The organism is Dyadobacter ginsengisoli DSM 21015 (genome assembly GCF_059568735.1).
On sequence record NZ_JCANTY010000016.1, the window covers coordinates 1 to 57,671 of the forward strand.

Below are 57,671 nucleotides of genomic sequence, written 5' to 3' on the forward strand. Positions count from 1 at the left end.
GTTCACGGTAACCGACAACGGTGGTTTGGAAAGCAACGAAAGTTCAGTGACCAAGCCGTTCACCACTCCGGTTGTAGGCCTTTCAGGTAATGTATTCCATGATGCCAACGCATTGACGGATAGCACAGTTAATACAACCTCCGGCATTGCCATTCCAACAGGATTGTACGTGACGCTCGTGGATACCGCCGGAAATGCAGTAGCGACCGTGGCTGTACAGGCCGATGGTTCTTATGACTTCGGCAATGTAGTGCCTGGCACTTACAGCGTGGTGCTGCATCAGACAGCGGCCGGCTCGACGACACCAAGTTTGCCAACCGGCTGGAATAACACCGGTGAACACCTGGGTGCCAATACGGGAAGCGATGGCACGGTCAATGGTATCTTGCCCAATATTGTGGTAACTACTACCGATGTGACCAATGCCAACTTCGGGGTGCAGCAGCCACCGGTGGCGGATCCGAAGAACTACCTGATCGATCAACCGATTGTGGACCAGATCATACCCCTCAATGGTACGCATACCAGCACAGGCGCCGGCACAACCACGCCTGATCAGCTGACCGGGGCCGACCCTGAGGACGGCACATTGAACGGCAGCGGCAGAGACCGCACCGTGGTGATCACTACCTTACCTGACAACGGTGAGCTGTATTACAACGGCGTGCTGGTGACAGAAGGCCAGGTGATTCCTAACTACAATCCTGACTCACTGGCCATCAAGTTGACAGGTACGGGATATACCAGCACTACTTTCGAGTACGCTTACGTGGACGAGGCCGGCGAACAATCACCGCCTGCACCATACACGATCCGCTGGGAGAAACCGCTTCCGGTGACCCTGGTGTCGTTCACTGCTACTGCCCGTGAAAACACTGCTGAATTGAACTGGGTGACTTCGGAAGAGACCAACTCCGACCGTTTCGAAATCCAGCGCAGCACCGATGGCAAGGCATGGAAAATGGTCGGTGGCGTGGCGGCGCAAGGTGAAAGCAAGGTGAAAAGGACCTATACATTCACTGACCGCAAGCCCGAAACCGGTGAGAACCTGTACCGACTGAAAATGGTGGATGTTGACGGCACATTTGCATTCAGCGCCATCAGAGACGTCCGCTTCGAAAGCAAGCTCGAAAGCAGTATCTATCCGAACCCTGTAAACAATGAGCTGACGCTCAAAGTTACCAGCTGGAAACAGGTGAAGGCCATTCGGATCGATAACCTGGCAGGCTTGCAGGTTTACAGCTCAGGACCGGTTGACTCTGGTAAAGTAGATGTGAGCAAGCTCGGTGCGGGCGTATACGTCCTGCGCATCACACACACTGACGGATCTGTTCACACACACAAATTCGTCCATATTAAATAGTGCATCGTGGCCCGGTTCCCCGGGCCACTTTTTTTACCTTTTATCCCTCTCCACTATGAACATCCTCATTGTAGACGATCAAACTATGCTCCGTTCCGGCATGAAGCTCTTTCTGGAAAACATCTCCAGTGAATACAAGCTCTTCCAGGCGGCAACCCTGGACGAGGCAGGAAGCATCCTCCAAAAAGAGCATATACAGTTGGTTATCAGCGAAATTAGCATAAATGGGGAGGTCGGACCGGCACTTGTCGGCCGCTTTCGAAGCATCCGGCCAGAACTATCGGTCCTGTTTTACTCTGCATTCTCCGAAAAGCTATACGCCTTGTCGCTCATGCGTGCCGGCGCCAACGGATTTATCTCCAAGCGATCCAAAATCAAGGAGTTCGCCAGGGCAATCTGCACAGTCAGTTCCGGCGGAAAATACATGAGCGTAGAATTGCAGGCTTCGCTACTGCCGCACATCAATACGGGTCAGCAGATCAGCGACCTGGAATCCCCCACGCAACTCTCCCAACGCGAAAGTACTATCATGAGCCAGGTGATTCAGGGAAAAAGCACCAAGGAAATCGCCTTTACATTAAAATTGAAAAGCAACACCATCAGCACCTATAAAAAACGGATTTACAGAAAAATGAATGTAGCGGACAACTTCGAATTGTTTCAGAAGGCTATCGTCGTTTGGCCAACACCCAGGCTCGAAACACGCTAATGCTCATTTAATACCCACAAACTAAATTTAAAAACAGATCAAATCTGTCGAATTCACCCAACCCATATCAAAGTGCAGGATCAAATGACAAAAAACACCAAATTCGTAGATATATATCGTCATAAAACAATAATTGCTTCGACAACTTGATCAAAGTTTGTTGTCTATCTTTGATGAGAATTATTCAAGGCAGCACACGGGAAAAACCCGGGTCAGGAACAAGAGCTGCCTGACTGCCCGGTAAGCAGTAGTTTCACATAACGTTTGGGGTGTAAATGTATTTTAACGAACTGTGGTCCAATGGATCGAGATCAGTGGGCCACAACGACACATTTGCACCTGGCCCTGTTGACGGCACTATCAGCACACACAAAATTGCCGGCATCAGATACACTTGACAAGTCCGGGCTGTCAGATTCAGCCCGGACGTTAAGATTATCCAGGAGTTGCACACCTTACAATGATGTTTAAAGATCCTTCCCGTTTTGGCAAACAAGACTGGGCCCATACACTGATATTTATCCTCTTGTTGATGCTTGTGTATCTGTCAAGAAACTGACTATCAGGTGTTCAATCACAACAATAAATCGTTTTTCAGTGGACCTAATCCGTATTACAATCAAATGAAAAACTACATTTCTGAATTTATCGGAACATTTTGGCTTGTTTTGGGCGGCTGTGGAAGTGCCGTATTATCGGCAGCCTTTCCCCAGGTTGGAATCGGCCTGCTGGGCGTCTCGTTAGCCTTTGGGTTGACAGTGTTGACGATCGCATACTCCCTGGGGCATATTTCGGGCGCCCACCTCAATCCGGCCGTCTCGCTGGGCCTGTGGGCCGGGGGGCGCTTTGAGGGCAAACAACTATTGCCGTATATGTTGGCGCAGGTTGCCGGAGCCATCGCGGGCGCCGGGGTACTTTACGTGATAGTTACCGGCAACGGGTCTTCCATCGGCGATTTCGCCGCCAACGGCTACGGTGACCATTCGCCGGGCAAGTATAGTATGACCGCGGCATTGGTCACCGAGTTCGTAATGACTTTTATGTTCCTGATCATCATCCTGGGTTCAACCTACCCGTCGGCTCCCTTCGGCTTTGCCGGTATCGCCATCGGACTTGGATTAACATTGATCCACCTGATCAGTATTCCTGTTACCAATACATCCGTTAATCCGGCACGCAGCATCAGCCAGGCCCTGTTTGTGGGGGGATGGGCTACACAGCAGCTATGGCTCTTTATCGTAGCACCATTGGCAGGCGCGTTTTTGGCCGGTACCGTTTACAAATATCTGCTCGATAAGAACTGATAAGCCCCCTCCTCCACCATCAAAGTCTAATCCTATTTCTTGTTTTTGGTTTGTGAATGCCCGATTACAAATATCGACCTGAGAAAGTTACTTGTTACAGGATGCCTAAAGCTAATTGCCGTTGCCTTGATTCAAAGCCTGGTACCTCGACAAAAACGCAAGGCATTCGCTTTCTCCATTGATCTTCACTCTTCATGAAATTTCTCAAAAAAACCGACGACCGGCCGGCTCAGACGGCTTTATTATTTCCCGGCTTTCCATACTCCGGGCGCAGACTCGTACGCTATCTGCAATCTGTATACGTTTTCACAATTCTAACTGCAGACGGAGAAATTATCCATCATCAACCCGAGGACCTGAGAGCCTTTGCCAACTGGCTGGATATCCATCGCGTACCCAGCGTGAACATTTCCTAAGACACACGTTGAGGGTGTTTTACGGCATGCCCCTGGTGATGACGCACGCTCACACTTTCGGAGATTTAAGCAAGGCTATCTGAACAGTCTAGCTTTTCGTCCGTTTTCCCCGGGACATAGGATTTGCCCATTTCTTAGCGGTTTACAGCTAAACCGAAGTTTAATTACATTCGACCAAGCCCGCTCTCGCAGCCCATTCCTCATTTTGACTACACATCCCCTCAATTAGACTACACGTCGCCAATTGCAGATCCTGACCTTTGACGTATCATTAAATACCAGGAAATACATGATACATCAGAATGAAAATGCAGGCCAGCAAATGGCACAAACCACTATACCGTCTCATAAAGTATGGTTTATCACAGGCGCTTCCCGGGGTTTCGGGCGCGTCTGGGCCGAGGCCGCCCTCGTGCGTGGCGACAAGGTGGCGGCTACCGCAAGGAACCTGGAGAGCATTGCCGACCTGAGAGAAAAATACGGCGAAAACGTGCTCATACTCGAGCTGGATGTAACAAGGCCCGAGCAGGCGAAAGCAGCCGTCGAACAAGCTCACGCTCATTTCGGCAAGCTTGATATTGTCCTGAATAATGCCGGTTATTCACTGGTTGGCACCATCGAGGAATCCAGCGCGGACGACATTCGTGCATTGTATGAAACCAACATCCTTGGCCCGGTTTCCGTTATTCAGGCGGCCTTGCCCCTTCTGAGAAAACAGGGAGGCGGCCACATCCTCGGCACATCGAGCAACCTTGGACATGTAACCTTGCCGGTGATCGGCTACTACGCTTCTTCGAAATGGGCATTTGAAGCCATCCACGAAAGCCTGGCCGAGGAAGTTAAACCATTCGGGATCAACGTAACCATTATCGAACCGGGCGCCTATGCCACCGGGTTCGGAACGCCGGAATCCCTGAAGTTCGCCCGGGGCCTGGACATCTACGCAGCTTTTAAAGAGGAATTCTTTGGGCGTTTGAAGGACATGGAACGAGGTGATCCGAATGCCACGCCAAAGGCTCTCTTTCAGATTGTCGATGCACCGGAACCACCACTCCGGTTTTTCCTCGGCTGCCAATGTTTGCCCTGGGTACGCGAGGCCTATGCAGAGCGGCTGGCCACCTGGGAAGCGTGGGAAGCGGTTTCCAACTCGGCTCAGGGTTAATGTGAATATGGAACCCGCAGACCGTAAAAATGCTTTATAATGCATCCATGATAACCGATAGTCGACCTGCTTATCGGTTATCATTTTCTGTTCTTGCAGATGAATAAAAAAGAAAACAGTCCCCAAAAAATGGAATCGCTGGCCGACGCGCACCGGGCCTTTGGCCTACGAGCGCCCCAGCACCCGTTGGTCAGTTTGGTCAACGGTTCCTATACACAGGTTGACGAATCAAAGATTGCCCACCACCACGTTCTCGGCTTCTACAAAATAGCTTATAAACCCAAACTGAATGGCAAATTGAAGTACGGCCAGAGCTATTATGATTTTGATGAGGGCGGTTTGTTGTTCGCTTCTCCGGGCCAGGTCGTGGGTAGCAATGACAACGACCTCAGCGCTTGTTCCGAGTATACGCTTTTGATTCATCCCGACTTCTTTTTAGGATATTCCCTGGCCAAAAACATCAGACAGTATGGCTTCTTCTCCTATTCAACCAGGGAAACACTGCATCTTTCAGAAGAGGAAAAGGCAACGATCTTCGAGATCTTTAAAATGATCGAAAAAGAATTGGCCCACAGGATCGACGATTTCAGTCAGGACGTGGTTGTTTCCCAAATTGAATTGTTGCTTAACTATGCGAACCGTTTTTACAAACGCCAGTTCATTACCCGCAAAGCGATAAACCATGATCTTCTCCAAAAACTGGAAGAGGTTCTGGATCATTATTTTACCAATCAAACCTCCATAAACCAGGGATTGCCGACGGTCGGCTATCTGGCAGAACAGGTAAACTTATCGCCCAGTTACCTGAGTGATATGCTGCAGTCCCTGATCGGGCAGAATGCCCAGCAATACATTCATGATAAAGTAATTGAAAGGGCAAAAGAAAACCTGTCCGCTACCAATTTGACTGTCGGGGAAGTAGCTTATGCTCTGGGATTTGAGCACCCGCAATCTTTTAGTAAACTATTCAAAACAAAAACTAACCTTTCCCCACTGGAATTCAGACGATCTTTCAATTAAGCGGATCAGACGTATCAGTTGAATACAAAATCCATCAGGAAGTACCACCTATTCAGTTCGACAAACTACACGCTGAAAAGCCAGGAACACGTGCTGAAAATTTCGGTGCCAGTTATGGATAATTCGTCTCAATCAGTCAGCAGATCGAAAGCTTTTGAGTCATTGAAATGTGAGATGGCTATTTGAGACAAGGTCTTCGGGCGCAACTTCAATGATAGTCACCGTTCGCGTGGTCTGCCGAAATGGACGTTTTGCGGAACACTGTACAAGAAACTACCTCCAGTCGCTGTCCTCTAAAATAAATACATCTTCCACACGAGCATCAAATACCGCGGCAATTTTCAATGCCAGTATAGCTGAAGGCGTATATTTGCCGATTTCAATAGAGTTGATCGTTTGCCTGGACACACCTATCTTTTCTGCCAGATCCGCCTGTGTAAGGTCCTGCTTTGCTCTTTCCACCTTCAAACAATTTTTCATTAATAAAAATTATTTGGTTGACAGGTAAACCCTTGAATAATAGAGAATTGTTGCGATCGCAAAAACGAGAATGAGAAAATGATTTATTTCCGATAATTCAAAGCTAATAAGCCTGTGATCGTAAAGATTGCTAGTCAGCAACTTAAGGCCGTATCCCACAATAAGAGCGATATAGGCTGATGATGTTTTGAGATGTAACGCCCGTTCATCTTCCATCTTGTCTCGGCTCACAAAGCCTATGAAGAGCCCGATCAATAAGGGAAGTTCAGCACCGGTTCGAGGGTCGAAAAACAAGACAATGATACCAATTGTTACTAGCATTAAACTTGCGAGCTTAATTACTCTAGTCATGATTTAGTACGTTGATTTGAGTCTCTAAATGTAAAGCATACTTATTAAAAAGACAAGTTAATTTGTCATTTTTAACTTCCTTGACCATCGAGTATTTAGGTCACAGGCCACATCACCCTTTCATCGGATCGTGCAGCACCCGTCCCCTTTCGTAAGGCGAGTGTCCGGAACTACACCGACCTGTCCAATATCACAGGTGCATAGGGTATGTACCAATGCTGACAGGCTCAGGAAAAGTAATTTGAAACAACAACGCCCGCAAAACTGTATCCGGTATTGCGGGCTTCGTGGTTATGATACTCCCTGTTTATTAGAGACCAAATTTGTAAACGGAAACTGAGCGGCGCGGCGGGTGCCTATATGTTTTTCGAAGTATCGGACTGATATCCGCACTGAAAATAGACGTTCGGTTCAGCTATTGTTGCTTCGATGGAGCATAATACAGTAATACAGCACCGCTGGCAAAGGTGTGCGTCTTGGTCAATTCTAAAACCACTCCGTCTGCCAGTTTGTCAAATAAAGGCAAACCTTTTCGCGCCACCACCGGGTGGACCATCAGCTGAAATTCATCAACGAGGCCTAGGTTGATCAGGGCAATAATCAGGCTGCGGCTGCCAACCAGAATGTCACCGCCATCCTCCTCCCGGAGCGCCAGCGTTTCCGCTTCGAGGTCGCGGGTAGCAACCTTTGCACTTTTCCAATCCACACTTTGCAAGGTGCGGGAAAATACGATTTTGGGAATAGCGTCCATATTCATTGCAAAATCATCCATCGATTTTTCTCCGCTGGGTTGTTCCACCAGGCCTTTCCAGAACTCCATCAGCAGATAAGTTTTCCTGCCGTACAATGCAGTACCGGCATTTTTCAGAAGCTCACCGTAGTGATCGTGCACTGCTTCATCGGGCGAGACCGCAGTGTGATCGCAAAAACCGTCGAGCGTCATATTGATAGCGGCGATTATCTTTCTCATACGTGATCAAATTGGTTGATTAGGTTTTGGACTGCAGCAAAAATAACTAACTGCAAATCCGTTACCGCGGTCATTTCAAACATATTCAGGGGGCATTTGAGACAAGTTTGATCCCTCAATCTGATTAACCGTAGTTCAGCTATCTTCCAGCCAAGTGTTTCAGTTCGATATTTGTTCCGTTACGGGCGCGAAAGTCTTCCGGTGACAAACCAGGAGGCTTGATACTGGCTCTCCTGCTATTTCCTGACTACTTTCAGGGAAGTTCCATCACCGAATATAATGAAGTACACGCCCGCTTGCAGCGAACTAATATCCACGTATTGGCGATCTGATGAAAAAGTCCATGTTTTTAACGATATGCCATGCATATTGACAAGGCTGGCTTTGGTACCGGCTACTCCCTGCCCTTTGACCCAAAAACCTTGATCAGCCGGAACAGGATAGGCAACCGGAACAGATCGGTCCGGGAATTTCACGGTAATGATCTTGCTATAACTCCGGGCTCCATCGGCTTCCGATATCAGGAGACGATAATATACAACCGCCTTACTTCGCAGCGGAGTATGTCTGAAGGTGTAACTGGCTTCCGGTGTCTGGGTAGCCGCTACCATTCCCGCTTGCTGGAAAGCCGTACCATTTGCGCTATATTCAACCTGATAGGCCTCAATCCCCTGCTGTTCCACAACCTCCCAGTGAAGTGTGACCTCATTTTCGGGGTTGGCAGATCCCGAAAACGAAACGAGCTTTACAGGTAACGGATTAGCAACTGACCCGATAAAGAATCCACTGAAACCTTCCACGTCAAAACCTACCTCCCACCGCTTACTGACCTCATTCCACTTGATCTCCTGATCTTGCGGGTCAATTACAGTGAGTGGAGAACCGTGGTAATCCGCCGGTTTACTTCCACTGGTACCATGATATTGGAATATCCTCAGATTTCCTTTATTGACTTCGTCGGTAGGATCAGCCGGAAGGTGTCCACCCGGCAATTCGCTATTGAAGCTGGTAAACTCCGCTTGCGTAAAAAACAGGGTTACTTTGGCGGATTCGCCCGATTGCACATTGATCAGATAATGTCTTTGAACATAAGGCGCGCCGTTATCGAAAGCAACCTCGGGATCGATCTCCACTTTGGCGGTTGCACTTCCGCTGGCCGGGTTGGCACCGGTAGGTTCTACCCTGGCGATCAGCCGGCATGCCTGGCCATTACCCCAGAAATCCGTTGCGCCATTGATATTCTTTGTGCTCTCATCATTATGCAGGGCCAGCGTGGCGCTGCCTTCCGGAAGTACCCCCTGGTACTCAAAAGCCCCGATATCCACCATAGTGTGTACCGTACGCATATTCCCGTCTGCATCTTTTGTAAGTCCGGCGGGAAGCATTGTATTTTCCCCGCGGTTGATGGCCGGACTGCATGCTTGCAGACGATATTCACCGCTGGCATTTGGCGCAAGTTCGGCACCTACCGGATTCACAAAACCGGGGTTTACACCTCCATCGATATTACCGTCTGTTCCACCGGCCCTGCCTTGTACCTGGCTGTTAGTTATCGTAGCATTGCTGCCTCCGTAGCTGTTGATCCCGCTACTGTTTCCATAAACAATGGTATTTCGTATGGCAGGTGAGGCATTTGAGTTGTTAAAAATCCCTCCACCGTCGTTGGCTTTGTTACCCACGATCGTACAATTGATGAGGATCGGCGAAGAAGCATTTCTGTTTAGTATTCCCCCGCCATTGTTGATCGCGGCATTGCCGCTGACAATACTGTTGACAAGCAGGGGTGATGACTGTTCATCGTTGAACATTCCGCCGGCAAACGCCGCATAGTTATTTTGAATGGAGAGGTTCGCAAACCGGAGTTTTGAGCCAAGCGCATCCCGTTTGCAATAAATCCCCCCGCCATAGTTTTGCGCAATGGCTTCTCCGTTATAGGTGGTGTTCCCCGCTCCGTTGGCGTAACCATCCTTGATCGTAAACCCGTCAACGACAATGCTATCCGCTTCGGAAGGGATACCTGCAACCACCATCACGTGATAGCTATTGTCCGTGGCAAGGTCCGTATTTCCGATCGCTCCGCTTAGAATGGTGGTGTTGGCCACCAAATTTCTTTCACCGGTGCCAGCATGGTAACCTCCGTAGAGTTTGATCCCTCCGCGCCCGATATTAAAAGTACTCTCCCGGTTTGCACCGGTTGCCATACCGGTTGGATAGTAGGTACCCTTTGCAACCAATACGGACTCGATACCGGTATCTGTATTGGCAACACTCAATGCGTGGGATAATGTTTTAAACGCCGTGGCCCAGGTGATGCCGTCGTCATTATCGTCTCCGTTTTCTGCATCCACATAGCGGATGTGATGAACAACTTCTGATTTTTGGTTTTCATAGGCGCCCATATCGATTGACGTGCCGGAGGACCGTGGGTTGCCCGCCAGGTCGTGGTCATTGGCTAAATCACCGCCGCTGGCCGTATAGGCATCGTTATTGCCTGCATTGCGCGCGGGGCTTGAATCGGCCAGGTGCAGGTAGTTTGCATCGCCCGGCGTAAGGGACACAAATCCCGGATCGGTGTCAATGTTACCGCCGCCGTCTACACCCCTGCTGCCATCCCAATTGGAACTTCCACCCCAATTGGCAATCAAACTATTCGAAATCACAGGAAGATGATCGCCCGCCATGTTGAAATACGATACCTCGGGTGCGGTGCTAATACCGTTTGTCTCGTTTCCCCAGATAATCATGTTGGCCAAAGAAGTAGGCGCTTGCAGACTAACCAACCCGCCACCTATCTGACTGGCCGTATTCCCTGAAACCGTACAGTTGGTGAGCACAACGGATGCACACAGACCGCTAATCATTGCGCCAGCCACCGTCGCCGTGTTCCCCGAAAATGTGCAATTGGCGAGCGAAACAACCGGACACGATTCATTGATAATACCACCGCCTTGCCCGGCTGTATTATTCAAAATCCTGGTATGTTTTATTGTTACGGTAGATCGGTCGTTTCGCATGGCACCGCCCCGTGAGTCGGCCGAATTCTGCACAAAAGTGCACCCGGCCAGCGAAAGTCCGGACTGAATACTGTGTATCCCTCCTCCATCGGCTGTTGCTGAATTTCCTGAAAACTGGCACGCTGTCAGCGAAATCGTACCGCCAGTATTCATCATTCCACCGCCATTCTGGGCGGTGTTTTCTGAAAAGTCACACATGGAAAGTGAAAAAACAGACATGACATTCATCATGGCTCCGCCTGCATCCGCCGAGTTCCCCCTGAATGTACAATGGGTGAGCGAAGGAGTAGCTTCCCTATTGTACATCCCGCCGCCGCCTTGAGATGCCACATTCTCCAAAAACACGCATTCGGTTAAGACAGGAGCCGACATCCAATTGGTGACTCCTGCACCCTCGGAAGCCGAATTACCGTAAAAAGTACATTTGGCGAGCGAAGGCGCCGAGACCGCCCCGATGATATCCATTCCTGCTCCCAAAGTGGCTATGTTTCGTAAAAACAGGCAGTTGCCTAACGAAGGGGATGAATTGATTACAAACATCCCGCCACCGGCCATCTGCGTAGTTGGTTGCCCGTTTACGCTCAGGTTATTAGATCCTTCTTCACTGGTGGCACCACCACCTGTAACAGTAAAACCATCCACACCTCCAACCCCAACTTCACCAGCCGCCACGAGCACATGGTACGCATTCTCGATATGCCCGTCAAAATCCTCTTCATGGTCATTTCGTGCAAGGTCGCTGCTCAGTACCGTACCCTGGCCCGGATTGTTGACATCAGGCAGGATACGCACATCATCCAGATCCTCCACCCCTGCGGATGGGTCAAAGCCTCCGTAAAGCTGTACGTCACGTACCATAACGAACGCATTCTGGCGTCCCCCGTCCGAGGTATAAGCCCCGTCCCCGCTATGATAGGCAGGCAGATAGGTCCCTTTGGCCACATAAATGCGCAGCGGATTGCTGTCATTCCAGCCGGCGTTTCCTCCGTCGTGTTTGGTTCTCGCCCACTTGAGTGCTTCTGCCAACTGTGGTACAGCATTTGCCCATGAATCACCCGCGCCGGTATAACCGGTGGCAGCTGTATTCACGTTGATGTCTACATAAAGAATATTGTTTTCGCTGGGGGTGATGTCAGCTGCAAGTCGCAGGCTGAGGTTCAGTATATTTCCGTTCTGAATGGAATAGTCGGCCAGGGTCCGTCCGTCGTCCAGGTCATTCCCGTTAAAGGAAAGCTGCTGTTGATCAGGCTGGATCCCTGCTTTATCCTGTATCTTTTGTTTTACCTGCAGAACCGCGTCGCTTCCTTCGGCAAGAATAACGAGACTATTCCCATCCTCCTTTTGTACGAAGAGGAGCATCGATTCGCAAGCCGGGGCATCCCCCTGTATGGTCCACCCCTGCTGATCGATGAGTTGCTGCCGGGCCTCAGCCCCATTGCAGTAAGTCAGTCCCCGCGTACCTAATGTGACGCCGTGTTGCAATTCGTTCAGCGCGGCCCAGCCTGTTAATGTGAGGTCGTAGTTCTCCTTTGAAAGCGCGGCCTCCGTCAACATGTCACTCATATCGGAAACCTTGCTCACGTCCCAAGAGTCCAGGGACTGATTGAATGCCCAGCTGCCAAAGAACATCTGCTTCATATTCCCGACCTTCGAAACGTTCCAGCCACTGATATCCTGGTTGAAGATTCTGGACAAACCAAACATATAGCTCATATCCTTTACCTCAGATACCTGCCAGGCACTGATATCCCGATTGAGTTTCTCGGTTCGATAGAACATCCAGGACATATCGGTCACCTTGGAGACATCCCATCCGCTGAGGTCCTGGTCGAATCTACGGGCATCCCGTAATAATCCGCTCATGTCCGTTACGTTGGAAACATTCCAATGCCCGATGGGCGCATTGATTGATTCGGCGCCAAAGAACATTTCCCTGAGCGAAGTAACGCCACTCAAGTCCGGAGCGTCCGTTGCATTGATCTGAAGAAATCTGGCTTTATAAAATGCCCGTTCCATGGATTTCCAGGCTATATTGCCCCATTGCTCCACAGAAAGTAGTGTCAGTGGTATAGTTCCCCGTACCGGCGGATTAACTTCTCCCAACCTTTCTAAGCCGATGCGGGGAAACTGTCCGGCAATCTCTATCCGAATGGTTTGCCGGGTTGAGAGAGCCCTTGTTGAAAGGATAAAATCGCCTGTCACACCCGTTACGTTGCCTTTTGGTCCCGTGCTTCCCCCAATTTCCCAATAGACATCGTAAAGGTAATTTTCACCTGGGATCGTCGGAATGACCAGTTGGTAATTGGATGTCCCCGCCGGAGGGGCATATTCCCAGGTGGTGATAAAATTTCCTGGGTCACCTGGGACTACCTGGGCTCGTAAGGCAACAGGCGCCGATAGCTGGAGCAGCACAAACAACAGGATTGCGCACAAAAGTGTCTGGCGCATAGGCAGCAACGGTATAAGTTTTTCCATAGTGCTACAAAGTGAATACTTTTAAAGCGGCTATGGTATCCCTCTTTTGGGGGATAACTCATCTGTCGGTTACTTATATTTTCGGCTGATAAGCGCGTGGCGGCTGTTCACCTGCAGCTTCTCGTAGATGTGTTTGATGTGGTACTTCACGGTTTCCAGCGAGATATCCAGCCGAATAGCCACTTCCTTGTTAGTGAGGCCCTCTTCAATCGCCGCGGCAATCTGCCCTTCTCTGGGCGTCAGGTTCTCCGGTAACTGAGCCATGTTTTTAGGATTGAAGTATTCCACTACCTTCCGGGCAATCCCGGGCGACATAGGCGCGCCGCCCTCATGCATGGTGGTAACCGCCTCTTTAATTTTTGGCAAGGGTGTTTGCTTCAACAGGTAGCCGGAAGCTCCGTTACACAGGGCCTGGAATACCCGATTGGCGTCGTCGTACACGGTGAGCATCATCACCTGGCATTTCGGTGCCCGCCGTTTGATACGGGATATTCCCTTGATGCCCGACTCGCCGGGAAGGCCGATGTCGGACAGCACTATATCGAGGTAGATTGCGTCGCCCCATTGCTCAAAAAAAGCTTCCACCGACGATGCGGACAGCAAAACCGAGATACCGGGCTGGTTTCTGAAATATAGATCCAGCATGTTTCGGATTTCGTCATCGTCTTCAATAATGCCCAGTCGTATCATGATGCAAAAGTATACTGCCCTGTTGCCAATTTATATCCCTCTTTTGGGTAGTAGTTCGAACATCACCTGGAACATCCCGTCCGTATCGGTCACGGAAAGTTTTCCGCCGACTTTCGCTGCACGTAGTTCCATATTCTCTAGCCCGCGCCCGCCCTGGCGATCAGTCACCGAAACAGGGTTTTCCGGATAGCGGTTGGCGACTACCAGCCGTACGGTCGTTCCTACCTGCAGTGAAATGACGATTTCCGAGCCGTCGCTGTACTTGATTGCGTTGGTCAGGGCTTCCTTAAAAATCAGAAACAGGTTCTGCCGGGCAGCCTGGAAAACCTTGCCCGACACTTCTTCCCCCTGTTCCTCGAACCGATAGCTAAAATCCAGTTCTTCCCGAAGCCGGTATGCGTAATCCTTCATGCGGATCACCAGGTCTTTCATCGTATCGAACCGCGAATCGATGGACCAAACCATGTCACTCATCGTCAGGAGCGCCTGCTTACTTGTATTCGCAATCAGTTCCAACTGCCTTTCCTGTTTTTCTGCGGGGATTTGATTGGTCGCCAGATTACTGGCTTGAAAAAAGATCCGCGTCAATGAACTACCCACTTCATCGTGTAGATCTGCTGCGATGCGATTGCGGATATCCTGCTCGCGTCGGATCTTAGCGATCCGGGTGCGGTACCAGGCCACCACCAACAAAACAGCAGATAGTACAAGCAGGCCCCGGAACCACCAGGTCTGGAAATAATGGGGTTTTTTGACTAGGGTGATGTCGTTCATTTTGCTTTCCATGCCCGTACTACGGGTGCGCAGACGGATGTTGTAGCGACCAGGTGACGGCTCGATGAGCGAGATAAACTGCCCCCGGATTAACGGCTCCCAATCACCTGCGTTCAGCGAGTAAGTTACTTCGCTGTCTGCACGGTAATTACGGGGGGTACCAACATACAGCGCGGTAACGCTTTGATTTGGATTCAGCGATAATTGATGTTCCCTACGGTAAGGCCATGTATAATCTCCTGATTTTTCACCTGCTTTACCCGTGGAAGTATGTATCTCGGCCACATAACTCTCCAGTTGGTCATTCTTGTCAAACCACTCCTGCTTCATATCCAAAATGGTGTAGCCCATCAACCCACCTACAAACACCCGCTTTCTGGCCTTGTCCACGAACGACGCACCTGAATTAAATTCCGACTGGTTCAATCCTTCTGCCATTCCGATTCGCCGAATCCGTTTTTGATCGTCAATGAGGTTGAGTCCGTTGGCCGTACCCACCACTTTTACACCATCTACCCATTCCAGGCTGTAAATCAAATTATTACTCAACCCATCGGCTGTTGTCAGACTTTCCAGTATCCGGCCATTGTTATCAATCGCGACCAATCCGTTGCCTTGTGTAGCGACCCAAATGGTGTCACGGATAACAGTCGTCTTGTATACACCCATGTTGCCGGATTCCGGGTATTTTTTAATTAATTCCCCCCGGTCAAGTTCAAAAAGACCGATATTGGTACTTAACAGCAAACGCTGCTCCGGAAGCTGCTGAATATGACGGATTTGAAGGTCAAGCGCATGGGGCGAACCCACTTTTAATTCGTACCTGTCGAGCTGGTGACTTTTTTTATCGAGCAACCAGAGACCATTCATCCCCCCAATAAGATAGTCGGTTGGGGTCTCGGCCAGGCACATCACATAGATCGGCAAGTGGGCGGCGTACTTTTTACGCGCATTTTCGGAAAGCGTGTAAGCTAAGGTTTCGACCCGGCGTTGTCTTCGGTTAAAGACTTTTAAAAAACCTCCTTCCGTGCCGACCAGCATCTCATTCTCATTCATCGGCAGCATCACATATCCGTGCCTCAATTCCTGGAACGGAAATAACTTCCCGTCCGGTTCTATATAACCGGCGCCATTATACGTAGCGTAAAACAATGACCCGTCGGGATAAACATAAATACCCCGCGTACTTTTATTGAGTCCCGGATTAGCCGGAATAAGTTGCGAAAGTCCCTTCGTTTTGGGATACGCCACAAAAATCCCCTCCTCTGTCCCCAGCAAAATTTCATCGCCGGAGATATTCATCGCCGCAGGCCTGAACCGGTGTTTGGTAGGAATGGCCAGTTTCTGACGGAGCCCGAGTTTGGTATCCAGCAAATACAACGCATCGTCTTCGGCATAGGCATGCATTTCCCGGCCTTCCTTCAACACGAAATACTTATCTTCTGACAGCTCAAAACCCCGGGGCTTCAACTGGGTTGCTATCCCTTCTTCAAACCGGTAGCTAACCCGCTCAGAAACATCAAGAAACAGGGTATCCCGATGTGCGATGAGGTTCCTCACAACGGTGCCCAGGCCAGGTAGCTGACGGTATTGCGTTCGCCCTTCGAGACCGGGAGCTATCGATAGCAAGCCACCACCCGTCGTGCCTACCCAGATTTTATTTTTCCAGATAGTCATGCATCGTGGCGAAACCTTGTTGGCGGCCTTTTTACTGCGCTCGTACAAATCATCAACGCGGACATACCTGTTATTTTTGATCAACAGCAGGTGTCCATTTTCGTAAGCCACTACAATGGTCGAGTCGGCCAATTGTGTTATGGAAAACACGGTACGGTCCTGGATGGGCGGGAGCAGGTTAGAATCCACCGGATGCACCTTCCAGGTTTTCAGATCGAGGTAGCCCAAGTTGGCATTCCCTGCCATCCACAAACGGTTTTGACGATCAGCCAGGATGTGTTGCGGCATATCGTCGGTGAGCGGTTGGCCCGCGATAGTTTTGAGGATGTCCAATGACCTGTAACCATCATACCGGTAGATTTCGCCATTCGTCAGAAACCATATAAAACCCTGACTATCAATTGTTAAACCCTTGATCAACACCTCGTCTCGGTCGGGAAAAAGTTTCAGTTTCGTGATGGCGTAATCCTGACCGGCGGCTGATTTGCCCCCCAAAAAACACCAGAAGATTAACAACAACTCTGCTATTCGAAAATGTCCTGCATTGCGCGAAGAAATCATCCTTTTTCATTTATCCGTAAACTTCCGGCATAAAAGTAGAAGGATCTGGCAATAGTTTTAATATACTGCGTTCGTAAACTATTGAGAACTTCTACAAAGTTATATTACAAACACACAGGTTACATTCGTCACCAACGCTGTCCTGTCTCTAATAAATTCCGATTGAAAGAGTCACCATTGAAAATTCTTTGCAACCGGGCACTCCAATCCATCTGCGACGACCAAGTCATTGGGGTTCCTCCGACATTAGAAACTTTCTTCTATTAGCCACCTTGCAACGAATTCGGGAGCCCTTAATGTAAAGCGGGAGGCATTCCCTCCCACTTTACATTATATTATTACAGACCTTACCCGCCAGCAATTCAGAACTCCGTTACCAGCCCCAGGTTATTAATCACGACGGGCCCAGCGCCGTTTCCGTGCGTGGTGATGGCAACCCCGCCACCACTTAGCTGTGACCAACAGCCAAATATATATTTCTTTATCGAGTACCCGCCCGGAGCCTGTGACACGCCGATAACGAAAACACTGCCACTTGGCCCCGCCGCAATGTCTCTTCCGGTGCCACCTGCATCCACTAGGTTTTGTCCGCTGCGTTTCAGCACCTTATTGGTATTATCAATAGCCCAGGGCGCACCTTCCGTACTGACGGCAATCCGTACCGCACCCCTTCCCGGCATGGGCTTCCATTGATTGTCTTTCCAGAATTTAACGACAAACCCACCGGGTGCCGGGACAGTGCTCACAATGAAAACCGAGCCCTCGGCCCCGACGGCTATGTCAAGCGCGGTTCCTGGCAGCTGTTGCCACTGGGAATTGTTGACACGTTTAAATATTTGTCCAAGACTATTTACGATCCACGGCACACCACCAGCGCCAACGGCTATCCGGACAGCCCCACCGGGAACCAGCGTGAACGTTTTGGTCGCATAATTATACTTCTGAATTGCATATCCGCCATTAACTGCGGTTTTGCCAACGATCCACAGCGATTTATCGACTCCATATCCTGCACCGAGATCGGAAGCCATGCCAGGTAAATATTTCCAGGTATGTGCCGGATAAAGCACCTGTGCCGCGAGGATGTCGTAATAACTAAACCCTACCCAAGACCGTACAGTCGAGTTCATGACCGAGTATTCATCCATTTCGGGCGTGTCACAAACCTGATAGTCAACGTAACCTACTACCGGTTTATCGGTGTGGGAGAGCCCGATCGCGTGGCCCAGTTCGTGGGCAATGGCACACCGTTTTTCGGATATCGACAGCATGTTTTCGGCATTATAGTAGGTATTAAGTGTCATTCCACCGCCAGTTGTCCCGTCGGCATCCGGAAAATATTGTCGCGCGACCCAGTTTGGTGTGCCGTCCGGATTCGGGACCTCATATTTCGTCGCTATAACCACGTCGGTGTTAAAGTCGTATAGTATTTCCCTGAAATTCACTTTTGTGTCGGCCATTGCGTTCCAATCCGTGATAGCCTGACGGATGGCCGTTTTCCAGCCAGGGGTAACGGCCGGACTGATATAAACCTTGATATCTTTCACAACATCATCGTTTAGCAACCAGAGTGCGCGTCGCTGGTTGACCCTTCCTGTTTTCCCGGCATTCAGATATCCTTCCGCACTGCTTCTTGAAATTTCAATGTCCCCATCGATAATGAACATTTTTTTATCTTTAACATATTTCACTTTGTCAATCGACGTCCCGGTGAGGCCTGCTAAAAAACTGGTAAGCGTTTGTTGCTGTGCGTCCTTTTCATCCTGTTTCAAAACAGCCGGTTCAGTAATCAGATCGGGTTCTTTGCAACCCTGGAAAGATGTTAGCAATGCGATGAGCAGCATTGTGTGAAACAGGTATAACGATCGTCGGGGCATACCTGTCGAAAAGAGATTTTTCATGGAAATAGATAAATTGTTGCTAAAATGATTGATTTATTTGCGCCTCTTTTTGTGTGAATACCAAATGGTTTTGAAGGCGATGCAAACGTAGGGCAGGCCGGGATCGGCAGCAATTTTTATGCGTATACAAAGTGTTGACCATCCCCGATTGAAGGCATACAAAAAGTTGACCGATAGGATTGAGCCGGTTTAAACCCGTCAGCAGCAGCATATATCAAAGTGTTACCCACCCGTTAGCGGAAATGCGACGGTTGGCAAACAGGCGTCAATTCATTAAAATGCAGTGACAAATCACCGATCCTCTGATGAAATACTTCCTGGTCAACAGCCTCTTCCTTGTTATAGCAGATACGTTAGCCGCACTCATTCTCTATTTCCTGATTGAATTTGATGTATTGTTGTTGGGGCTCGTACTGATAAGGCTCTCCGCTACGGTCGTCGTTTTCCCGGTTGGATTCGGGATTGCCATGCTTGCCTTCGGCAGAACGCCACGGACCTTTCTGGTGAGTTTTGTGCTTAATTATTTCCTCTGCATCGTCGCAGCCTGGTACATGAAAGCAGGAAGCGATACGCTCCTCAAAATATTTACAGACGTACATCAGGATTTGCTGCTCTATACCGGATTCTATCTGCCATTAGTAGTGGCGCACGGGATAATTTTTGGGGTTTCGAGGTATTTGAGATTGGAGAAATTGAGCTGAATGCAGCATTTACGGGTAAATTCCTTTCAATGTGAAAGCCGCAATAAAAAGGTCGCCCCTGTGTATCCACTAAGAAAATCTGTTACTCACCTGATGATATAAGCCGCCGGACAATCGCGAAACTGTCTAAAGGTTGGCTTTGCACTCCAGAAAATCGGCGATCACTCCGGGGCACCATTCGTTTTGCCCTTCCCTGGATCAACCGCAAAGTGATAGGATGGCCCGTCAGGTGATCATTGCCCGTGTATTTAACTTCGAATTGTGCCTTATACAACCAACGGTTGTTAGAAAACAACTAATAATAGTGCTACTACAACTATGAGTAGCCACTTTTTTGCCAGTTCACCTAAACGCCCTCAATATCTTTGCATCGTTCTAAAATCAAAACAAAAATCAAATTTCAATGGAAGCTAATATGGTTGGCAACAAAATTACCAAAGCGCGCAAAGAGCTTAACATGTCACAGGCGCAACTTGCCCAACAGTTATTTATAAGTCCGCAAGCCGTTGGTAAATGGGAACGCGGAGAATCGATTCCCGATATCGTCACCGTTAACCGGCTGGCAGAAATACTGGGGGTTGACCTGAACTATTTTTCAGAAAACTTCCAGTCAAACGCCCCGGAAACGGCACCCGTCGAATCTTTTGTGAAGCAATCGATAGCGGAAGACGGTGGTTCTTCCCGCTCACAGGAGCGGCTGGTTCCGATAAATCTGACGGCGGTCGATCTGAAAGGGAGTGACTTTGCAGGCGTTGTTTTACACCATGGAAAATTCAAAGCAAGTACCTTACGCGGCGCCAATTTTGAAGGTGCCGACCTGACGGGTAGCTTGTTTGAGGCCATCGATGCACGAGAAGCCAATTTTGACGGCACAAATCTGACAGACTGCAACTTTTCCGCCGCTGATCTTACCGATGCCAGTTTCCGCAAATCCACCCTGGTACGTACCACCCTGGAGATGTCCGGACAAGGTGCAAAATTCATAGATGCATCCCTGATCGAAGTCAAACTGATCAAGACAGACATTAGAAAAACAGTATTTGAAAACTGCGTCTTCGACAGCGTCGATTTCAATCGCTGCGATCTTCGGGGGTTATCATTCGACGGGCAGACCTTCATCGGTGTCAAGTTCGACAAGTCTGCTTTAAACGACGTTTCGTTCAGGGGTGCAACGCTTCGGAACGTGTCGTTCACGCTGCCTTTTTCGGTGACCAACAAGTCATACCTGGCCATGAAAACCATCTGTTTTGACGGGGCGATGATGGATAAGCTCACCTATGCCGCACTTCAAGGTCTGCGGGTTATCGATTTATCAAAGGTCACCATTATCTAAATACGGATGAATATGCAAAACCAGGCAATCCAGGTCAAAGGGCTACAAAAGTCCTACAAGCAACTCCACGTCCTTAAGGGCGTAGATTTCGAGGTGGCAAAAGGGAGCATTTTCGCCCTGCTGGGAACCAACGGCTCGGGCAAGACAACAATTGTCAACATTCTGACCACATTGCTGAAACAGGACAGCGGAAATGCGATCGTAAACGGGTTTGACGTAACATTGAATCCGAACCAGGTGCGCCAGTCGATCAGCCTGACGGGGCAGTTTGCAGCAGTGGACGAAATTTTGACCGGCCGGGAAAACCTTGTCCTGATCGCCAAACTCCGCCACCTTCGTCATCCGCATCAAATCGCAGATGATCTGGTCAAACGCTTCGGATTGACAGATGCCGCCGGCCGCAGGGTCTCCACCTATTCGGGAGGCATGCGCCGCAGGCTGGACATTGCCATGAGCCTTGTAGGGAATTCGCCGCTTATCTTTCTGGACGAGCCTACCACCGGACTCGATCCGGAGGCCCGCATCGAAGTTTGGAAGATCGTCAAAGAACTGGCGACCTCCGGCACCACCGTCTTCCTGACTACTCAATACCTGGAAGAAGCCGAGCAGCTCGCCGACAGGATCGCCATTCTTGACAAGGGAAAAATCATCGTCAGTGGGACGCTAGCGGAGCTGAAAAAGCGCTTCCCGCCCGCAAAAGTGGAATACATTGAAAAACAGCCAACACTCGAAGAGATATTTCTCGCAATTGTCGGCACAAACCACGACAACTAATGGAAACGACCAAAGCCTATTTTTTCACGGACACGGGCGTGATGCTCGGGCGCTCGATGCGCCATATTTTCCGCAGTTTGGACACGATCATCACCGTCACTATAATGCCAATTGCGATGATGCTGCTGTTTGTTTATGTACTAGGCGGCGCTATCCAGACCGGCACGGACAGCTATGTCAATTATCTGCTGCCGGGGATATTGCTGATCGCCATTGCCAATAGCATTGGTTACACTTCTTACCGGCTGTTTCTGGATATGCAGCGGGGGATATTCGACCGGTTCAACTCTATGCCGATCGCCCGTTCGGCGGCACTGTGGGGCCACGTTCTGACGGCGCTGATATCCAACATGATTTCAATTACCGTGATCATTCTGGTTGCGCTCATCATAGGCTTCCGATCCCCTGCCGGTGTAACTTCGTGGCTTGCCGTAGCTGCGGTTCTGGCATTGTTCACACTGGCCCTGACCTGGATTGGCGCGATCGCAGGACTGTCCGCCAAATCAGTGGACGGTGCGAGTGTCATTGCCTATCCGGTACACTTTCTACCTTTGATCAGCTCGGCATTTGTGCCTACCTCTTCGATGCCGTCGGGCGTTCGCGCCTTCGCAGAAAACCAGCCATTAACCCCGATCCTGGAAACCGTCCGTGCACTGCTTTCGAACCAACCCGTAGGCCACGAGATATGGGTTGCACTAGGCTGGTGCGTGGGGATTATCCTTTTGGCCTATTTCTTTGCAATGAGGGTGTATAAACGGGTGTAAGATTGTTTATTTAACTCTAAGCAACTTCGCATTGATCGCAACAACGATCGTGGATGCACTCATCAGAACCGCGCCCATTGCCGGACTTAACATCCATGATGGATAGAGTACGCCAGCTGCGAGCGGAATAGCGATAACGTTGTAACCAATGGCCCAGGCGAGGTTTTGCACCATTTTCCGGTAAGTAGCCCTGCCAAAAGTGATCATCTGCACGACATCCATCGGGTCGCTGTTCACCAGGATGATGTCGGCAGTTTCGGCCGCCACGTCGGTTCCTGAACCAATGGCAATACCTACGTCAGCCTGCGCGAGTGCGGGCGCGTCGTTGACACCATCGCCGGTCATGGCGACAATCTCTCCCTTGCTTTGAAATTCCTTTACCTTATCCTGCTTTTCATGCGGGAGCACATTGGCCAGGTACCCATCCATCCCGAGCTTTTTGCTGACGGCGTCTGCGATCTTTTCGTTATCGCCGGTCAAAAGAAAAGTTTTAATGCTCATCTTCTTCAATTCGGTAACAGCTTGGGCTGCGCTTTCCCGGATACTGTCCGCGAAAGTGATCAAACCAGCCAGCTGGCCATCAACAAGAATAAAATTCACGGTTTCAAGAGCCTGATCGACCTGATCCGGGATGGCAGGTACCGGTTTATTTTCCTGTTTAAAATAGTTTGGTCCGGCAGCTACTACTTTTTGACCGTTTACCGTACCCGTCACGCCAATTCCCTGCATGTAGTTAAAATCCGTGGAACTCCACAACTCCAATCGTTTTTCTTTGAGTTTGCGGATAACCCCTTGCGCAATGTAATGCTCGGAATTTTGCTGGATTGCGGCGGCATACTGCAAGATCTGATCTGTCGTGAACCGATCATCTGCGGGGATGATCTGCTGAATTTCATGAGACCCTTTTGTTAATGTGCCGGTTTTATCGAAAATGATTGTCGTTAGGTTCCGGGCATTCTCAAAAGCGGTACGGTTGCGGATCAAAAGGCCATGCGTTGCCGAAAGCGTGGTGGAAATGGCGATCACCAGCGGAATGGCTACACCCAGTGCATGGGGGCAGGATGTTACCATCACAGTCACCATTCTCTCCAGGGCAAACGCCAGGTCCTGTCCGCCTGCATACCAAACAATGAAAGTGATTACACCAACAGTAATCGAGACCAGCGTCAACCACTTTGCAACCTTATCGGCCAGATTCTGCGTATTTGATTTAGCGCTCTGAGCGGTTTTGACCATATTGATGACCTTTTGCAGATAACTGTCACTGCCCGCTCCGGTAACATGGATTTTCAAAACTCCGTCTGCATTGATGGCCCCGCCAATCACCCGATCATCTTTCTGTTTCTGAACAGGAACGCTTTCGCCGGTCAGCATACTTTCGTTGACATAGGAACTGCCTTCCAGTACCAGCCCATCCGCCGCAACCTTTTCTCCGGGTTTGACAAGCAATACATCACCGCTGCGAAGGTCTTTCAATGGAATATCGGTCACCTGGTTATCCTTTTCAATATGGACTATGGAAGGGAGCAGAGCAACCAGGGATTCCAGTGCTTTTGAAGCCGCCATCTGGGATTTCATTTCCAGCCAGTGACCGATCAGCATAATATCAATCAGAGTAGCTAACTCCCAGAAGAAGTCCATCCCTTCCAGCCCGAGGACAACAGCTGTACTGTACACATAGGCCGTGGAAATGGCAACCGCTACCAGGGTCATCATACCTAGGTTCCTGTCTTTCACCTCCCTGACAAGCCCTGTCAGAAACGGCCAGCCCCCGTAGCAATAAATGATAGTGCTAAGTGCCCAAAGCACGTATTGATCACCAGCGAATGTCCAGTTAAAACCTGCCCACTGCTGGATCATGTGCGATAGCAAAAGAACCGGGATGGTGATGACCATACATATCCAGAAGCGCTTTAAAAAATCTCCGGTATGATGCCCCGCATGTTTATCGTGGTCGTCGGCATCCTGTGAGCCATGCTGATGATGCGCTGCTCCTGTCATCGAATGCACTTCTGATTCCTTTTTGGGATGATGCCCGTGGTGATGGTGGTCTTCCATTGCTAGTTGATTTATGATGTGTCGTGATCAGGCCATTGTTCGATCAATAATTCAAAGTCAAGCCTACTCCAAATCCCATATCGCTGTCATAATGCGCTGTGGCACCTATATATCTGGTGAAAATATACCGCAGCGCCGCCATGTATTCCTTATCGGTGTTGACCATGAGGTTCATCCGAAGACGCCTGGAGACCGGTATGTCCATCCGTTCCAATTGAAAACGGACATTGCCATCGGTGAATATTTCGGCTTGTGCCGTCACCAGCATCGGCAATACGTAGTTTACACCGGCACTGAATACCGATCTTTGATCTTTGGTATTCCGCTGGCCGAAAAGATTCGTTTCTACTTCATCCATTCCCATCTTCCGGTACCGCCAGTCGAATCCGATAAAGGGCATCAGCCACTGCATTTTCCCAATGTAACGTCCCAGGTGTGTCTCCACTTCATAGCCGTGATGGTCGTTATAACCCAGCCTCCACTCCGAGCCGATACTCCAGCGGGTATTTTGAAGCATCGCTTCACCATCGTTTCCGTTGGTGGCAATATCGTTTTCCGCCATAAAATGAAACTCCCGGTCATCGGCAAACAGTTTACGCTGCGCGAGCCTGGGGTTAGGAATTTCCGGGTTGACAGGCGAATTCTCATAAGAGAAAACCGCTCCCATCCCGCTCATCATGTGGTACAGAATATGGCAGTGAAAAAACCAATCCCCGCTTTCAGTGGCCGCGAATTCCAGCGTATCGGTTTCCATAGGCATGATATCGATGATGTTTTTCATCGGAGCATTCGGCCCCTGGCCATTGAGCACCCTGAAATCGTGGCCGTGCAGGTGCATCGGATGCCGCATCATGGAATTATTGTAAATGATCATCCGCACGTTCTCGCCTTTCTTGATCAGGATTTTGTCCCTCTCCGAAACCACTTTGTTATCCATGCTCCACACATAGCGGTTCATATTCCCGGTCAGCACGAAACGCAGCTCTTTAACCGGTGCATCCCGGGGGATAGATGTGTTTTCGGGCGATTTGAGCATGGCATAATTAAGCGTGGTAATCGATGACAATGCGTTGCTGTTGTACCTGTTTACATGGCCAGCGTGTTCATCTTTGCCGCCCTTTTCGGGCGCATCCGTTTGCATATCGCCCATATCCTTGCTCCGGTCCTTTTTCTTAGACTTCAAAGGGCCGGTGATTTCCGGATACATCACCACGTTCATATCCATCTGGTTCAGGCTCATGTTCATCCCCATATCATCCAGGTTGCCGTTCATTTTCATCATCCCGTTCATCATCTTCATCCCTTCGAAATATTTGAGCCTGGGCAACGGAGAGGCCAGTTGTTTTACCCCTTTACCCAAATAGAGGGAGGCAGATTTCGTCCGGTCTTCGGAGGTCGCCAAGAATTCGTAAGCAATGGGAGCTGATCCAGGTTTAACAGCCGGAATGGTGACGATCACATCGTAAGTTTCTGAAACGGCGATAATCAGCCTGTCCACTTCCACCGGCTCCACGTCGTTACCGTCGGTGGCAACAACCGTCATTTTACCCCCTGCATAGGTAAGCCAGAAGTAGGTCGACGCCCCTCCGTTTGAAATCCTTAGCCGTACCTTATCGCCAGGCTTAAATTGATCGAGCTGGCTTTCATTTTTTCCATTGATCAAAAACCGGTCGTAATACACATCACTGACATCCATCGCCGTCATCCGCTTCCATTCGTTCCCCGCTTTGGTCTTGAAATAGCCTTGTCCGATGGCTTCCGAATAGCTTTGCGTTGCCCCTTTTTGGATGGCGAACCAGTCATTGGCATTGTGCAACATCCTGTGTACGTTTTTCGGGTTCATATCTGTCCATTCACTGAGAATGATCGGTATGGTGGGTATGGCCGGTTCTATTTTCTTGTTCAGGATCATGGACCCGTACATGCCGATCTGTTCCTGTAATTCTGTGTGGCTATGATACCAGTGCGTCCCATGCTGGATAATGGCGAACCGGTACAAGTGCGTTGTATGCGGCTTGATAGGCATTTGCGTAAGATTAGGGACCCCGTCGTATCGATTGGGCAAGAACAAACCATGCCAATGCAGGGATGTTTCTTCATCAAGCTCGTTGTGTACATAAATTTCGGCGGTATCCCCTTCTGTAAAAGTCAATGTCGGCATGGGGATCTGCCCATTTACCGCAATGGCCCGTTTGGGTGTACCTGTAAAATTAACTGTCGTGTCTTTTACGTATAAATCATACCGCACGACCTTTTGAGCATGCAATACCTGTGAAAAAACAGAGAGGAAAACAGCCAGGGGAAATAGAATTGTTATACCCGGGATTCTTCGAAAATCCATGATGTTCGGTGCGTTAAAGTAATGAGAAGAGAATGCTGTCCCGAAAGCACCGATTCGCCAATCGAACAGAAAACTGGCCGGCACTTTCAGGACGTCCGTTCGCTATTTGAGTGTTTCGGTAGTTTTGCCACAGTTTAGCATCTGCGCGCCGTAGTAGGGGTTTTTAATGGCCGGTACCTGACTGAGCCAGTTGGCTCCTTTTCCTTCTTTGGCCATCGGGCAATGCTGGTAGTAGATTGTCTGAGCGGGCTTCCCAGACCTGATCAGTTTATACATGTTTTCAGAAAGAGACGAGAAATGGTCTCTTTGGTGACCTACATCTTTGGTTTCAGCAATGTGCTCCGCATCGAAATCCAGGTCTTTCATCACTTTCATCCAGACTACATGCTGCTCCTGTCCGAGTTCCCCCATTTTAACAGCTTTGATTGCCTTCACCAGGCTAGTCGCTGTCAGAGCAGCAGCATTCCCGTCCGAACCTACCAAAGCGTCTTTTACTGCAAAGTATGCATCCAATACAGATTTCAATGGGTCAGCATCGGCCGGTCCGGTCTTTTCATTATTCTCAACCCCGTTTTGATGCTTATGCCCGGTCGTCGCTTTGACTTCGACAAGGTCACTTTTTCCGCTGCGCTCGTAGCGGCAGCAGGCTTCCAGGTTTGCGTAAGCTTCATCGGGTGCCAGATAGCCCTGGTTATCGTAACCAGCTAATGCGATCTTTTTCAGGATTGCGTCCAGCGAAGTCTTTTTGCTGTCGTAGGTCACCGAGGTTATGCTGGTTTCCTTGTCCCAGCTTGCCTGAGAGATATTCTTTTCAAATGCGGCCGCTTCAATACCTTTTCCGCACTGGGCGCAGGACCCGGCAATTTTTACATTTTCGGTTACTGCATTTCTAATTGCTGCATGAGATAGAAAAGTGGATAGCAATAGCAGCATCGCCATCAATATTTTTATTGATTTCATCGGATTAAAATATAAGCTGTTAGTAATAAATGCTCATTGGAAAGCTGGAAGTGCTTTCGGAAAGGGCGTACCTGTGGCTACCAGGTACTCAACAGCTTATATTCGGAGGCGTCCAGAGGAAGAGGTAAACAGGCTTGGGCATAGCCTGTCTAAAAAACCAGGTTATGGACTGGTAGGCACTGATAACAGGTTTCTGAAGCAGATCGGCTGGCTGCGCTTTCAATGCAAAAAAGGTCACAGCGTGTGCGCAGTCGCAGCCAGATTCCTTGCCGTTATGCCTGCACTGCCGGCAGTCGCCTGATTGATGGTGCGCTTGTCTGTTGCAACATGTCTTTCTATGGGCTTGGACATGCCTGGCTACTCGTTTCGCAGGAGTGTGCTTGCCACCACATGCATGACTAAGGCTGGCCGACACCAGCAGGCAAATCATCATCAGCACGAAGAAAACACAACCTTTCATCAGAGAAACAGACGGTCTTTACGAGTGCAAAGATGATAGTTCCATGACAGGTTTTTCTACATAATTACCGTATTCCGTTACATAATTATGGGATCGGTTTGATATGAAAGCTGAATTATCGGGGTACGATCATTTGACAGTGACGATTTAGCTAACAAAAGGGGGTTCTGGCCCTCCTCTCTGTTTGGACAATTCCCGGATCATGAATTCCCTGTCACTTTCCATTACGCGGTGCCGTCGGGGCGCCGGAAAAAAGTGGATTAGCACGGAAATATTTCTTCCCATCGAAACTCACTGAATAGTCCGATTTGAAATGCGTACTTTTCAAATAGTAGTCAGTGGTGATGACTTGGGCGCCGGAGTTGCACGCGGCATCGAAACCGCTTTTGTCGTTTTCACGCGCCTGCCGTGTGTCCGAATCGGCCCGGGTGCGTATGATGTAGCCTTTTTTCACGAGATCGCTGATCGAAGGATCTTTGGGATTATTGCGGATCATCATCGCAGCCTCGGGGGTGCCCGGGTCGGCGCAGGCAAACATCACACGACCTTTCAATGAAGGGTGCCCGGCCATGTACATATTTCTTTTATCGGCGTGATCATCGAGCAGGAACAGAAATTTCCCCCTGGCATTCTTCACCAACGGCCAGTTGTTATGCAGCACCGCGCTTTCCAGGGTTTCATATCTGCCTCTTACCATATCTGGTGTGATGATATGGTTTTTGCCCAGTTTTTCAGTCAGTACTTTATCAAGTTCATCGAATGTACCCGCATCGAAACTTTCGGCAGAAGCCAGCTGATCTTCGCGGGAAACGCGGCCTTTGGCTTCCAATGTGATAAAAACAGGCGTGTGGTCAGGATGCGCTTCCGACCATTTTTTCAAATCTTCCAGACATTCGTTCAATGTCAGGTAATGGCTGCGGAAATCGAGGTCGGGAACGTGCAGTATCTTGAAACCGGGCTTACCCATCTTGCCTTCCGGGTCGAATGCTTTCTGGTTTGGCGCCATATCCAGACCTTTCGGATGCGCATATCGGCCACCTTTTTCATCGGAATAAGTGTCTATTTCAAGATTGCGAAGTCCCATACTCAGCTGATCGACGATCGAAATGTGTTCGTAATCGATCTTGCTCGCTGCAACCGAGTCCTTTTTTTGGAACATTTTAAACAATACCGGGTCGATAGCCTGCTTGTAACTGTTGTGCGAGCCGATGACCTGGATCTGATTGATAGACAGATTGTCGGTGTCGCCCAGTTGCGACGCCTGCAGCGCCAATGCCGCCATGAAGGTCATGATAGTTTTCATAGGAAAGGATGAAAGACAGCCGAAGTGCGCTCCGACTGCGAGTGGTGGTTATGGGTTGATTTTAAAAGCATTGAAACATTAGTGACCCGGATTTTGAACCAGTTTTGAGTTCAATGTATTTTCCGACATCGGAATCGGGTACAATCTCCGTGAATTATCCTTATTCATTGTTAAGTTATCATTACGAAGCGAATATTCCTTTTCAAACTGCCCGAAACAGATCAGGTCGTGGCGGCACCTGACCTCCCGGGAAAACTTCCTGACAGCAGGAGCCGGCAGGACGGGGCGTGTAGCCCAACGTCGCATTATGGAGGCGCAGTTAGGAACTGCTTTCGAAGAACCGGTCGGAAAGCAGGTAGCTGTCCATGGAACTGGGCAGCAAAGAGACCAGGCCCTATTCCTTATCCTGTAAGCCATGTCTGTTATCGTAAATCCGGATGTGATAATGGGCAAAACAAAAAAACTCCTCAGCGAGCTTCTTGCCTTTTCCGTAGATGCACAGGCATTTAAGTCACCGAAAATATCCAATACTCTTCACTTTTGACTACATCAAAAGTCGTTTTGGTCACTTCCGTTTGCCGGTTGTCGCGGAATCTGGTTTGGTTTCTGACCGTTAAATCACAAACTCAATAAAAACGCGGCATACAGGGTGCAAGCCTTCATCCACTCAATCCTCTTTTTTAAAGCTGGCAGTCAAATCTAGATTTACAGTGTTATTCAAACACGATTGATCTGCTTATTATGAAATGGTTATCTGTACTCACCATCATTTTGTGCTTTCTGGCAAAAATCCCGGTTAATGCCCAGGCTCCCGAACAAATGAACTATCAGGCGGTTGCCCGGAATGCTGCCGGGATTGCCCTTTCCAACCAAAATATCAAATTGCGGCTCAGTATCCGCCAGGACAGCCCGTCGGGTAATACGCAGTACAGCGAGACCAGAAATGTCACTACCAATAACCTGGGCTTGTTTACGGTCGCGATCGGCAGTCCGGGCGCTTCCGATGTATCCGGCACCATGAACGCTCCTACCTGGGGAAACGGGTCAAAATTTCTGAAAGTTGAAATGGATCCCACTGGCGGGGATGCTTTCACGGACATGGGTTCCTCTCAATTGCTGAGTGTACCTTATGCACTGAGCAGCGCCGACAACCAATGGAAAGCGAATGCAAACAACATTGTCAACAAAAACAGCGGCAATGTAGGTATCGGGACCAACGGCCCCGACGCCAGTGCATTGCTCGACCTGAGCAGCGACTCAAAAGGGTTGCTGGTTCCGAGGTTGAATGCCCAGCAAAGAACGTCACTCTCTCAGCCTGCAACCGGGCTGTTGGTTTACCAGACCGAAGCACCCGAAGGCTTTTACTATAATAAGGGCACTGCCGGATCACCAAACTGGATTTTGTTGGGAGGCACAGGTCCCCAGGGGCCACAGGGTATGGCCGGACCTCCGGGCATCATTCAAAGTGCCTACGAAACGGGTACAGCGCCGTACCCTTCGTCAACTATGGCCTTCATCACCAAACCTGTCAGGCTTGCCGTTCAGGAGGGGCAATCAGTCTTTGTAGCTTCGTCGAGGGCTCTGGGAGGTTATTTCGCAGCCAATGAGCTGGGGATCAAACCTATTTGTCAGAACGTAAATCCCGGCAGCCCGATCATCGAACTGGGCCTTGGCATGTTCGGTCTTCAGGTCCCGTCCAATACAAGAATGACGTTTTCCGTCAATGGTGTTTTCAAGAACCTTCCCGCAGGCACCTACGACTTTGGAATGGGGGGTGTTACCAGCAGCCCCAACTGGATTAATTCCGAATGGGGTTATACGAGTGTTCTGGTTTACTAAGATGAGCGCGATCCCTATGAAAAAGTTTTTAATCGCTGTGTTGTCGGTAAGCTGCAGTTGGTCGGTTTACGCGCAGAGCCTCAGTCCTCAGACCATCAATGTGGGCGGTGGCCAGGGAAATGCAGGAGCGCTGTATCTGGACTGGAGTGCAGGCGAGATGGCGGGCGTGCAAACACTAACATCCCCTGCGAACCTGCTGTCACAAGGATTGTTACAGCCCGATGCTCTTGGCCCGTTCCCGGTTACGCTCATTTATTTTACGGGAAAAGCGCTGGATGCCCGGAATGAACTGAATTGGGCAACTTCGGAGGAAATCAACAATGATTATTTCCAGGTAGAGCGGTCGTCAGACGGGTTGAAATTTTATATGCTGAGCCGGATCGCAGGAGCGGGAAATTCGTCCCGATCAAAAACATATAACTATTACGACCTGTCGCCTGATGCGGTATCCTATTATCGCTTAAAACAGGTCGATTACGATGGAACATACAGTTATTCGAAAATGATCGCATTAAAACAGCCATTGCAGGCGGCTCACTATCAGGTATATCCTAACCCCACCGATGGTGTTTTGAATGTAGCCGGGATCCGGAGCAACAGGCCGGTTGAGCTGTATGTTCTGGATAAAACCGGCAGGGTACTGTCACAGCAAAAGCCAGTCGCCGTTCAAAATACCAAGCTCGATTTACAGGCATTACCTGCCGGAAACTATATTTTAAACATCGTTGACCAGGCCACCGGATTATCCTACACGTCCCATTTTGGAAAACGTTAATTTATCTTCTCCCTGGCTCCCAATATGAAGGCCCAAAAATGGTTACGGCTGCGATCAATCCTGTTGTCATAAAAGCAACACTGTTCAAACCGGCGTCACACAGCCCGGAACACCGGAGAGCTTTTCTCAGATCGGTTCCAGTTTTCCCTTCGGCACATATTTCCTCAAAATCAGCGCAAGAATTGCGGATGGATGACTCATCGCACTCTTCTCAGCATGGGTCGTAAAACAGGCGAGCTGCCGGATTGGATTTCGCCGATAACCTCGAAACCGTGACGCTCATATAGCGAAATATTCCTGGGATTTGAAGATTCGAGGTATGCGATTAATCCATCACGGTCGACGGCCCTGAGTGCTTCGGTCATCAGCGCAGAGCCTATCCCACCACCCTGGTGCGCCGGATCGACACCTATCATCGGCAGGTACCAGTGCGGTTCGGTTGGGTGAAATTTCTCCATTTCCTCAAAAATCCCCTGCATATCCTCTTTTATATCGTCGTCAGTGTTCTCGTCGAAAAGCCTCTTTAAGGACTCTTCGTCGGATCTGGCACCGGGCGGTAACCACAGGGCCGCACCCGTGAAACCATCGGCAATACAAGCCGTCCCCTTCTCGAACGCACTTCCACCAAAGGCTTTCGTTATCGAAGAGAAAGCTGCCAAATATTTTGCAGGGTCCGGTAGGGACCATCGGGCCATCGGATCAACGCTGAATGCCAACGTTAATACGCTAATGGAACCGGCCTGATCCTGGGCCGAGGCTGTTTTAATTATCATATCAATATCTCTTTTATAAACCGTGTTAAGCTGGCCCCCTATATTTCATAGGACTCTCACATTCTTTCCGTACAAGCTTTATCAATTCATTTTCTCCTTTCGGCCTTTGCCCAGGTAACAATTGATAGTTTGAGTCTGTTCACCTTTGGAAAATTGCTTTCGTAGAAACACTGAATGCTGTGGTTGGGCTGAACCTGGTGATCAGTTTACGATTATGGCTCCACCTCCGCGGGTGCTGATTACCACACATGCATCTCTCAATACGCACCGGCTGTCCCCGCACTATCATCGCATATTCCAAAATACTAAAAATTAAGTATTGACATTGCTACTTAATTTGTTGATCTTTAAATTATTATGCAGAGGCGGCGATGGATAGCTGAACTTTCCAACACTTTCATCGTCACTAAGATACTCTTTATGGTGGTGACTAATTTGCGCTTAATGCCACCAAATGTTCTCATATCGGCATATCTGAATAACATACAACTTACCCACAGCCCACTTCAATTCCAGAGAGGCACTACCTCTCGAATTATCATCAGAAAAAAACCAGATAACAGACCATTACCAATAGCCAAGAACCAGGTTTAATCTTTGCAGTAACTGAGCTATTCTGACAAATGTGCCGGCATTAGTAACCCCTGATTTCTGCGGACCGGGGACACCGGAATTGGGGGATTGCGTAAGGAATCAATATTTGTTTCGTCCGGCGCCGATTTTCCGAATGTCTCAGATATGGCCGGCAAGAGCCGCTTGATCCTAAAAAATTTGAATGCCTGTCTGTATTGGTTTTTGATTGACAGTATTCGCTGGATATCATTTTCAATCAAAGAAGATTGCAAAATCTATCATAAATATGTCTTTCGTGCAAGCACATGGTAGAGGAGATGCAGAGGTTAATGGTTTAATATATTTTCCCTGATATTAGCGTGAAAAAAATTATCAATTCCAAAGCTTTAAACTAAATAATAATGAAAACATATAACTCTGGCAGAAGTAGAAATTACTCCAAAAATATTGCGTATTTAATATTGATCTTAATCTGCTGTTCTTGTGCAAGATATCAAACACAATATTCTGATGAAGGGAAAAATTGGGCAAAAGACAAACCATCTCCTAGTTTGATTTTAAAGCATACGATGTATTTGGTGGGAGATGCAGGAAATTCTATTTATCCTGATACGGTTGCAGTTTTGAAATATTTAAAAGGTTGGCTGGCAACGGAAACAATAAATTCTTCTATAATCTTTTTGGGGGACAATATTTACCCGCACGGAATACCGCCTGAGAATAAAGCTATCACCCGAAAAGTCGCAGAGTATCGCTTAAATACCCAATTAGATATTTTATCTAAGTTCGCTGGATACCCTATTTTCACTCCCGGGAATCATGACTGGGCCCATGACTTTAATGGAATAAGGAGGCAAGGGAACTTAATTCAAGAGCATCTAGACTCAATTAGAGGAAAGGAAGATAAAAGGCATTATTTTTTACCATTTAATGGCAGTGCTGGTCCAGAATTAAGAAGGCTAAGCAAGGATCTCGTTATTATAATTATCGACTCCCAGCTACTGATAACCGATTGGAAAAAAAATGGCGAAAATTTTATGTCTCAATTCAAAGACCTTATCAGGAGTTCTATGTCCAGTAATATTGTTGTTGCTATGCATCATCCGCCTTACACTTATGGTCCGCATGGGGGCAAAGCGAAAATACCTGGAAGACAATTAGCTACACTTATCCTACGTCAGGATATGAAAAACAGGCATTACAGACATTACAAAGAAGCAATATTATCAGCAACCAAGGATAATAAGAGATGTATCTTCGTAAGCGGTCATGAGCATACGTTGCAATATCTTGAAATGGAACACCATTCATTTATTGTGAGTGGAAGCGGCTCAAAAACAAGTCCGGTTGGTTTGGGTAAAGAGTCATTATTCGCATCTGCTTCGGTAGGTTACAGCAAATTGTCCTTTTTTGAAGGAGGTGAAACCTGGGTTACCTTCTATGAAGTAGCAAAAGACGGAAAAAGCGCGGCTGAAATTTTTCAAAAAAAGATAAAGAATTAGATGACTCAACTGTTACGTCAGCGCAAACACATCAGCTACCAAACTATTTTCCTTTACCTTACGGCCTGGGGAAGCAGAATCATATACGATCATGATGGAATCAGGTTCGCTGCCGCCATTTGAGGAGAACAGTGTCATACCTTCCGCGTGATCGTCGCCTTTTCCAAAAGGAACATCCAATACTTTTTGTAGCACCTCGCTGAAATCAACACTTTCGTTTCCCGCATTAACTCCGCCAACCCATCTAAAAATCGCAACCGGACCATCCAAATCCATTGTTGGCCCTGCCAAGATAAGCAGATCAGCTCCCTGTACGCAAATGTCCCGGATACCTAAACCATCCAGGGGCAAAACATGTTTGTTGTAACTTGTCAAGGTCAATACTGGTCCTGCACCTTGATCTGTCTCGTCTAACGCTAATTCCAGAATAATTGCCCAACCACGCAGAACCGGGCCTCGCAGCCCTACAAATACCTTGTCACCGGCAACCGCCAGGCCTTCAATGTCGAAACCATTGTCCTTCCCCGGGATATCCATAAACATTTTGAGAAGAGGATCTCTTCTTAATGCTTCGGTAAGTTTGTTATCTTCCATATCACCTTCCAATTGCCTGGCAACACGTATCATTTTACCATCCTCCTCCACTGTTTTTTTAAGCACGTAGGTTTCATTTTCCCTTACCACTGGAATCTTCGCAATCAGAAAACGATTGCCTTTTCTGGTCACTTCAAGCAACTTTTCCAACCTCTCCTCATTCGTCTCCCGATCTTTACGATCTGCTTTTTCACGTTTTGCACTATGGGAGCCTACCAGCCATAGGTAGCCGTCCTTACAATCGAGTCCTTCAATATCTATTTCTTCCGGTTTTCCTTCTTCATTTGAGACAATTGGAAGCGTTAAATATTCCGACAACGGAAACTGCATATGCTCGCCGAAGTGATAATTCCCCTGACCGTCTCTGTTCTGAAATGAGAGGCGCTCCAAGCTTACAGTTTCATCATTGGTAACCCATAGTGTATTTTCGATCTGAACGGAAACAGACAACCCGTCGGTAAGTCGTTTTTTTTTGAAAATCTTATTCTTCGTCGGGTCAAATTCCAGAATAGACAGGCTCATATTTTCCATAATTTTTTATGATAATTGAGGGTTTCAATTGAATTGATACGAAAGAAATATTTTACACCAAATGTATTAATTTGAGGTTCGGGTGTTTATAGCAAAAAATAAGTATCGGAAAATTGTTGGCATGAATGTTTGAAAAGATACATATCAAAACAAACTGGTCTGTTAATTGTAGAACCGATCCTTAAAAATATACTCCCGACTGGAATATATTTTTGATTCACTTCACCATTTTATTCTTTCTAAAATCTTCCGACGGAGCAGGTTTGTTAATGAAATACGAGTACAAACGGTTAGATTTAAATCTGACAGTGTTTTTTGTCCTAATCACGGCGGAATCAAAATGAAAATAGACGTCATTTCCGGTTGTATCCACATAGATCGTGTTTTTACTCAACGGTGTAACGGGGTTCGTATTTGGTTTACTCCTTGAACTTCGGACAGGCTCCCGAAAAATGATCTCAAAACTATTCGAGGGGAAAAATCTTGGCATCAGCGCCAGTGACAAGTCTGTCGATTTCAAGTCAAACCCGTCCGGAACCTCTACCGAAACCGATTCAACGGATAGAATACGTTCAGTAATTTTCAATTCCCAAATGTGCTTTTCAGGATTCTTAGAAGTGGTCTCAAAGGATATTTCCTGCCGTTCTTCATCGTAGGTCCCAAATCTTATCTGATTAATACGTGCAATGTTTAGCGTATCATCACCGCCCGGTAACAGATCAAACCTAAGCCGCGATTTGTTGTAAAATTTTTGTGTCCTGTCTTTCAAGTAATTGATCACTATCGCTTCCTTTCTTTTCGCAGACAAAAACATAAACTCCGCTTCAATTACACTAACCGAATCCGTACTAAGCTCATAGCAATCACACGGCTGATTAATGCCATTTTCGTTTGTTTTGCAGATGGTTTTGATAAAAAGCAGAAAAGTGGAATCTATCGTTGTCGCATTGAATAAATTCAGGCGGTTTTGATCCATCGAGACAGGATCATACGCGATGCGACAAGATGAAAACAAAATGCTGATTCCGATTAAAATTATGATGTTCTTCATTGTTGCCCAATTCTTGCTTGCTGAAAATAGAGTAACGGCCCTGCCGCTATGGTGCCGTCATACGTGACAAGATGGAGTGTGTAATAGCTCTTGCTATGGATCGTATGCTGCACATCGGACCAGGGATAATTGTAGATAACACCGGTAAGTCCCCAATGTTTGGCGATATTACCCACATTCAGCTGAAAATTGGATTTATTATAAAAGTTCTCTTTCTCATCCTTGTAAAACACATAGCTGCTGCCCAATTTATTGCTGATTTCGTACGAACTCGGGCTGTATCCTGTAAACTTATTATAACTTAATTCCACAATATTCACATCCCATTTTAAGTCTCCATGAAAGGCAACGAAGCCGGTTCCTGTGTAGTACCGGTCAAATAAATCTCCAAATGGCGGCCTAAAAAACGGTCCGTCGTTCGCGTAGTTCACCTGCACACGGTCGAAATGTAAATTTGCGAATCCCACCCGCTGCATTTTGTTCTTCTGCCGGGTATGGAAAATAACTATGTTTCCACCAAAAGATGCAGACCAGCGAAAAGGGTTCTGAAGTGACGGAAGACTCTGATTATTGAAATAATATAACGGATAACTTCTCCTGTCGGGCCCGTACCGGCTTTCCTTTCGCAGGCGCTGCGCCCACCCTGCTGTTGCCGTATAGGATATGACCGATTCCAAATCCAGCCATTTACCACCGCTCCTCCCCGGCTTGGAACTTCCAATCCCACCACTATATACGCTCAACTCAGCATTTAGTGAGGGATATATCCATTTCCCTGCGAGAACGCCGACACCGGCAGTGACTCCCAGACGGAAATATAGCTTCTCAAGTTTAGACCATTCAAGGGAACCCTTTAAGCCGTACCCGTATTGCACTGCATACGGACTATGAAAATACTCCACCCGATCCTGCCCTAGTAGTGTTGGTGAGTAAAACAAAAAACTAACTACCAGGAATAAACTCGCCGGGGCATGATAGAGAAGGATTACATTTCGGTACATATTTTAAAAAGATAGAGGTTTATCTAGACTTCTAATTCAATACCGCGAGACCATCAAATGGGAGTTAAAATTTACGCCTTTAAATTCTATTTGTTTCTACCAATTACTAAATTTCGATTCACCGGAGATAATTTTTCCGGCTGTTTTTAAAATTCACCCATTTTAAAGATGACTGTGTCTATCTGGATAATTTGGAGCGACTGAACGCCCGAATTCGAAAAATTGTATTCATTTCAGTGAACTGACCAGATCAAGTATTTGACTTGTGCCAAATTAAATTCCTCCCAAAATAACAGTTGCCGGTCAACCTGCTACGGAAGATGTTGGTCACCCCTCACGTATTTAGAATTTGAAAAGATGTTTGACTGAAATGTATTCACCACAATCTTGATTCAGAGCCAGAGTTTCCCCGGATTTGTCGCCCTCATAACGGTGGGACATATTGACCCGTGCCGACCGGCAAAGGCAGGATATTCCGGCCCCGCTGTCTCTGTGATGTAGGTGCTCATGAGTATATTGACCCGTGATGAACAATAACAGAATCGCAAATATTTAAGCACAGATAAAAATGGTCCTGATCTTAATAACCTCACATGACCGCATGATGAAGCATCCGGTAACAATCCTCGGTTCCAAGCACCTTATTTAGTCTGTTGAGATAGGAGTTGCATGATGATCGGCCTCGCAATCTCATAGGGTTGTCCCATACCAACGGTGTTACCAGTCCAGGCCTTCACAATTTTCCTGTTTTGGTCTACGATATAAGTCGTAGGATATCCGTCAAAAACAAATTTCCCAGCAATATTTCCCGAGTTAGCGACAATATCGAATAGAAATTTTCCGGAATTGAGATATAACGCTTTTAAATCTTCTTCTGCATCGGTAGCAAATCCTATAAATACCACCTCTTTATTTTGAAATTCGTTCCGCAATTTATTTAAAGACGGCATTTCAGAAACACAGGGAGCGCACCCTTTGAACCAAAAGTTTATCACTAGAATTTTCCCACGCAAATTCGAGTCGCTGTATCGTTTTCCATTAATCGTAGTAAAATCCAAGCTCGGAATCGTTTTTCCGTGAACACAGTCCGCCCACTCATTCCAGGCATTTCGCAAAGCTATATTGGAACGGCTAGACAATGAATTCAAACCCAGCTTCCTGGAGATATCATTTGCGTAAATTTTCCTTTGCGTCTCATACAGCTTCGAACCACATGTTTCTATCGTCGCGCGTTGTGCATGGGCGACCACCGGGCTAAGAGCAATTATCAAACGTATCATGTATTTCATGACCAGAACAAATTTATCGATGAGCGAACTATCGGCTTAGCCAACAGGTGAGTATCCAGAAACGGCAGGTAGTTCCAACGTAAGGCAATGTACGATTTTGATTCTTCCGGTACACTTTTTGTACATAAACCTTAATCAGGCAATTGGCGACAATGTTTACGTTTGTTGTTGTCCGTTTGCAGGAAAGGAATCACCGTTCTTCCAACGCTTGTGGCACGCCACAGAATACCGAATCAGCTATCCAGTTCTAACGTTATCCCATTGCACCATGTATTCTTTAACAGTTTTGCTGGCATATGCCATTTGCACGGGTGTCGGCAATGATGCCTGGCAAACAACCCAAAGCAAATTCACCGCGGTTGCCGATCGCACTTCCAATAAAAAACATGCCGGATACTTCTTCTCTCTGCGGAATGTACCCCTCTCCCAGGAGCAATACATTTTCTCTGCAGATCCGCTAAAAAAAGGGGTTTATCTTCAGGGCGGCAAAAGTGTGACGTTGGGCCACACGATGACTGTCAAGACTTCGAAAGGTTTTGATATGTACTTTTCCGGATCGGAATACAATGTTGTTCTCGCAATCAGGGAGGCAAGACAAGTTGATGAGGAGACAATTACGTACAAGGGCACGCTATCCGTTCAGCATGGCTCGGAAAAGCAGCGATTCGCTGTTCATGGGTTTCAGTACAGGTAAAGCCAAGGGTCAGCGCCGCCTTGAGTAATCTATTCATGTTCGATATTTTCATTGTTTTTTGATGTGCATGATTAAGCGTTGCGTTTTCTTTCACCCAGCCATTTCACCATCGCCGGATCACGGTGATCGAAGAAACTGCTGGTATGGGTATCCAATGTTTTAATCGCGTCCATATCCTCGGCAGTTAGCTGAAAATCGAAGATGTCCAAGTTTTCTGCCATCCGCACTTTACGCACTGATTTTGGGATCGCCACAACCCCGCGCTGCGTCAGCCATCGCACGACGACCTGTGCGATCGATTTGTTATATTTCTGGCCAATCGACTGTAACAGCTCATTGTGGAACAAACCGTTTTTCTCTTCCGCAAACGGGCCCCAGGACTCGATCTGAACATTGTTTTCTTCCAGGAATTTCTGGGTTTCCGTTTGCTGATGAAAAGGATGGGTTCGATCTGGTTCACAGCAGGATCTCTTAGCCTTGCCGCAATGCACCTTTACAATTGGCACAAACACACCCTGTTTGAATAAATCAGTCTTCCTAGCTTTGTTTCATCAACAAAACAAAATCAGCTATGCGAAAAATTATTGTTCCCACCTTTTTGACAATGGACGGTGTACTGCAGGCACCAGGTGGGCCCGAAGAAGACCGTTCGAATGGATTTAAATGGGGTGGCTGGCAATTTCCTTTCTGGGGCGAGCAGATGAGCCATGACCCTGGCAAGATCATGTCCATGCCCTTTGACCTCTTGCTTGGCCGCCGTACCTATGAAATATTTGCAGCGCACTGGCCGAATCAAAATGACGACATCGGTGAAATCCTCAACCGTGTCAACAAATATGTGGTCGCTACAACACCCATTGATTTATCATGGAAAAATTCGACCCTGATCGATAAGGATGTGGTTAACGAGTTGAAAAAGTTAAAGGGACAGGACGGCCCTGACCTGATGGTGTGGGGCAGCAGTCGTTTGCTGCAAACCTTACTGTCCAATCACCTCGTAGACATACTGCATACCTGGACATACCCTATCACACTCGGTGAGGGAAAAAAACTCTTTGAAGAAGGCACACAGGCGCAACAATGGAAAGTGACGGCTACCGAGGTCTCGCCCAAGGGTGTGATTTTCACGAGCTATGTTCCCGATGGTGAGGTAAAGTGTGGCTCGTTTGTACCGGACAAAGTAAGTGAAGCCGAGTTGGCGCGCCGGGAAAAATGGAGTCGGGAGTAAACAGTCACGAGTTCTATGTACATTATTATTTCTTCCACCATATTCAACATTTAAATGAATGGCTACGCAAAAAATTATTCCGCATTTATGGTTTGATAAGGAAGCCAAAGAAGCCGCAGCGTTTTATGCTTCGGTGTTCCCCGAATCAAAGGTTACCGACATAACTACGCTCGAAAATACACCGTCCGGTGACACCGATGTGGTAACTTTTGAACTCTGGAATCAAAAGTTTATGGCCATCAGCGCAGGGCCTTTCTTTAAGTTTAATCCTGCCGTATCGTTCATGGTGAACTTTGATCCGCTGCGATTCGGCCCGGCCGCAACACGGGAAAAAAATGCAAGGGAGAAAATTGATATGATTTGGAACAAGCTCGCCGAAGGTGGCACCGTGCTTATGCCTATTGACAAATACCCCTTTAGCGAGCGCTACGGCTGGATACAGGACAAGTACGGCGTTTCGTGGCAGTTGATCCTTACAAATCCCGAAGGCGAACCGAGACCACCGATAGTACCATCTCTTCTGTTTGTGGGAGACAACTGCGGCAAGGCAGAGGATGCGATCAATTTCTATCGCTCGGTATTTAAGAACTCGAAACTCGGCGGAATATATCATTATGGTAAAGACCAGCTCCCAGATAAAGAAGGGACGGTTATGTTTGCAGATTTTATGCTTGAGGAGACCTGGTTTGCCGCAATGGACAGCGCACATCAACACCACTTCGATTTCAATGAAGCTATTTCCTTTCTTGTAAACTGCGCAGACCAGAACGAGATAGATTACTACTGGGAAAAATTATCAGCCGTTCCCCAGGCCGAACAGTGCGGATGGCTCAAAGATCAGTATGGTCTGTCCTGGCAGATCTCGCCTGCTGTGATGGAAGAAATGATGAGTAATGGCACCCGCGAGCAAATTAACCGGATTACACAAGCTTTTCTGCCCATGAAGAAGCTGGATATCGCTCAATTGCAAGAGGCATACGAAGGGAAGTAAAAATCCAGGTCTGGAGATCGTCCCGGAACAAACGTTGTGCAATGCGGCCTTTGCCGACGCGTGTCGTTAGGGACGATACCAATGAAAAAACATTCTGGACTTTCACCCGGGTAAGATATGAGGCTCAATCCAGGTCATAGCTCCCGTCCTGACCGTGCGACGATGACTACGGTGAGCATCGCCTCGATCCATCTTAACAGCCAGGAACCTAAGCTTCCCCGGGATCGAGGAGCCTTAAAACGGTTTCGGAAAAACATCGCTTTCAGGCAAAACCATTCTTCCATTTCTGCGCGATGGACATGGCCGTTTCAAGCATGTATGGAGCCCAGTTTTCAACTTCCCAGGCAGTGTTATGCAAATCGGAGGAGACCAGCATTCTTCTTGCTTCGCTTACACTTCCAGCCGTTTCCAGGATGCGCGATAATTGGACTTGTTGCCGGTATAAATCGGAATCTTCCAATGGAATGGCATTCGCACACCCTCCTAATGGTGCGAATGTATGTGCCGGTATTTGAAGAAAATTAGATGCAAGCGGTTTGATAATGCGATCCATACGAAGAAAATCAGATTGAAAAGCCGCCTGGCTTGCATGGCTGTCAAGGGCAGTACCCATCTGTTCCAACACCACGAATTTCGTATTGGGACATTCCGGAATTGCTTTACCCAAAAATTCAAACACCGCTTCCGGAACAGATTCATCATGCGTGTCCCGCCTCACGGGCTTGCCCGGGATTACCACAGTATTGTCCCAGCTACCGCCTGAAATATGGATTTCCCTGACCCTGTTCAGCGGATACAGCTTCATTATATCCTCGAAAGCAATGTCGAAGTTATGAACCTGGCAGTAAATGTTATGAAGGTCCAGAATGATGAAGCCATTTACGCTTTCTACCAGCTCATTCAGGAAATCCCCGTGTTTCCTGACTTCATCGATCGAATACGAAAAAGCCAGATTTTCCAGTCCGACCGGACAGTGACATGCATCCTGGATCCGTCGCAGGCGGTCTTTTCCCAGCGCTAGCGTCCGGGAAGAGAGGGGAATGCCGATAGGGGCACCTTTGTGGAAATCTTCTCCGGTCATGAAACCGAAATGCTCGGTAATGTGATCAAACCGAAATTGGTTAGATAACTTTTCGAGCCTGCTAAGCCATTCCTGCTGTTCGGGCAACCATCTTCCAGAAAACAAGGAAAAATAAACGCCGTGACCTATCAGTCGGTTATGGTGGCTGAACTCGCTCACCAGATCAGTAAACCAGCCCGGGATTTCGTTGAACCTGAAAAGTGTGTCAAAAGACCACTCAATGGCCTCCACCTTTTCCTGCTCAAATAATGGTAAGGACGCCTGTAAAATATGGGCGTCCAGATTACAGGCGATTGACGAGTAGATTTCAGACATAGGTGCAGGCTCAACCCATCCCGCAAGCAGGGCAGCTATCCATCGTTTTGGTTTTGCTCGTTTTTTCGCCGTTCGGGCCCACAGAATTGTCTGTGCAAGCAGTGGCAAGCGCAGTGACGGTAACCGCAATCGCGACTGCCTGCAATACTGATTTTGAGATTTTCATAATACTATCCGTTAAGGTGAATTAGAATACATGGGAAAGATGTAATTCCCATACATTTGGTTGTAACCGCCGATGACTAAATTCCTCAAAAACAAAAAGTCCCGCGGATAGGTCTGACGCACTTAAAATGTATTTATTTAAACAGGATCACTTTCCGAATAATCATACCCGGAACCTTCGGCTTCCATTCCGACGTATTTGCCGACGGCAACTATCTTAATTTTCCAACCTGGTTGTAAATCCAGTGAGTCTAAGGAGTATGAGCAATTCCACCGACTCAGTAATTGACCACCACCCTGATCCCTTTAACATTGCCTGAAGCGTAGTCACGATTTAAAAAAAATACCGGCTAATCTTATCGCAAGATCAATAAAAAGGCAAATTAACTTTCCCGAGTCGACATTACAGGAAAATTTTCTTCTGGATCAGAAAAATTCAGTAATTTTTATTTTTGAGTGTGTGCGCACACATTTTGTGTATACATTTGTTCACCTCCCTGATACTTGATGATAATCGATTGGGAATGAAACGGCGTCACGACCAGCTTTCATTCCTGGAGGGATTTCTATGTCAACACAAAACCATATCCCCATGAAGTAAAACAACGAAAGCAACACAAGAAAGTTTGGTCCCGCTTGTCCAGTACCCTCTGAGGGTTTCACCGCACTACTCACTTAGAAAACTTCTACGGGCATTATGCCCATCAAATTTAATGTTCCTGAAATGAAAGATCAATACAAACAGTTTCTGCAGCTCTCACTGCTTGCAGCGGTTTCGCTGACCGGAAGCTTACAGGCTTCACTGGCAGCTGTACACGGCGGGAATGCAAAAGGGGCGCTAAAAAGTACTTCGAAACGGCTCGATTATACCGTAACCGGAAAAGTTGTTTCCAACGACAAGGAAGATCTTCCCGGGGTCAGCATAGTCGAAAAAGGGACCAACAAGGGGACCACGACCGGTTTAGACGGAACGTTCAGCATCAACCTGACAACTCCCGGCACCACGCTCATTTTCAGCTTCATAGGCTACGCCAGCAAAGAAGTAATTATAGACGGTCCCACGAATCTGAATGTAGTCCTGGAATCCGACGCAAAAGGTTTGGATGAGGTGGTAGTGGTAGGTTATTCTGCCAAAAAAGTGCGCTATTTATCAAGCGCAGTATCTACGATCAGCAGCAAGAAACTCCGGGATGTAACGTCCAACGAACTTCCAAACCTGTTGCAGGGAAAGGCTCCGGGCGTGGTTGTTTCTACCGGCTCGGGGGATCCTACCAGCGCTGCAAGGGTTGTGATCCGTGGATCCGGTACGCTTTCAGCGGGAAGTTCACCTTTGTACGTGGTCGATGGTAATATCGACGGTACCTATAACCCGGTGGATGTGGAGAGTGTTACCGTCCTGAAAGACGTTGCCGCGACTGGGTTGTACGGTTCACGCGCCGCAAATGGAGTGATCATCGTCAATACTAAAATGGGGAAAGCCGGCAAAACGGAAATCAATGTGAACAACACATTTGGATTTGCGGAGGCTACAATGGGCAAGTTCCGGATGATGAATGCGCAGGAATTGTACGATTTTCAGAGCACTTTCTATCCGAGAGATCAGTCTGTTTTACAACGTAACACCAACTGGTGGAACGAGGCTTTCCGCACTGCATTTGTCAATAATCATAACGTTTCGCTTTCGGGAGGTTCGGACAAAACTACTTTTTATGTTTCCGGCAATTATTATAAAGAGCAGGGAACGGTTGTTGAAAATGATAAGACAGGATACAACTTTCGGACCAACCTCAAATCGCAACTGACCAAAAGGCTGACGGGCGCGGTGCTTTTCAATGCGCAGTACACCAGAGATAACTATCAAAACAGCAATACGTTGTATGATGCCTATGTGAACCTGCCTTTTGATCCCGCATACGAAAATGGGGAACCGACGGACGGTCGCTCCTACCCTAACTGGCTAGGCCGGGACCGCGAAAACTTCCTACACTCGATCCAGTACAACTTCGCCAATGCAAAGAGCCTGAGAACCAGCCTCGACGTTAACCTGGATTACGATCTGACAGACAAAATCACGTTATCGAGCTATAATCGGGCAGTATTTGGAAACGGATCCGGTGCCACTTATTATGACCGGCGCACCAAACAGGGAGGCGCTAATGGCGGCGAACTTTATAATAATAACAGCAACAATTACCGTTTGCTGACTTCCAATCGCGTGCGTTATTCCGAGGAATTTGGAAAGCACAGCCTGACGGTGTTGGGCGTGGCCGAAGCGGAGACCTCTTTTAATGCATACAATACCGTTTCCGGAAAAGGTCTGCCGGCAGGACAGGATGTGTTGTCGGTCGCAACGGATATTCTGGTTTCGCCCACGGGTTACAGCGAGCAAGTTGCGTTTCGTAAGTTTCTCGGCCAGGCTGATTACAATTACGATAACCGCTATTTCTTGGTGGGATCGCTGGTAAATGAATTCTCTTCTCTGTTTGGCAAGAACAATTCAAGTGCCAATTTCTATCAATTCGGCGCTTCCTGGGTGCTTAGCAATGAAAATTTCCTGAAAAACAATAAGGTTCTGACTTTCGCGAAACTGCGTTTAAGCCACGGAATTGTCGGAAATGCTTCCATACCGAACTTTGCCTCATTGGGACTTTATACGATTTCACAAGATGCCAGCTACGCAGGAATTCCAGGTGCTTCCCCTTTTCAAAAAGGAAATCCTGACCTTACCTGGGAAAAGATCAAATCCTCAAACGTGGGTATCGATGTCAGCCTGTGGGGCCGCGTAGACCTTGCAGTGGATATTTACAACAAGAAATCGGAAGACCTGCTTTATCAAAAACCGCTGACAGCCACGACGGGTTACAGCTACGTTTGGGTAAACGCCGGGTCCGTGCGGAACAAGGGCATTGAATTCAGTGTGACTTCAAATAACCTGACTGGCAAGCAGCTGACCTGGGAAACTAATTTGAACATGGCTTTCAACCGCAATAAAATCCTTGAACTGAGTGGTGGCGCGGCGACTTTCCGTCCCGGTAACCGTCTGCCGCTGGCAGCAGGACACGACATGGGCGAATTCAATCTACCGATCTGGGCAGGCGTAAATCCCGAAAACGGCGATCCGCAATGGGAGAAGGTGGTTACAGACGCCAGTGGCAATGTTACAAAAGAGCTGACCAATTCATACAGTTCTGTTCAAACGGCACAGTCACGTCAGTTTACCGGTAAGTCTACCAATCCCACATTCACCGGAGGAATCACCAACACATTGTCTTACAAAGGGTTTACATTCTCCGCGTTCTTTAATTTTGTGTCCGGCAACTGGGTGTATAACGAAAGCCGCTTCTACTTCGATAACGACGGTCTGTACGAAAGCTACAACAACATGGTGCTGCCAAAAGAATGGTCGCGCTGGGAAAAGCCGGGGGATATTGCAACGCATCCAAAGCCGATCGTAGGCGGTAACAAAGATTCTAATCAATCTTCCTCACGCTACCTGGAAGATGGCAGTTTTATACGTTTGCGTAACGTTCGCCTGGGCTACGACATCCCGGTTGCCGCAGTTAAACGCATTGGATTCTCCCGCGCAAACATTTTCGTAAGTGCGGATAACCTATGGACAGGTACCAAATTTACCGGTCCGGATCCTGAGTCGTCCATGTCTTTTGAAGATACGCCAGGTCTTTCCAGTATCAAATATCCGATCAGCCGCAAGCTGCTTTTTGGTATCAATTTCACATTGTAATATTTCAGAGATATGAAATTCATAAAATCAAAATTAGTATTGGCACTCGGATTGGTATCCATGCTTTCATGTGAGCAATATTTCGATCCGACTACCTCCATTGACGAAACTACTGCGCTGGCCAACGAATCGGATGTACAGACTGTGACAATCGGCACATATGCTTTTTTGAATAAAGCCAATTATACGTACAGCGGTCATGTTATGATGGAGTACCCTAGTGACGAGATCGCGCAGGGGCAGATTTCATCCAACGACTTCACCCGGATTTACCGGTACACCCATATCAACACCTCTACGCATGCAACGGCCTATTGGAGCCAGTGCTACAAGGTGATTGCCGCAACCAATAAGGTAATCGGTTTTGTGTCAAACGACGCCTCGGTCGAGCTGCGCCAGCTGAAAGGGGAAAATATGTACCTGCGCGCGATGGCCCACTTCAATATGGTCAGAATGTTTGGAAGGCCATATCCTCAGAAAAATGGAGAAAATCCCGGTGTGCCTATTTTGCGTGACGGGCTTGATGACAATGCTGTCACTGCTTTGCCACGATCGACGGTAAAAGAAGTGTATGATTTTGTGATTGCCGACCTTTTGCAGGCCGCAGATCTGATGACCGTGAAGAAATCAAATATTTACGCCTCCAAAGAGGTTGCCTATGCATTGCTCGCCAAGGTCTACTTATTCAAAGGTGATAACGCAAATGCATTGAAATATGCCAACATGGTCATCGAAAGCGGGCGGTACACCTTGCTGTCGTCTTCCAATTTCCCCAACTATTTCAGGCTTGTCCCCGAAAACAATACGGAAACAATTTTCGCGGTTCGCCATACCAGCGTTCAGATTGCCGGGATCAGCACCATGTATATCAGCTCCGACAGATCAGGCGCTCCGCTGGCGCAGGGCGTAAGCGGATGGGCCGAATTGTACGCTTCTCAAAAGTATGTCGACTTACTTGGCCAGCACCCGGAAGATTTAAGGAAATCCTTTGTTACCCCTTATGTTCTGAATGGAGTGTTGCAGACCAACAAAAAGCTGACGCCTGCCACGCCAATGTACTATATCAACAAGTATACCCTGCAGGACAATGTGATCAATGCGTCTTCCCCTGTATATCTCCGTCTGGCTGATATACACCTGGTCAGGGCAGAGGCAAATGCAAAACTCGGAAAGGTTGCCGACGCGCTGGCCGATGTGAACCTGATTCGTACCCGGGCCGGGCTGTCGGGAACAGCTTTATATACCACAGCCAGCATGGCGGCCGCTGGTAAGACGATTCTGGATGTAGTGCTGGAAGAACGTTTCCTGGAATTGGCATTTGAAGGACATCGTGTTTACGATTTGTTCCGTAACGAACGTCCAATGGTGCGCAACTATCCGGGAACTCACTCGCAAAACAACACTCCTACTACGGATATACGTCAGACTGTGTTGCCAACCGACCCCAGGGTGGTGTTCTTTATTCCGCAAACAGAAATAGACCAAAACAAGAATCTGACTCAAAATCCATAGTGACAGCACATGCTACTTGAGTATTATGCGGACAGCGGACAGGTTTCCTGTCTGCTGTCCTGGATTTGACTATTTCCTAACACGAAATAAATTGGCGAATCCGCCGCCCCATATAGACACCGATGAAACAAAACATCATTTCACGCTAATACACATTTTACCGCTACCTCTCTGCCAGAGACATTCTTCCTGTAAACACGGCATGTCTGCAAATAAACATCCCCAAAAGCAAATTGTACGATGATCTTGAGAGGAAAAGGCATCGTAAAATCCTGTTCCCTGCGCGAGGCATAATATCAAAATGGCCTGCGCTAAAAGTGCAGGCCGTTTTACACCACCAAAATGCTTATCAGGCAAATAACTGCCAGTCATAAGTAAGATGGTACTCGCCACCGTGGCCTTTGAAGCGCAGGATCTGCTCGGGACTGTCGGTTCTGCCGTTCCAGCGGGTCGAAAGCGACGGGATGGAGATCGATACGCTAAGCGGGGTAAACACATCGTCATTCCAGATGTCGATGATCAGCGTGCAAATGCGGTCAACCACATATCCGATCACGCGCGCCAGTACCGCGCCCATTACCGCGCCGAAAACCAGTCCTGCGTCCTCGATCGCTTTTTTCACTTTTGCTTTCACCAGGTCGAACAGCTTGTTGATGAACTCCGGAAAACCGCCCATATCCGCTTCTGACAACACGAGCGTCACAATGTAGCTTTTCGGGAATGTGTTGCCTTCCGTCAGGTTGAAGAACGTAAACTGGCGGGGCGGGTTATAGGTGGTAACCTCACCATCGTCGAAGCTACTGTTAACCCGGAACTTGAAGATTTTCCCGGTATCGCCCGTTTCATCCACGCTCGTTCCGCCAAGGTCTATCTCGTCGTCGCCGGCGCGTTCCTGCAACCAGTTGCCGGTTTCGTCCACGCATTTCACGCGGTGGATCCGCAAGGCGAGCTTGCTGGTAACGGGTGTTGCCGAGGCGCTGACGGCCTCCACGGCGAACACGTTATTGATATTCGCGATTTCGGCTGGTGTGAATTTCAGCGCCGGGGGGAAAGCAATGGCTTTTACCTGGCTGTCGATGGATGTGGCGGTATCGAGCTTGATGCCCGCCAGATCGCCGAAACGTCTGCTTCTCAGGTTGCTGGCGGAGGCAATGCTGGCCGATGCTTTCGCCGATGCTTTTTGTTTGGCTGCGGCCGGCAGTGTTTCAAAACGCGATTTGAGCACGTTTTCGAACGAATCGGCATCCGCTGAAATGGGATACCTGGCTTTCTGAGTAAAATTGACCGCTACTTTTTCGGCAGCCAGTTCCACTTCGCGTATGATACGCGTTGCGATTTTGAGGAGTTTGGGATCGTTCAACTCCATCACCTGCGACATTTTGATTTCAGACATGGCCTTTAAGGTTTAATTGTGAAACAGAATGGTTGAAATGCCGTTACCGACGATTCAAAGTTCCGCATTAAATGCCCTGGCCGTACCCGCCAAATGTGGTGGTATTGTTCCTACATGCTGCCTCACAGGTAGCGCAGCATCCGTGCACGCCGGAACCCGACCGCATAAAGCAGCTGCGCGATGATATTCAGCACATTGCCCGTGAGGTAGAGCTGTACGTAGAGTTTAAAATCAGTGTCGTAAATCTTTTCCCCAGCCATAAAAAACAGCAATGCGAGCAAATGGGCGACTATTAACCCACAGCAAAACCAGAAATAGGGGATTTTGTAAATGGAAACCCTGTGATCACGGCGGACCATGTAGCCGAGCAGCATCAGCGGCAGTATGGAAGCAAAAAAACCGTCGAGCGTGGGGGTAAGCACACCGGTAACATTGTAGCCCGTGATCCAGATGTAATCAATCACCGCGAAAACGGCGAACAATGCAGCCGCCCGCCTTATCCATGTACCGAACGCCGGTGCGGCAATGGCCTCGCTGAAAAACCAGCCCAGCAAAATGAAATCGTTCAGATACGAGAGAATGCCCAGGAAGTTGGTGTCCCCTATCCCCCATCTCGTGAGGAAAGGCATCCAGAAATCGGTCTGGTGGTTTACCGACCAGATAAACGCCTGTTCGAGCAAATTGGCCAGGATCGCGACGATGAGGTAGCAGAAAAATATCCGGGCCGGCCGGTTGAGTCGCTTGTAATGCACCAGCGCCACGATGACCGGAAGGAACATCGCGGCGACCGTAACCTGCCCGAACTGAATGAAAAGCTTGTTGTAAAATTCCTCTTCCGGACTCATAGGGTATGGCTTAGGATGAAGAAGGGACTTTAACGCCTTTTGTAGCAGAACCGTTGAAAATACTACCTTTGAAAAAATCGATATACAAAACGATGTTTGCCCCCACCTTGCAGAGCGTGTAAAAATAGGCGCTGGTGAAAGGGGCCCGTTTCAATTCATTCAGCCGGCAAACAAATGTAACCCGGTCATAATTCGCTGCAAAACTGTCGCTAATGGCAATGGCGCGGAGATCGGTCACTTCCAGGTTTCCCGACAATGGAAGCGGCTTCTTGGTAAGGATGAGCCTTCTTTTGGTATAACTGTGCTCAAATTCAACCAGGGCAGGATCAGTGATGTTTTTAACAGCTACTTCCAGGCAATTGAACCCCGCATCCAATGCATTTTCCAGCTCTTCTTTCGGGATACGGATAACTTTCGGAGTAGTGCCGTTCCAATAGGTCAGCACTTCCCAGTCTTTCTTCATTTTTTCACGGATTTGCGCTTCAAATCGCGCAAGTTGCGGGTTCTCCGCCATGGCAACTTCCGTTATTTTCGGGCCGACAATATGTTTCTTGCTCATGTTTGAGGTGTTTATGGTTTATACTAACTTTCCATTGATCGCCTTCGCCACCGCTTCCGGCGCGGAGTTCACGTGGAGCTTTTCATAAATATTCCTGACATGCCAATGCACCGTATGGTAGCTCAAAAAGCAGGCTTCGGCAATCATTTTGTAGCTCATTCCCTTCACCATGCACCCCAGCACCTCACGCTCGCGGTCGGTAAGCTCCACGTAGGTCGGCTGTGCTTTCACAAACTGGTGCTGAAACATCGCAAAAACCTTTGCCGCGATCGCCGGCGACATATGCGCGCCTCCGCCTGCCACGTCACGCACGGCTTGGAGAATCAGTTCCGGGTCGGGATTTTTGAGAACGTAACCCGACGCGCCTCCGCAAATGGCCGCAAACACACGGTAATCATCGTCAAAAACGGTCTGAATAAGCACCTTCACCTCCGGGCTCGCGGCTTTGATGAGCTTCATGGCATCTATGCCCGAAATGCCGGGCATCTGAATGTCCATCAGCACGACGTCCGGTTTGAGCCGCCGCACTCTGGCTTCCGCCTCATTGGCGTCTTCGTAAGATCCTACCAGGTTCACCTCGTCCGAGCCGGTCAGGAACAGCCCCAGGTTTTGCCTGAAACTTTTGTTATCCTCAAATAGAACAATCCGTATCATGGCGTGCAATGTTATTTGAGCTGTAAAAATCCCGATCGGCAGGCTAAATCCTACCCCGCAATTCTGGTGGTTTTTCGGTCAGAGCTCAGGCACGACCATCGAAATGCGGGTTCCCTTTCCCGGCGCCGAGTCAATGGCGAAATCGATGAAACTGCCGGCTGCGCGGTTGCGGAAGTTGCGCAGACCATTGCCTTCCACCGGCTTATCGGGGTCGAAGCCGCCGCCGTCGTCCTCCATGGCAATGAGAACGCCCTCCGCCGACTCGCTGATCCGCACCGTCACATTCCGTGCCGCCGAATGCCGGGCAATGTTGTTCAACGCCTCCTTAAACATCAGGTACACATTGCGCCGCTGGTCTACGCTGATTTTGAGCCTGTTCACATTCCGGACCGTATTCTCGAACTCCACCCGGATTTCGCGCACGGCCAGCATCTGAAAAGCCATCGAGCGCATTTTCTCGAACAGCTTCTCCGGCGCATCATTGTCGGGATTGATCGTCCACACCGTGTCGCGGATCATGTGGATCGTATCTTCGGAATCGGACTGGATGTTGGCGAGCAGGTCGTGCACCTCCACGGCATCGCCGAGCTTACGCTGCACCATATTCGTAGCCATGGCAATGCTGCTCAGCGTAGCCCCTACCTCATCGTGCAGGTCGGCGGCAATGCGGTTGCGCATCGCCTGTACTTTCAGATTTTGTTTAAAATGATACAAAAAGAAAAGATACATCAGCGTGCCCAGCAGCAGGAGCACATAAGCTATCACCATCGGAATGAACCACCATTCCTCGGTAAGCCCGCGCTCGACGGAGAATGCGAGGGAGGCGCGTCCGGGCAACGCATTACCCGCTGTGCTTTCCACTACCAATTCGTAATTCCCGCCTTTCAGGTTGGTGTACCTGGCTACCGGATACCGGCTGGTGATCCAGGCATTGTCAAAACCCTGCAACCGGTACCGGTAATGCGTACTGTTTTCGGAAGAAAAAATAAATGTAAGATCATCGTCGGAAGCACCAAAATGCAGCCGATCCCCCACCTTGAACGAGACCGTTTTCCCCTGCACCAGCACACTGTCGATCCGCGTTCGGGCAATGGCGTTGGAAGCCATGCCGAGAAGACAAATAAGCGGAAATATGTAACACGACGGTCTGAGCATAAGTACCTTACCATTCAAGTTAAATTACTTAAATGTAAGCGCTTACCATGTCAATGTTTAACCATTTAATAAAAACTGCTGCAACTTGATCCGCACGGCTTCCCGCCCAATGAGGGACAGATGCGCTGGGAAAGCGGTAGAATTCCGCATTTTCGTCTTATCCAACTACCAAAACTTTTGGTTGGGCAACGCACATGCAAGGATATCAATACAAAAAAGAGGATGCTGCCGAAGATCAGCGGCGCTGGACCGCCATCATCGAAGGCGACAGGAATGCGCTGGGTGCGCTTTTTGACGCCTACGCGCGGCAGCTGCTTGTGTACGGCTATCGGGTCTGCAACAGTAAAACAATGGCCAAAGATGCCATCCAGGACGTATTTGTGGACATATGGCTGTACCGGGCCAACCTCGCCCCGCGCGTACAGGTTAAGTTCTACCTTCTCCGAAGCCTCCGCCGCGTGTTGCTCAAACAAATGGCTGCCGCCCGCCCGATCGCGCCCGGCGAATGGGAAACCATCATCGACGCGCAACCTTCGCCCGAGACCGACTGGGTGGTGAGCGAAACCGAAAGCCAGCGTAGTCGTCGTCTGTCGCAATCGCTCAGCGTGCTCTCCGATCGCGAGCGCGAAATAATTTCTCTTAAATATTTCTCGGACCTCAAAATCAGGGAGATTGCCGCCATGCTGGAACTGCGCGAACAAACCGTCGCCAACACGCTCCAAAACGCATTGACCAAGCTGCGCAAGAACCTCGTCCTCTGCTTCCTGCTCTGCCAGGGGCTGTTTGAGAAAATTTTCTAAAAAAACTGCATTTTACTTTGGTAGTAAAACCCGGAGGCCGTCATCTGTATATCAAAAGGGCAAATATTTCCCATTTAAATACCAATGACAAATTACCTGGATTACGAACCGGAGGATTTCGCCCGCGATGATTTTTTCATTCATTGGGTCAAATCGACGGATATAGCCGCTGAAACTTTCTGGCAAAACTGGCTCGAAACCTACCCGTTCAAACGCCCGGCTGTGGAGACCGCGCGACAGCTCGTGCTGATCACGCAAAATCTGCCCGGACCCGAAATTACCGAGGCCGAACTGGGCGCATTGAAGGACTCCATTTTCAGCGAGATCGACCGGGTGGAGCCGGTGCGGCAGACCATTTGGCAGTACTTCCCGAAATGGGTTGTTGCGGCCTGTATAAGCGGGCTGCTGGTGCTTTCGGGATGGTTTTTGATGCGAGAAAACAGGCTTCCGCAGGAGTCCTACACGCACCTCGTAGCTCGTGCCGCAGAAAAGTATGATCTCATTGAAGTCAAAAACATGACAAAGACCGTACGGCTTGTGAACCTGCCCGACGGGAGCTCGGTGATCCTCAAAAAAGGCAGCATGCTCTCCTACCCGACGGCATTCGACAAGATATCACGCGAGGTGTACCTGACCGGCGAAGGCTTTTTCGAGATCGCGCGCAATCCTGAAAAACCTTTTTACGTGCACGCCAACCAAATCATTACCAAAGTATTAGGCACGAGTTTCAACATACGGGCCTATCCCCGGCAGCAGATCAGCGTGTCGGTGAACACCGGGCTGGTTTCGGTGTACGAGGCCACTGGTAAAGATGTAAAAACCGCGCACGCTGACCGATCGCTTAAAGGGCTGCTGCTATCCGCAAACCAGCAAGCCGTCTACGCGGGTGACCGCATTCTGCGCATGGACGCCCGCACGCAAACGGAACAGCCCGTTGCAGAGGAAGTCATGACATTTGAGTACGAAGAAAAACCGGTGGGCGAAATTTTTACGGAACTGGAAAAAGCATACGGCATCACAATCGTATATGACTCCACCGTTATCGGCAAATGCCCCGTCACCGCCTCGCTGACGGGCGAGCCGCTGAATGAGAAACTGAAACTGCTGTGCAAGGCCGTGCGGGCGGGCTACGAAACCGTGGGCGGAAAGATCGTAGTCACCGGCAAAGGCTGCGATTGAACAAAATGACCGCCCTTTTAACCACAACTTCCATTTCAACCCTGAACCCGATGCCTATGAAACGCTGACCATCCGATTATCATGAACAAAAAAGAAAGCCGGCAAAGTTGTCGCTTTGCCGGCCCGAAGATCCTTTTCATCCTGGCAGATGAACCGGATCAGCATGTCAAAACTTCTCAAATTTTAACAAAACGAAAGTATGCAAAGAAAGCAACGATTACAACAGCTGCTGTGGACTACTATGAAACTTACCTTTTACCAGCTTCTACTGTTCGCCGTTTTTGCCGGGCTGGCTTCCGCCGGCACCACGGATGCGCAGGATATTCTCGGCCAGACCGTCAGCGTAAGGATCGTCGATCAGAAGATCCGGAATGCTTTGCAGGTGGTAGAAAAGAGCTCCAAAGTGAAATTTGTGTACAGCTCGCGCGTGATCGACAGCGAGCGGCGCGTAACTCTCCAGCTCACGAACGCGACGGTGGGCGAAGTGCTCGAAAAACTGCTCCGTCCGCTGCATCTCACGTGGGAAGTTTCGGGCCGGCAGATCGTGCTCGATAAAACCGAAAAGTTGCCGCCACCAACCGAATCCGGCGAAACGATGATCGACGCCGACCTGAAAATCAGCGGAAAAGTGACCGACCCGACAGGCGCAACGCTGCCCGGCGTGAGCATTGTTTTAAAAGGTACCCAGAAAGGCACGACTTCCGACGCCGCCGGCGCATTCCAGCTCGATGTGCCCGACGAGCAGGCGGTGCTCATCTTTTCATTCGTGGGCTATATTTCACAGGAAGAGGTGATAGGCACGCGCCGGATACTGGATATTTCACTGAAAGTCAATGAGAAATCACTGGAAGACGTGGTCGTCGTAGGATATGGCTCACAAAAACGGAAGGATGTGATCGGCAGCATTTCGACGATCAAATCGGAAGTGCTCGAAACGTCATCGGGCTCGACCAATTTCAGCGCATTAATGCAGGGACAGGCTTCGGGCGTGAGCGTGCAGTCGTCGTCCGGCCGGCTGGGGGCGGCGGTAAACATTACCATCCGCGGCCTGAGCTCCATCAGCGCCGGTACGAGCCCACTCTGGATCATTGACGGCGTTCCTATCCTCACCGACGTGACGATTGGCAACAACGGCTCGGCGGCGCAGTCGCCGATGGCGCTCATCAATCAGTCCGATATTGAATCCATTCAGGTCCTCAAAGACGCCGCGGCGACGTCCATTTATGGTTCGCGCGGGTCCAATGGGGTGATCATGGTCACCACCAAATCAGGTGCAACGGGCAAGGCGTCGGTCAATCTCGATTACAGCACGGGCATTTCGCAGCTGCCTTTCCAGCAAGTGCAGTTTCTGGATACCAAACAATGGTTTCAAATGAAGGACGAGTCCAAACAAGCCTATGGGCTCGGGCCGTTTGAAATGAGCGATTTTTATTCCGGGAAACCCTTTGCCACCGAATTCCTCACCCGCGAGCAGGCCGAATCCACGCACACCGACTGGCGTAAAGAAGTGACCCGCACAGGCAGTTTTCATAACGCGAACCTATCGGTGATGGGCGGCGACAAGATCACCAAATACTACGTTTCCGGCAATTACCGGAAGGATAAGAGTGTGATGACGAACGAGGACCTCCAACGCATCGGCGTGCGGGCGAACATCGACCTGAAACCGCTTCCCCGGCTGGACATCGGCACGAAGATCAACCTGTCCATGTCGAAAGGTAACCGGGGGAAAAACGGCACGGCCAGCGAGGACGGCAATAAAAGCGGCACCAATGGCGGTTTCAGTTTTGTGAACGCCACTACCGTGCCTTTCGAACCGGTTTACAGTCTGCGAAATCCTGCATTATATTACAATCCCTATACCGGCAA

44 protein-coding genes (1 of these 44 running past the window's edge) are annotated in these 57,671 nt (G+C 48.7%); 21 read left to right on the forward strand and 23 right to left on the reverse strand.

Annotation, left to right across the window (positions count from 1 at the left end; translation table 11 throughout):
• The 6 genes from BP71_RS36565 to BP71_RS36590 form a co-directional block, all read left to right on the forward strand.
• Positions 1-1,363: T9SS type A sorting domain-containing protein (locus BP71_RS36565; protein ID WP_496386640.1), on the forward strand; the 1,363-nt coding region annotated here is incomplete at its 5' end.
• Between the two features lie 55 nt (positions 1,364-1,418).
• On the forward strand, positions 1,419-2,072 hold the full coding sequence (locus tag BP71_RS36570; RefSeq protein ID WP_496386642.1) for a response regulator: 654 nt from the start codon (positions 1,419-1,421) through the stop codon (positions 2,070-2,072).
• 623 nt (positions 2,073-2,695) lie between these two features.
• A complete protein-coding gene (gene aqpZ / locus BP71_RS36575) occupies positions 2,696-3,376 on the forward strand; it encodes an aquaporin Z (RefSeq protein ID WP_496386644.1) in 681 nt (226 codons plus the stop codon).
• A 194-nt stretch (positions 3,377-3,570) separates the two neighbouring features.
• Positions 3,571-3,792 carry a hypothetical protein gene (locus BP71_RS36580; RefSeq protein ID WP_496386646.1) on the forward strand — a complete coding sequence of 74 codons (222 nt, stop codon included), beginning with the start codon at positions 3,571-3,573 and terminating at the stop codon, positions 3,790-3,792.
• Positions 3,793-4,081: 289 nt separating this feature from the next.
• A complete protein-coding gene (locus BP71_RS36585) occupies positions 4,082-4,954 on the forward strand; it encodes an SDR family NAD(P)-dependent oxidoreductase (RefSeq protein ID WP_496386648.1) in 873 nt (290 codons plus the stop codon).
• 99 nt (positions 4,955-5,053) lie between these two features.
• Positions 5,054-5,974 (forward strand): helix-turn-helix domain-containing protein, encoded by a 921-nt coding sequence (locus tag BP71_RS36590; protein WP_496386650.1) that lies wholly within the window; start codon positions 5,054-5,056, stop codon positions 5,972-5,974.
• Positions 5,975-6,247: 273 nt separating this feature from the next.
• On the opposite strand, the gene BP71_RS36595 is transcribed toward BP71_RS36590, so the two are convergent.
• The 7 genes from BP71_RS36595 to BP71_RS36625 all read right to left on the reverse strand — a co-directional run bounded on the left by BP71_RS36595 (position 6,248) and on the right by BP71_RS36625 (position 18,867).
• Entirely contained in the window at positions 6,248-6,454 is a 207-nt protein-coding gene (locus BP71_RS36595) for a helix-turn-helix transcriptional regulator (protein WP_496386652.1), read from the reverse strand.
• Between the two features lie 9 nt (positions 6,455-6,463).
• Positions 6,464-6,805: a hypothetical protein gene (locus BP71_RS36600; protein ID WP_496386654.1), complete on the reverse strand. Its 342-nt coding sequence runs from the start codon at positions 6,803-6,805 to the stop codon at positions 6,464-6,466.
• A 415-nt stretch (positions 6,806-7,220) separates the two neighbouring features.
• A complete protein-coding gene (locus BP71_RS36605; protein WP_496386656.1) occupies positions 7,221-7,775 on the reverse strand; it encodes a dihydrofolate reductase family protein in 555 nt (184 codons plus the stop codon).
• A gap of 236 nt (positions 7,776-8,011) precedes the next feature.
• Positions 8,012-13,264 (reverse strand): BspA family leucine-rich repeat surface protein, encoded by a 5,253-nt coding sequence (locus BP71_RS36610; protein ID WP_496386658.1) that lies wholly within the window; start codon positions 13,262-13,264, stop codon positions 8,012-8,014.
• A 69-nt stretch (positions 13,265-13,333) separates the two neighbouring features.
• Positions 13,334-13,954: a response regulator gene (locus BP71_RS36615; RefSeq protein ID WP_496386660.1), complete on the reverse strand. Its 621-nt coding sequence runs from the start codon at positions 13,952-13,954 to the stop codon at positions 13,334-13,336.
• Positions 13,955-13,984: 30 nt separating this feature from the next.
• The gene (locus BP71_RS36620; RefSeq protein ID WP_496386662.1) at positions 13,985-16,900 is read right to left on the reverse strand and encodes a ligand-binding sensor domain-containing protein; all 2,916 of its coding nucleotides are present in this window, start codon (positions 16,898-16,900) and stop codon (positions 13,985-13,987) included.
• Positions 16,901-17,328: 428 nt separating this feature from the next.
• Positions 17,329-18,867, reverse strand: coding sequence for a M57 family metalloprotease (locus BP71_RS36625; RefSeq protein ID WP_496386664.1), 1,539 nt, complete (start codon positions 18,865-18,867; stop codon positions 17,329-17,331).
• 305 nt (positions 18,868-19,172) lie between these two features.
• Here BP71_RS36625 and BP71_RS36630 point away from each other — a divergent pair, with 305 nt between their 5' ends.
• From BP71_RS36630 to BP71_RS36645, 4 genes are all read left to right on the forward strand, one after another.
• Positions 19,173-19,568: a hypothetical protein gene (locus BP71_RS36630; protein WP_496386666.1), complete on the forward strand. Its 396-nt coding sequence runs from the start codon at positions 19,173-19,175 to the stop codon at positions 19,566-19,568.
• Positions 19,569-19,971: 403 nt separating this feature from the next.
• Positions 19,972-20,901, forward strand: a complete 930-nt coding sequence (locus BP71_RS36635; protein WP_496386668.1) for a pentapeptide repeat-containing protein — start codon at positions 19,972-19,974, stop codon at positions 20,899-20,901.
• Positions 20,902-20,913: 12 nt separating this feature from the next.
• Complete coding sequence (locus BP71_RS36640) at positions 20,914-21,675, forward strand: ABC transporter ATP-binding protein (protein ID WP_496386670.1); 762 nt, start codon at positions 20,914-20,916, stop codon at positions 21,673-21,675.
• On the forward strand, positions 21,675-22,439 hold the full coding sequence (locus BP71_RS36645; RefSeq protein WP_496386672.1) for an ABC transporter permease: 765 nt from the start codon (positions 21,675-21,677) through the stop codon (positions 22,437-22,439). The genes BP71_RS36640 and BP71_RS36645 overlap by 1 nt, the downstream gene beginning before the upstream one ends.
• Before the next feature lie 6 nt (positions 22,440-22,445).
• Here BP71_RS36645 and BP71_RS36650 read toward each other — a convergent pair whose 3' ends face one another.
• The 4 genes from BP71_RS36650 to BP71_RS36665 form a co-directional block, all read right to left on the reverse strand.
• The gene (locus tag BP71_RS36650; protein WP_496386674.1) at positions 22,446-24,497 is read right to left on the reverse strand and encodes a heavy metal translocating P-type ATPase; all 2,052 of its coding nucleotides are present in this window, start codon (positions 24,495-24,497) and stop codon (positions 22,446-22,448) included.
• Positions 24,498-24,540: 43 nt separating this feature from the next.
• Positions 24,541-26,838, reverse strand: coding sequence for a multicopper oxidase domain-containing protein (locus BP71_RS36655; protein ID WP_496386676.1), 2,298 nt, complete (start codon positions 26,836-26,838; stop codon positions 24,541-24,543).
• A 102-nt stretch (positions 26,839-26,940) separates the two neighbouring features.
• Complete coding sequence (locus BP71_RS36660) at positions 26,941-27,798, reverse strand: DUF3347 domain-containing protein (RefSeq protein ID WP_496386678.1); 858 nt, start codon at positions 27,796-27,798, stop codon at positions 26,941-26,943.
• Positions 27,799-28,472: 674 nt separating this feature from the next.
• On the reverse strand, positions 28,473-29,561 hold the full coding sequence (locus tag BP71_RS36665; RefSeq protein ID WP_496386680.1) for a phosphatidylinositol-specific phospholipase C1-like protein: 1,089 nt from the start codon (positions 29,559-29,561) through the stop codon (positions 28,473-28,475).
• A gap of 741 nt (positions 29,562-30,302) precedes the next feature.
• Between BP71_RS36665 and BP71_RS36670 the strand changes: the two genes are divergently transcribed.
• On the forward strand, positions 30,303-31,400 hold the full coding sequence (locus BP71_RS36670) for a phage tail-like protein (RefSeq protein ID WP_496386682.1): 1,098 nt from the start codon (positions 30,303-30,305) through the stop codon (positions 31,398-31,400).
• A gap of 16 nt (positions 31,401-31,416) precedes the next feature.
• Positions 31,417-32,175, forward strand: coding sequence for a T9SS type A sorting domain-containing protein (locus tag BP71_RS36675; RefSeq protein WP_496386684.1), 759 nt, complete (start codon positions 31,417-31,419; stop codon positions 32,173-32,175).
• Between the two features lie 197 nt (positions 32,176-32,372).
• Here the strand turns inward: BP71_RS36675 and BP71_RS36680 are convergent, their stop codons facing one another.
• The gene (locus tag BP71_RS36680; RefSeq protein WP_496386686.1) at positions 32,373-32,948 is read right to left on the reverse strand and encodes a GNAT family N-acetyltransferase; all 576 of its coding nucleotides are present in this window, start codon (positions 32,946-32,948) and stop codon (positions 32,373-32,375) included.
• A 974-nt stretch (positions 32,949-33,922) separates the two neighbouring features.
• Here BP71_RS36680 and BP71_RS36685 point away from each other — a divergent pair.
• Entirely contained in the window at positions 33,923-35,023 is a 1,101-nt protein-coding gene (locus BP71_RS36685) for a metallophosphoesterase (protein WP_496386688.1), read from the forward strand.
• 12 nt (positions 35,024-35,035) lie between these two features.
• Here the strand turns inward: BP71_RS36685 and BP71_RS36690 are convergent, their stop codons facing one another.
• From BP71_RS36690 to BP71_RS36700, 3 genes are all read right to left on the reverse strand, one after another.
• Positions 35,036-36,148, reverse strand: coding sequence for a DUF3616 domain-containing protein (locus BP71_RS36690; protein WP_496386690.1), 1,113 nt, complete (start codon positions 36,146-36,148; stop codon positions 35,036-35,038).
• Between the two features lie 1,047 nt (positions 36,149-37,195).
• Positions 37,196-38,200 carry a polymorphic toxin type 23 domain-containing protein gene (locus BP71_RS36695; protein WP_496386692.1) on the reverse strand — a complete coding sequence of 335 codons (1,005 nt, stop codon included), beginning with the start codon at positions 38,198-38,200 and terminating at the stop codon, positions 37,196-37,198.
• A 641-nt stretch (positions 38,201-38,841) separates the two neighbouring features.
• On the reverse strand, positions 38,842-39,489 hold the full coding sequence (locus BP71_RS36700) for a TlpA family protein disulfide reductase (RefSeq protein ID WP_496386694.1): 648 nt from the start codon (positions 39,487-39,489) through the stop codon (positions 38,842-38,844).
• 268 nt (positions 39,490-39,757) lie between these two features.
• On the opposite strand from BP71_RS36700, the gene BP71_RS36705 reads away from it, so the two are divergent.
• Positions 39,758-40,183: a hypothetical protein gene (locus tag BP71_RS36705; protein WP_496386696.1), complete on the forward strand. Its 426-nt coding sequence runs from the start codon at positions 39,758-39,760 to the stop codon at positions 40,181-40,183.
• A 71-nt stretch (positions 40,184-40,254) separates the two neighbouring features.
• Here BP71_RS36705 and BP71_RS36710 read toward each other — a convergent pair whose 3' ends face one another.
• Complete coding sequence (locus tag BP71_RS36710) at positions 40,255-40,689, reverse strand: aldo/keto reductase (RefSeq protein WP_496386698.1); 435 nt, start codon at positions 40,687-40,689, stop codon at positions 40,255-40,257.
• 65 nt (positions 40,690-40,754) lie between these two features.
• On the opposite strand from BP71_RS36710, the gene BP71_RS36715 reads away from it, so the two are divergent.
• Both BP71_RS36715 and BP71_RS36720 read left to right on the forward strand, forming a co-directional pair.
• Complete coding sequence (locus BP71_RS36715) at positions 40,755-41,411, forward strand: dihydrofolate reductase family protein (RefSeq protein ID WP_496386700.1); 657 nt, start codon at positions 40,755-40,757, stop codon at positions 41,409-41,411.
• A gap of 58 nt (positions 41,412-41,469) precedes the next feature.
• Entirely contained in the window at positions 41,470-42,402 is a 933-nt protein-coding gene (locus BP71_RS36720; RefSeq protein ID WP_496386702.1) for a VOC family protein, read from the forward strand.
• A 262-nt stretch (positions 42,403-42,664) separates the two neighbouring features.
• Here BP71_RS36720 and BP71_RS36725 read toward each other — a convergent pair whose 3' ends face one another.
• Positions 42,665-43,798 carry a multinuclear nonheme iron-dependent oxidase gene (locus BP71_RS36725; RefSeq protein WP_496386704.1) on the reverse strand — a complete coding sequence of 378 codons (1,134 nt, stop codon included), beginning with the start codon at positions 43,796-43,798 and terminating at the stop codon, positions 42,665-42,667.
• 10 nt (positions 43,799-43,808) lie between these two features.
• Entirely contained in the window at positions 43,809-43,964 is a 156-nt protein-coding gene (locus BP71_RS36730; RefSeq protein WP_496386706.1) for a chryseobasin-related MNIO class RiPP peptide, read from the reverse strand.
• A 723-nt stretch (positions 43,965-44,687) separates the two neighbouring features.
• On the opposite strand from BP71_RS36730, the gene BP71_RS36735 reads away from it, so the two are divergent.
• Together BP71_RS36735 and BP71_RS36740 are read left to right on the forward strand one after the other, a co-directional pair.
• Positions 44,688-47,705, forward strand: coding sequence for a SusC/RagA family TonB-linked outer membrane protein (locus BP71_RS36735; protein WP_496386708.1), 3,018 nt, complete (start codon positions 44,688-44,690; stop codon positions 47,703-47,705).
• 12 nt (positions 47,706-47,717) lie between these two features.
• Positions 47,718-49,217: a RagB/SusD family nutrient uptake outer membrane protein gene (locus tag BP71_RS36740; protein ID WP_496386710.1), complete on the forward strand. Its 1,500-nt coding sequence runs from the start codon at positions 47,718-47,720 to the stop codon at positions 49,215-49,217.
• 349 nt (positions 49,218-49,566) lie between these two features.
• Here BP71_RS36740 and BP71_RS36745 read toward each other — a convergent pair whose 3' ends face one another.
• The 5 genes from BP71_RS36745 to BP71_RS36765 all read right to left on the reverse strand — a co-directional run bounded on the left by BP71_RS36745 (position 49,567) and on the right by BP71_RS36765 (position 53,775).
• Complete coding sequence (locus BP71_RS36745) at positions 49,567-50,610, reverse strand: hypothetical protein (protein WP_496386712.1); 1,044 nt, start codon at positions 50,608-50,610, stop codon at positions 49,567-49,569.
• 122 nt (positions 50,611-50,732) lie between these two features.
• A complete protein-coding gene (locus BP71_RS36750; RefSeq protein ID WP_496386714.1) occupies positions 50,733-51,455 on the reverse strand; it encodes a hypothetical protein in 723 nt (240 codons plus the stop codon).
• 10 nt (positions 51,456-51,465) lie between these two features.
• Positions 51,466-52,014 carry a hypothetical protein gene (locus tag BP71_RS36755; RefSeq protein ID WP_496386716.1) on the reverse strand — a complete coding sequence of 183 codons (549 nt, stop codon included), beginning with the start codon at positions 52,012-52,014 and terminating at the stop codon, positions 51,466-51,468.
• Positions 52,015-52,032: 18 nt separating this feature from the next.
• Positions 52,033-52,668, reverse strand: coding sequence for a response regulator transcription factor (locus BP71_RS36760; RefSeq protein WP_496386717.1), 636 nt, complete (start codon positions 52,666-52,668; stop codon positions 52,033-52,035).
• 78 nt (positions 52,669-52,746) lie between these two features.
• Entirely contained in the window at positions 52,747-53,775 is a 1,029-nt protein-coding gene (locus BP71_RS36765) for an ATP-binding protein (RefSeq protein WP_496386719.1), read from the reverse strand.
• A 242-nt stretch (positions 53,776-54,017) separates the two neighbouring features.
• Here BP71_RS36765 and BP71_RS36770 point away from each other — a divergent pair, with 242 nt between their 5' ends.
• The 3 genes from BP71_RS36770 to BP71_RS36780 all read left to right on the forward strand — a co-directional run.
• A complete protein-coding gene (locus BP71_RS36770; RefSeq protein ID WP_496386720.1) occupies positions 54,018-54,623 on the forward strand; it encodes an RNA polymerase sigma factor in 606 nt (201 codons plus the stop codon).
• An 84-nt stretch (positions 54,624-54,707) separates the two neighbouring features.
• Positions 54,708-55,802, forward strand: a complete 1,095-nt coding sequence (locus BP71_RS36775; protein ID WP_496386722.1) for a FecR family protein — start codon at positions 54,708-54,710, stop codon at positions 55,800-55,802.
• Positions 55,803-56,001: 199 nt separating this feature from the next.
• A protein-coding gene (locus tag BP71_RS36780) for a SusC/RagA family TonB-linked outer membrane protein (protein ID WP_496386723.1) crosses the window boundary here: on the forward strand, positions 56,002-57,671 show its start. 1,825 nt of this gene lie beyond the right edge of the window; 1,670 of the gene's 3,495 nt are visible here — the first part of the coding sequence; it begins with the start codon at positions 56,002-56,004; the stop codon falls past the right edge of the window.

Excerpts from the sequence above, each read along its gene's own strand:
- BP71_RS36570 (WP_496386642.1), top strand. The coding sequence starts at position 1,419 with ATGAACATCCTCATTGTAGACGATCAAACTATGCTCCGTTCCGGCATG.
- aqpZ (WP_496386644.1), top strand. The coding sequence starts at position 2,696 with ATGAAAAACTACATTTCTGAATTTATCGGAACATTTTGGCTTGTTTTG.
- BP71_RS36580 (WP_496386646.1), top strand. The coding sequence starts at position 3,571 with ATGAAATTTCTCAAAAAAACCGACGACCGGCCGGCTCAGACGGCTTTA.
- BP71_RS36585 (WP_496386648.1), top strand. The coding sequence starts at position 4,082 with ATGATACATCAGAATGAAAATGCAGGCCAGCAAATGGCACAAACCACT.
- BP71_RS36590 (WP_496386650.1), top strand. The coding sequence starts at position 5,054 with ATGAATAAAAAAGAAAACAGTCCCCAAAAAATGGAATCGCTGGCCGAC.
- BP71_RS36595 (WP_496386652.1), bottom strand. The coding sequence starts at position 6,454 with ATGAAAAATTGTTTGAAGGTGGAAAGAGCAAAGCAGGACCTTACACAG.
- BP71_RS36600 (WP_496386654.1), bottom strand. The coding sequence starts at position 6,805 with ATGACTAGAGTAATTAAGCTCGCAAGTTTAATGCTAGTAACAATTGGT.
- BP71_RS36605 (WP_496386656.1), bottom strand. The coding sequence starts at position 7,775 with ATGAGAAAGATAATCGCCGCTATCAATATGACGCTCGACGGTTTTTGC.
- BP71_RS36610 (WP_496386658.1), bottom strand. The coding sequence starts at position 13,264 with ATGGAAAAACTTATACCGTTGCTGCCTATGCGCCAGACACTTTTGTGC.
- BP71_RS36615 (WP_496386660.1), bottom strand. The coding sequence starts at position 13,954 with ATGATACGACTGGGCATTATTGAAGACGATGACGAAATCCGAAACATG.
- BP71_RS36625 (WP_496386664.1), bottom strand. The coding sequence starts at position 18,867 with ATGAAAAATCTCTTTTCGACAGGTATGCCCCGACGATCGTTATACCTG.
- BP71_RS36630 (WP_496386666.1), top strand. The coding sequence starts at position 19,173 with ATGAAATACTTCCTGGTCAACAGCCTCTTCCTTGTTATAGCAGATACG.
- BP71_RS36635 (WP_496386668.1), top strand. The coding sequence starts at position 19,972 with ATGGAAGCTAATATGGTTGGCAACAAAATTACCAAAGCGCGCAAAGAG.
- BP71_RS36640 (WP_496386670.1), top strand. The coding sequence starts at position 20,914 with ATGCAAAACCAGGCAATCCAGGTCAAAGGGCTACAAAAGTCCTACAAG.
- BP71_RS36645 (WP_496386672.1), top strand. The coding sequence starts at position 21,675 with ATGGAAACGACCAAAGCCTATTTTTTCACGGACACGGGCGTGATGCTC.
- BP71_RS36650 (WP_496386674.1), bottom strand. The coding sequence starts at position 24,497 with ATGGAAGACCACCATCACCACGGGCATCATCCCAAAAAGGAATCAGAA.
- BP71_RS36655 (WP_496386676.1), bottom strand. The coding sequence starts at position 26,838 with ATGGATTTTCGAAGAATCCCGGGTATAACAATTCTATTTCCCCTGGCT.
- BP71_RS36660 (WP_496386678.1), bottom strand. The coding sequence starts at position 27,798 with ATGAAATCAATAAAAATATTGATGGCGATGCTGCTATTGCTATCCACT.
- BP71_RS36665 (WP_496386680.1), bottom strand. The coding sequence starts at position 29,561 with ATGAAAACTATCATGACCTTCATGGCGGCATTGGCGCTGCAGGCGTCG.
- BP71_RS36670 (WP_496386682.1), top strand. The coding sequence starts at position 30,303 with ATGAAATGGTTATCTGTACTCACCATCATTTTGTGCTTTCTGGCAAAA.
- BP71_RS36675 (WP_496386684.1), top strand. The coding sequence starts at position 31,417 with ATGAAAAAGTTTTTAATCGCTGTGTTGTCGGTAAGCTGCAGTTGGTCG.
- BP71_RS36680 (WP_496386686.1), bottom strand. The coding sequence starts at position 32,948 with ATGATAATTAAAACAGCCTCGGCCCAGGATCAGGCCGGTTCCATTAGC.
- BP71_RS36685 (WP_496386688.1), top strand. The coding sequence starts at position 33,923 with ATGAAAACATATAACTCTGGCAGAAGTAGAAATTACTCCAAAAATATT.
- BP71_RS36690 (WP_496386690.1), bottom strand. The coding sequence starts at position 36,148 with ATGGAAAATATGAGCCTGTCTATTCTGGAATTTGACCCGACGAAGAAT.
- BP71_RS36695 (WP_496386692.1), bottom strand. The coding sequence starts at position 38,200 with ATGTACCGAAATGTAATCCTTCTCTATCATGCCCCGGCGAGTTTATTC.
- BP71_RS36700 (WP_496386694.1), bottom strand. The coding sequence starts at position 39,489 with ATGAAATACATGATACGTTTGATAATTGCTCTTAGCCCGGTGGTCGCC.
- BP71_RS36705 (WP_496386696.1), top strand. The coding sequence starts at position 39,758 with ATGTATTCTTTAACAGTTTTGCTGGCATATGCCATTTGCACGGGTGTC.
- BP71_RS36715 (WP_496386700.1), top strand. The coding sequence starts at position 40,755 with ATGCGAAAAATTATTGTTCCCACCTTTTTGACAATGGACGGTGTACTG.
- BP71_RS36720 (WP_496386702.1), top strand. The coding sequence starts at position 41,470 with ATGGCTACGCAAAAAATTATTCCGCATTTATGGTTTGATAAGGAAGCC.
- BP71_RS36725 (WP_496386704.1), bottom strand. The coding sequence starts at position 43,798 with ATGTCTGAAATCTACTCGTCAATCGCCTGTAATCTGGACGCCCATATT.
- BP71_RS36730 (WP_496386706.1), bottom strand. The coding sequence starts at position 43,964 with ATGAAAATCTCAAAATCAGTATTGCAGGCAGTCGCGATTGCGGTTACC.
- BP71_RS36735 (WP_496386708.1), top strand. The coding sequence starts at position 44,688 with ATGAAAGATCAATACAAACAGTTTCTGCAGCTCTCACTGCTTGCAGCG.
- BP71_RS36740 (WP_496386710.1), top strand. The coding sequence starts at position 47,718 with ATGAAATTCATAAAATCAAAATTAGTATTGGCACTCGGATTGGTATCC.
- BP71_RS36745 (WP_496386712.1), bottom strand. The coding sequence starts at position 50,610 with ATGTCTGAAATCAAAATGTCGCAGGTGATGGAGTTGAACGATCCCAAA.
- BP71_RS36750 (WP_496386714.1), bottom strand. The coding sequence starts at position 51,455 with ATGAGTCCGGAAGAGGAATTTTACAACAAGCTTTTCATTCAGTTCGGG.
- BP71_RS36755 (WP_496386716.1), bottom strand. The coding sequence starts at position 52,014 with ATGAGCAAGAAACATATTGTCGGCCCGAAAATAACGGAAGTTGCCATG.
- BP71_RS36760 (WP_496386717.1), bottom strand. The coding sequence starts at position 52,668 with ATGATACGGATTGTTCTATTTGAGGATAACAAAAGTTTCAGGCAAAAC.
- BP71_RS36765 (WP_496386719.1), bottom strand. The coding sequence starts at position 53,775 with ATGGCTTCCAACGCCATTGCCCGAACGCGGATCGACAGTGTGCTGGTG.
- BP71_RS36770 (WP_496386720.1), top strand. The coding sequence starts at position 54,018 with ATGCAAGGATATCAATACAAAAAAGAGGATGCTGCCGAAGATCAGCGG.
- BP71_RS36775 (WP_496386722.1), top strand. The coding sequence starts at position 54,708 with ATGACAAATTACCTGGATTACGAACCGGAGGATTTCGCCCGCGATGAT.